Origin of the sequence: Clostridium sp. KNHs205, assembly GCF_000702945.1 — a bacterium.
Classification (GTDB): domain Bacteria; phylum Bacillota; class Clostridia; order Lachnospirales; family Lachnospiraceae; genus Anaerocolumna.
Genome location: NZ_JNLE01000003.1, coordinates 3,745,734 through 3,803,404 on the forward strand (window position 1 = coordinate 3,745,734; position 57,671 = coordinate 3,803,404).

At 36.8% G+C, this 57,671-nt stretch carries 50 protein-coding genes, 1 pseudogene and 1 riboswitch (2 of these 52 cut by a window edge); of the genes and pseudogenes, 5 read left to right on the top strand and 46 right to left on the bottom strand.

Annotated elements, in window-relative coordinates; genetic code table 11:
• From BR73_RS0115395 to BR73_RS0115450, 12 genes are all read right to left on the bottom strand, one after another.
• Positions 1-1,302 carry the 5' portion of a non-reducing end alpha-L-arabinofuranosidase family hydrolase gene (locus BR73_RS0115395; RefSeq protein WP_033166259.1) on the bottom strand. The gene continues 1,065 nt to the left of window position 1, outside the view, so 1,302 of the gene's 2,367 nt are visible here — the first part of the coding sequence; the start codon lies at positions 1,300-1,302; its stop codon lies off the left edge, out of view.
• A gap of 166 nt (positions 1,303-1,468) precedes the next feature.
• On the bottom strand, positions 1,469-4,090 hold the full coding sequence (locus BR73_RS29435) for an endo-1,4-beta-xylanase (RefSeq protein WP_242860683.1): 2,622 nt from the start codon (positions 4,088-4,090) through the stop codon (positions 1,469-1,471).
• Positions 4,091-4,846: 756 nt separating this feature from the next.
• Entirely contained in the window at positions 4,847-5,956 is a 1,110-nt protein-coding gene (locus BR73_RS0115405) for a cohesin domain-containing protein (protein WP_033166260.1), read from the bottom strand.
• 999 nt (positions 5,957-6,955) lie between these two features.
• A complete protein-coding gene (locus BR73_RS0115410) occupies positions 6,956-8,329 on the bottom strand; it encodes an amidase family protein (RefSeq protein WP_051685225.1) in 1,374 nt (457 codons plus the stop codon).
• A 346-nt stretch (positions 8,330-8,675) separates the two neighbouring features.
• Positions 8,676-9,614, bottom strand: coding sequence for a hypothetical protein (locus tag BR73_RS0115415; protein WP_033166261.1), 939 nt, complete (start codon positions 9,612-9,614; stop codon positions 8,676-8,678).
• Positions 9,615-9,885: 271 nt separating this feature from the next.
• Positions 9,886-10,491, bottom strand: coding sequence for a lactate utilization protein (locus BR73_RS0115420; protein WP_033166262.1), 606 nt, complete (start codon positions 10,489-10,491; stop codon positions 9,886-9,888).
• Positions 10,492-10,649: 158 nt separating this feature from the next.
• Positions 10,650-11,327 carry an SGNH/GDSL hydrolase family protein gene (locus tag BR73_RS0115425; protein ID WP_033166263.1) on the bottom strand — a complete coding sequence of 226 codons (678 nt, stop codon included), beginning with the start codon at positions 11,325-11,327 and terminating at the stop codon, positions 10,650-10,652.
• Between the two features lie 163 nt (positions 11,328-11,490).
• Complete coding sequence (locus tag BR73_RS0115430) at positions 11,491-12,198, bottom strand: ABC transporter permease subunit (protein WP_033166264.1); 708 nt, start codon at positions 12,196-12,198, stop codon at positions 11,491-11,493.
• Positions 12,199-13,113: an ATP-binding cassette domain-containing protein gene (locus BR73_RS0115435; RefSeq protein ID WP_033166265.1), complete on the bottom strand. Its 915-nt coding sequence runs from the start codon at positions 13,111-13,113 to the stop codon at positions 12,199-12,201. It lies immediately after the preceding gene.
• 95 nt (positions 13,114-13,208) lie between these two features.
• Positions 13,209-14,135, bottom strand: a complete 927-nt coding sequence (locus BR73_RS0115440; protein WP_033166266.1) for a sensor histidine kinase — start codon at positions 14,133-14,135, stop codon at positions 13,209-13,211.
• 4 nt (positions 14,136-14,139) lie between these two features.
• Complete coding sequence (locus BR73_RS0115445; RefSeq protein ID WP_033166267.1) at positions 14,140-14,838, bottom strand: response regulator transcription factor; 699 nt, start codon at positions 14,836-14,838, stop codon at positions 14,140-14,142.
• A gap of 698 nt (positions 14,839-15,536) precedes the next feature.
• Positions 15,537-16,583 (bottom strand): TIM barrel protein, encoded by a 1,047-nt coding sequence (locus BR73_RS0115450; protein WP_347463447.1) that lies wholly within the window; start codon positions 16,581-16,583, stop codon positions 15,537-15,539.
• 113 nt (positions 16,584-16,696) lie between these two features.
• On the opposite strand from BR73_RS0115450, the gene BR73_RS0115455 reads away from it, so the two are divergent.
• A complete protein-coding gene (locus tag BR73_RS0115455; protein ID WP_033166268.1) occupies positions 16,697-17,269 on the top strand; it encodes a TetR/AcrR family transcriptional regulator in 573 nt (190 codons plus the stop codon).
• A 163-nt stretch (positions 17,270-17,432) separates the two neighbouring features.
• Here BR73_RS0115455 and BR73_RS0115460 read toward each other — a convergent pair whose 3' ends face one another.
• The 5 genes and pseudogenes from BR73_RS0115460 to BR73_RS27505 form a co-directional block, all read right to left on the bottom strand.
• Positions 17,433-18,392, bottom strand: coding sequence for a MerR family transcriptional regulator (locus BR73_RS0115460; protein ID WP_033166269.1), 960 nt, complete (start codon positions 18,390-18,392; stop codon positions 17,433-17,435).
• Between the two features lie 155 nt (positions 18,393-18,547).
• Positions 18,548-18,718, bottom strand: a pseudogene (locus BR73_RS29440) (arsenical-resistance protein); the annotation flags it as partial.
• 145 nt (positions 18,719-18,863) lie between these two features.
• Positions 18,864-19,430, bottom strand: a complete 567-nt coding sequence (locus BR73_RS0115465; protein ID WP_033166270.1) for a DJ-1/PfpI family protein — start codon at positions 19,428-19,430, stop codon at positions 18,864-18,866.
• A 524-nt stretch (positions 19,431-19,954) separates the two neighbouring features.
• Positions 19,955-20,296 carry a hypothetical protein gene (locus tag BR73_RS0115475; protein ID WP_033166271.1) on the bottom strand — a complete coding sequence of 114 codons (342 nt, stop codon included), beginning with the start codon at positions 20,294-20,296 and terminating at the stop codon, positions 19,955-19,957.
• A gap of 77 nt (positions 20,297-20,373) precedes the next feature.
• The gene (locus BR73_RS27505; RefSeq protein WP_051685227.1) at positions 20,374-21,246 is read right to left on the bottom strand and encodes a hypothetical protein; all 873 of its coding nucleotides are present in this window, start codon (positions 21,244-21,246) and stop codon (positions 20,374-20,376) included.
• A 453-nt stretch (positions 21,247-21,699) separates the two neighbouring features.
• Between BR73_RS27505 and BR73_RS0115485 the strand changes: the two genes are divergently transcribed.
• The gene (locus BR73_RS0115485; protein WP_033166272.1) at positions 21,700-22,989 is read left to right on the top strand and encodes a LysM peptidoglycan-binding domain-containing protein; all 1,290 of its coding nucleotides are present in this window, start codon (positions 21,700-21,702) and stop codon (positions 22,987-22,989) included.
• A gap of 209 nt (positions 22,990-23,198) precedes the next feature.
• On the opposite strand, the gene BR73_RS0115490 is transcribed toward BR73_RS0115485, so the two are convergent.
• The 6 genes from BR73_RS0115490 to BR73_RS27510 form a co-directional block, all read right to left on the bottom strand.
• Positions 23,199-24,419, bottom strand: a complete 1,221-nt coding sequence (locus BR73_RS0115490; protein ID WP_033166273.1) for a tetracycline resistance MFS efflux pump — start codon at positions 24,417-24,419, stop codon at positions 23,199-23,201.
• A 182-nt stretch (positions 24,420-24,601) separates the two neighbouring features.
• On the bottom strand, positions 24,602-25,084 hold the full coding sequence (locus BR73_RS0115495) for a MarR family transcriptional regulator (RefSeq protein ID WP_033166274.1): 483 nt from the start codon (positions 25,082-25,084) through the stop codon (positions 24,602-24,604).
• 84 nt (positions 25,085-25,168) lie between these two features.
• Entirely contained in the window at positions 25,169-25,483 is a 315-nt protein-coding gene (locus BR73_RS0115500) for a hypothetical protein (protein WP_051685228.1), read from the bottom strand.
• Between the two features lie 13 nt (positions 25,484-25,496).
• Positions 25,497-26,765 (bottom strand): DNA polymerase IV, encoded by a 1,269-nt coding sequence (locus BR73_RS0115505; protein WP_197032671.1) that lies wholly within the window; start codon positions 26,763-26,765, stop codon positions 25,497-25,499.
• A 308-nt stretch (positions 26,766-27,073) separates the two neighbouring features.
• Positions 27,074-27,817: an alpha/beta hydrolase gene (locus tag BR73_RS0115510; RefSeq protein WP_033166275.1), complete on the bottom strand. Its 744-nt coding sequence runs from the start codon at positions 27,815-27,817 to the stop codon at positions 27,074-27,076.
• Positions 27,818-28,021: 204 nt separating this feature from the next.
• Entirely contained in the window at positions 28,022-28,858 is an 837-nt protein-coding gene (locus tag BR73_RS27510) for a transglutaminase domain-containing protein (RefSeq protein WP_051685229.1), read from the bottom strand.
• Positions 28,859-29,298: 440 nt separating this feature from the next.
• On the opposite strand from BR73_RS27510, the gene BR73_RS0115520 reads away from it, so the two are divergent.
• Entirely contained in the window at positions 29,299-29,748 is a 450-nt protein-coding gene (locus BR73_RS0115520) for a MerR family transcriptional regulator (protein WP_033166276.1), read from the top strand.
• Between the two features lie 40 nt (positions 29,749-29,788).
• Here BR73_RS0115520 and BR73_RS0115525 read toward each other — a convergent pair whose 3' ends face one another.
• From BR73_RS0115525 to BR73_RS0115535, 3 genes are all read right to left on the bottom strand, one after another.
• Entirely contained in the window at positions 29,789-30,958 is a 1,170-nt protein-coding gene (locus tag BR73_RS0115525; RefSeq protein ID WP_033166277.1) for an iron-containing alcohol dehydrogenase, read from the bottom strand.
• An 89-nt stretch (positions 30,959-31,047) separates the two neighbouring features.
• Positions 31,048-31,461: a cupin domain-containing protein gene (locus tag BR73_RS0115530; protein ID WP_347463448.1), complete on the bottom strand. Its 414-nt coding sequence runs from the start codon at positions 31,459-31,461 to the stop codon at positions 31,048-31,050.
• 586 nt (positions 31,462-32,047) lie between these two features.
• Positions 32,048-33,082: an NADH:flavin oxidoreductase gene (locus tag BR73_RS0115535; RefSeq protein ID WP_033166278.1), complete on the bottom strand. Its 1,035-nt coding sequence runs from the start codon at positions 33,080-33,082 to the stop codon at positions 32,048-32,050.
• A 694-nt stretch (positions 33,083-33,776) separates the two neighbouring features.
• Here BR73_RS0115535 and BR73_RS0115540 point away from each other — a divergent pair.
• Entirely contained in the window at positions 33,777-35,399 is a 1,623-nt protein-coding gene (locus BR73_RS0115540) for a glycoside hydrolase family 43 protein (protein ID WP_033166279.1), read from the top strand.
• A gap of 132 nt (positions 35,400-35,531) precedes the next feature.
• Here BR73_RS0115540 and BR73_RS0115545 read toward each other — a convergent pair whose 3' ends face one another.
• The 20 genes from BR73_RS0115545 to BR73_RS0115640 all read right to left on the bottom strand — a co-directional run bounded on the left by BR73_RS0115545 (position 35,532) and on the right by BR73_RS0115640 (position 57,018).
• Positions 35,532-36,326: a hypothetical protein gene (locus BR73_RS0115545; protein ID WP_033167506.1), complete on the bottom strand. Its 795-nt coding sequence runs from the start codon at positions 36,324-36,326 to the stop codon at positions 35,532-35,534.
• A 22-nt stretch (positions 36,327-36,348) separates the two neighbouring features.
• Positions 36,349-38,061, bottom strand: a complete 1,713-nt coding sequence (locus BR73_RS0115550; RefSeq protein WP_033166280.1) for a M3 family oligoendopeptidase — start codon at positions 38,059-38,061, stop codon at positions 36,349-36,351.
• Between the two features lie 210 nt (positions 38,062-38,271).
• Positions 38,272-39,180: an ABC transporter permease gene (locus BR73_RS0115555; RefSeq protein ID WP_033166281.1), complete on the bottom strand. Its 909-nt coding sequence runs from the start codon at positions 39,178-39,180 to the stop codon at positions 38,272-38,274.
• 22 nt (positions 39,181-39,202) lie between these two features.
• The gene (locus tag BR73_RS0115560) at positions 39,203-40,114 is read right to left on the bottom strand and encodes an ATP-binding cassette domain-containing protein (RefSeq protein ID WP_033166282.1); all 912 of its coding nucleotides are present in this window, start codon (positions 40,112-40,114) and stop codon (positions 39,203-39,205) included.
• 484 nt (positions 40,115-40,598) lie between these two features.
• Positions 40,599-42,302 carry a GTP-binding protein gene (locus BR73_RS0115565; RefSeq protein ID WP_051685231.1) on the bottom strand — a complete coding sequence of 568 codons (1,704 nt, stop codon included), beginning with the start codon at positions 42,300-42,302 and terminating at the stop codon, positions 40,599-40,601.
• Positions 42,303-43,202, bottom strand: a complete 900-nt coding sequence (cysD, locus tag BR73_RS0115570) for a sulfate adenylyltransferase subunit CysD (RefSeq protein ID WP_033166283.1) — start codon at positions 43,200-43,202, stop codon at positions 42,303-42,305.
• A 27-nt stretch (positions 43,203-43,229) separates the two neighbouring features.
• On the bottom strand, positions 43,230-43,544 hold the full coding sequence (locus tag BR73_RS0115575; protein WP_033166284.1) for a 4Fe-4S binding protein: 315 nt from the start codon (positions 43,542-43,544) through the stop codon (positions 43,230-43,232).
• Complete coding sequence (locus BR73_RS0115580; RefSeq protein ID WP_033166285.1) at positions 43,525-45,330, bottom strand: adenylyl-sulfate reductase subunit alpha; 1,806 nt, start codon at positions 45,328-45,330, stop codon at positions 43,525-43,527. The genes BR73_RS0115575 and BR73_RS0115580 overlap by 20 nt, the downstream gene beginning before the upstream one ends.
• Positions 45,331-45,411: 81 nt before the next feature.
• Positions 45,412-46,473 (bottom strand): ABC transporter ATP-binding protein, encoded by a 1,062-nt coding sequence (locus BR73_RS0115585; RefSeq protein ID WP_033166286.1) that lies wholly within the window; start codon positions 46,471-46,473, stop codon positions 45,412-45,414.
• Between the two features lies 1 nt (position 46,474).
• Positions 46,475-47,302: a sulfate ABC transporter permease subunit CysW gene (cysW, locus tag BR73_RS0115590; protein ID WP_033166287.1), complete on the bottom strand. Its 828-nt coding sequence runs from the start codon at positions 47,300-47,302 to the stop codon at positions 46,475-46,477.
• 14 nt (positions 47,303-47,316) lie between these two features.
• On the bottom strand, positions 47,317-48,147 hold the full coding sequence (cysT, locus tag BR73_RS0115595) for a sulfate ABC transporter permease subunit CysT (RefSeq protein ID WP_033166288.1): 831 nt from the start codon (positions 48,145-48,147) through the stop codon (positions 47,317-47,319).
• A 27-nt stretch (positions 48,148-48,174) separates the two neighbouring features.
• A complete protein-coding gene (locus tag BR73_RS0115600) occupies positions 48,175-49,218 on the bottom strand; it encodes a sulfate ABC transporter substrate-binding protein (RefSeq protein WP_033166289.1) in 1,044 nt (347 codons plus the stop codon).
• A gap of 451 nt (positions 49,219-49,669) precedes the next feature.
• Positions 49,670-50,689 carry a LacI family DNA-binding transcriptional regulator gene (locus BR73_RS0115605; protein ID WP_033166290.1) on the bottom strand — a complete coding sequence of 340 codons (1,020 nt, stop codon included), beginning with the start codon at positions 50,687-50,689 and terminating at the stop codon, positions 49,670-49,672.
• Positions 50,690-51,149: 460 nt separating this feature from the next.
• Positions 51,150-51,734: a hypothetical protein gene (locus tag BR73_RS0115610; RefSeq protein ID WP_033166291.1), complete on the bottom strand. Its 585-nt coding sequence runs from the start codon at positions 51,732-51,734 to the stop codon at positions 51,150-51,152.
• 207 nt (positions 51,735-51,941) lie between these two features.
• Positions 51,942-52,823 carry a cation diffusion facilitator family transporter gene (locus tag BR73_RS0115615; protein ID WP_033166292.1) on the bottom strand — a complete coding sequence of 294 codons (882 nt, stop codon included), beginning with the start codon at positions 52,821-52,823 and terminating at the stop codon, positions 51,942-51,944.
• A 61-nt stretch (positions 52,824-52,884) separates the two neighbouring features.
• A riboswitch (NiCo riboswitch) is annotated at positions 52,885-52,971 on the bottom strand.
• Positions 52,972-53,070: 99 nt separating this feature from the next.
• Positions 53,071-54,765 carry an arginine--tRNA ligase gene (gene argS, locus BR73_RS0115620; RefSeq protein ID WP_033166293.1) on the bottom strand — a complete coding sequence of 565 codons (1,695 nt, stop codon included), beginning with the start codon at positions 54,763-54,765 and terminating at the stop codon, positions 53,071-53,073.
• Between the two features lie 267 nt (positions 54,766-55,032).
• Positions 55,033-55,554: a hypothetical protein gene (locus tag BR73_RS0115625; RefSeq protein WP_033166294.1), complete on the bottom strand. Its 522-nt coding sequence runs from the start codon at positions 55,552-55,554 to the stop codon at positions 55,033-55,035.
• Between the two features lie 11 nt (positions 55,555-55,565).
• Positions 55,566-56,027 carry an FMN-binding protein gene (locus BR73_RS0115630; protein WP_033166295.1) on the bottom strand — a complete coding sequence of 154 codons (462 nt, stop codon included), beginning with the start codon at positions 56,025-56,027 and terminating at the stop codon, positions 55,566-55,568.
• A 38-nt stretch (positions 56,028-56,065) separates the two neighbouring features.
• Positions 56,066-56,353, bottom strand: a complete 288-nt coding sequence (locus BR73_RS0115635) for a hypothetical protein (protein ID WP_033166296.1) — start codon at positions 56,351-56,353, stop codon at positions 56,066-56,068.
• An 83-nt stretch (positions 56,354-56,436) separates the two neighbouring features.
• Positions 56,437-57,018, bottom strand: a complete 582-nt coding sequence (locus tag BR73_RS0115640) for a TetR/AcrR family transcriptional regulator (RefSeq protein WP_033166297.1) — start codon at positions 57,016-57,018, stop codon at positions 56,437-56,439.
• A 347-nt stretch (positions 57,019-57,365) separates the two neighbouring features.
• On the opposite strand from BR73_RS0115640, the gene BR73_RS0115645 reads away from it, so the two are divergent.
• On the top strand, positions 57,366-57,671 hold the start of the coding sequence (locus tag BR73_RS0115645) for a diguanylate cyclase (RefSeq protein ID WP_242860684.1). 840 nt of this gene lie beyond the right edge of the window; only the first 306 of its 1,146 coding nucleotides appear in the window; the start codon lies at positions 57,366-57,368; the stop codon falls past the right edge of the window.

Genomic DNA, 57,671 nt, shown 5'->3' on the forward strand with positions numbered 1-57,671 from the left:
GGTCCAAGTCTGCCAATCGCTGGTTCCTGCAACCGGACAAGTTCCGATCAAAGTGCCGGTAATACTATCCAGCCTGATCTCAATATTCCCACCGTTGGTGGCGCTGGCTACTCTTGCCTGAAACTTTGCCGCACCGCTGCCGAAATCGATATTGTTGTAAACTACATAATCCCCATTCTCGATATACCCGACATTCTCTCCGCCTTCGGTACAGGTTTCAGTCTGGATTCCCGACTGATCATTATAGCTCTCCGCTTCGATCTGTGTATAAGCTGATCTCGGATCAGGGGTTGGAGTGGGTGTCGTAGTTGGAGTAGGTGTACTGCCGGTGTAATTTCTGATGACACCTAGATCCCAGATAATCTTTTGATATTCCCCTGATGTGTTGGTAGTTCCCTGAATAAGGAAATCAACTTTGTTGATGTCATTAATCTCGAGTTTCTGGTTATATCCTGCTCGGATCAATTCACCGTGGGAAACGTTGGTGGTCCACTTGTCTGCATTGTAAGAAAGATTACCGCGCCATGCCCATTTCTCGGCAACCTGCGTCCATGGTCCCCCGGCGTTTGATGACGTCCATAATTCGTAGTACCGGCCGTCTTTCTGGTCTTCGACCAGCAGATAGTATTTACCGTCGGCAAGTGATTTATAGACCTCTGAACCTTCAAAAGTGTTGGATATAGCAACTGTAGGTGCACTAAAGCCCTTCGGAAAGTTCGCTAAGGATGTCTTGCGCACATACAGATTGCCCGAGCCGTTATCGGGTGTGTTGTACATATAGGCATAGGCATCGTCGCAGATAATGTAATAATCCCATCCCATGTTCCCGGATATGCCAAAGGATTTCGGTCCGGACCACGAATTGGGATCCGCTATATTTGTCGTTGTGGAATAGGCTGCCCCATAAGTTCCATCCTGGTAGACGAGATACCATAATTTCTGAGGTTCAAAATAAAATACTTCCGGTGCGCAGAAATAGCTTTCGCCGATTTTACTCATATAGGTACGAGGCGCGTTTTTTAGTTCGGGAATCGTGCTGGCGGATGTATAAAGCATCTGCCAGCCTCCGCTTTGATTTGCACCGGTGTAAAACACATGGTATTTGCCTCCGTAGTAAACGATCGTCGGGTCTTTCGCCGCGTAATAATCATATGGAACCGCTTGTCTGTGATTAATCACTCGTGCGTCTACATACCATGTCGGATTGACGTTCGGCGCTGCATTCACTACAGAACCAAAGGATAATACTATTAAAACCAACCCGATAATCACTATAAAACTCTTTTTTATCCATTGTTTCATAATTATTACCTCCCTTTTTAAATAGGACACTCCGTAATCTCTGAGCCCAGGTTATGTCCATGAGAATATACCACTAGAGGTAAAGGGCATTCCATTATTAGAAGAGCACTTTGCCTCTAGTGTCAGGATGAATAGCCACTATTGAGCCTAAAATCTAGGATACCTTTTAGTATCCGGCATCTTTAAACGCCTGCAGCGATTTATTATAAGAAGCTTTCGGAGTATTCAAGGCACTAAAGAGCAGCGGCTTTTGTGAAGAACGCCAGGATATGCTGTCATACAGACCCCACCAGGTAACACCTGTAATATTTGCGCCCGCTTTTTTCGCTGAAATGATAGCAGACATCAAATCGTAAACATAGGTCGCCTGTACACTATCCGAAGTATTGGTCACATCAAGCTCCGTAATCTGCATTTCCAATCCTGCATTCATGAATTTCTGCATGGCGGATTTGTATAGGGACATGGATGGATAGCCTGTATCCAGGTGGGATTGCATACCAACACCATCACAGAGCTTTTTCTCTGAATTGATGAATTTAATCATGGAAACAATCTGATCCGCTACTTCATATTCATTGTAATCGTTATAAAATAGGCTGACTTTGCCGGTTAACCCATTGGAATCCAAGCATTCACGTGCAAATTGGAATGCCTTCTTTACATAGGAAGGTGATGTTCCTAAATTTGAACCATATATTCTTGCCCAACCACCGTTGGAGCCTGCATGCAAGTATTCATTTACTACATCCCAGGCATATACTACACTTCCGTAATTGCTCTTGTGTACATGGTTCATATAGGTTTTTATATACATTTCCATTCTGGCATCCATGACTGTCTGGCTTACATAGGCTCCGCTTCCACTGTAGCCTGTCTTGAAGAACCAATCCGGTGTCTGTGCATGCCATACCAGCGTATGGGCACGAAGTTTCAATCCATTGTTAGCGCAAATTTTCATGACAGAATCTATCGTATTGAAATTAAATGTAGGTACTGTACTCTCCGTATAGTTTGAAGGAATATAGTATCCGTTAGATTTCGCCTGAGCTACCGAGATGAGATTGGATGAGAGAACCGCCTCCGGCTTCATCTCGTTTTCCATGGTAATGCTGTTATACTGGGTTTTTATAGCCGCAAGTGTTGACGCATTATTCAATTGGCTGGAGTTTACAGCAGCACCCGAATTCCCGAATAGTCTTCCATTTGAATTCAATAAGGAATCGCTGCTTGGTGTTGGTGTTGGCGAAACTGGAGGGTTTGTGGGTGTCGGAGTAGGTGTGGATGTAGGTGTAGGTGTTGTAATTTGTCCTGGAAACGTATTTATAATACCCAGTAAATATTGTTTGAGCAGCGAATAATCAAGGGCATCGACGCTGCCACTCGCATCTAAATCTGCCAAAGTTGGATTACTAAGGGTTTCCAATCCCAAAAGGTATTGTTTCATCGACATGAAATCTAATGTGTCAATTGTCCCATCGGAGTTTAAATCACCCAAGCTACCCGGATTACTTCCTGTAGCAAATTTGAACCAGTTCAGGTTGAATAGGTATCCGCTCCCGCCTGTAAATTTCAGATAAACGTTATGTTTTCCGCTTGCCCCGCTGACATTGCTCATAACATCGGTCCAAGTCTGCCAACTGCCGGTTCCTGCAACCGGACAAGTTCCGATCAAAGTGCCGGTAATACTATCCAGCCTGATCTCAATATTCCCTCCGTTGGTGGCGCTGGCTACTCTGGCCTGAAACTTTGCCGCACCGCTGCCGAAATCGATATTGTTGTAAACTACATAATCCCCATTCTCGATATACCCGACATTCTCTCCGCCTTCGGTACAGGTTTCGGTTTGAACTCCCGACTGGTTTTCGAAACTTTCCGCTTCAATCTGTGTAAAGGCCGATCTCGGGCCAGGGGTTGGCGTTGGAGTAGGCGTTGATGTTGGTGTGGTCTGATCCGTAAATCCTGCTGCGCACGCCATCTGGGCAAAATTCCACAGGCTTGGCTTCCACACGCTCCAATCATGGCCGTTACCCTGGAGGAGCCATTCAGTATAGGGAATATTATTGGACTTGCAATAATCTCTTACCCTATTGTTATTGGATATAAGGCCATCTGCGGTTCCGCAGGAGAGAAACAGCAGTTTTAAATTCGCCTTAACCTTAGTCCCTCCGTCAGGAAACAGCTGGTTAACCTGTTTGGTGATGGGCGAGGAGGAAAAGCCACCGATATAGGGGAATTTATCCACGTTCGGCAACCCGATATTCAGCGATTGGGCGCCACCCTGTGAAAGGCCGGCAATCGCCCGGTGCTTAGCATCAGCATAAACGGAATAGTGTGATTCAATATAGGGTACAAGAGAATTGATCAAATCTTTCGTGAAATTCTCCCAACCATCCGATACTCCCGTTCCCGTCGCATTCCCGTTTGGTAATACAAGGATAAAGGGTTGAATATTACCGGCAGCAATGAGATTGTCAAGAATGACATTCGGTGCACCGTTGTTGTACCACTCGTCTTCATTCCCGCCGATGCCATGCAATAAATACATGACGCTGTATTTGTTGTTCGTTGAATACCCTGGAGGCAGGTAAATTCTTGCCTTCCGCTGGCTGTTTGTCGCCGTGGACTGATAAGTAATATAGCTGACCTGACCGTGTGGAATGTTGCTCTTGACTTGGTCATAGCCTGACGGCGGAAGGGCTGGGAGCGTTTCCGCCGCCGCTTGGCATACAGGTATTGCGAGAAGTACAGCAAGAAGTACAACGAGAATGGAAAATGTTCGTCTCAATTTCCTGCTTATTTCTTTCATTAAGGTTTTTGATTCCATTTTAATTTCCCCTTTCTTTTTTGGTTACTTAACAGAAAACCTACCTTTAGATTAATTCATCGTTACGTTATCATTTTAACCTCTATTCTTGCGCACGCTCTTTGCGCATACCAAGTTTGTGGAGCGCAAGCACAAACTTGCGGTTGAAAAATTTATTTTTCAACCTAACCTCCTTCATTTTTAGTAAGTACACTGCACTCGTATTGCTTCTCTTTAAGTTTTCACATCCCCCCTTTCACTCCCTTATTGTGTATAATAAAATAAACTTATCCTTTAAACCGCCGATATCCCAAAGGGGGAGATACACGGCAGAATGATTAAAGTGCACGACTTTTAACACTTGCCGCTAAAGGCCGACCTGCATTCAAATCTAAGATAGTCCAAAAGATGCGATTAATACCGACAATTAACCGCATCTTTTGCTACTTTTTGTAGATCAATCTAACTTATTTCAGAATGACCCACATACGCTTCCTAAGCTTCCTCCTCCGTTAGGTAAGTGCGATTTCTCAACTGGAAGAATCACTTATAGCGAATATGATCTTTAAAGAGAATAAGGTAATTTTGTTCGGAAAAATCCTTAATTGACTCAAGAAGATACATTTTCATCAAGGTATAGTCTTGTTGTATCTACACTCGCATTTCCATATTCTGTTTCGGATAACACTTACTGCCATGGTTCTTCTGTCCATCAACAGGGATATCACCCAATATTGATTAGTTGATTTTTACGCTTCCATCAGTAAACTTAATATCTGTGATCTTCTTCATGCTGCCATCACCGAAAGCACCACCTGTCTTCACTGTCAAAGATGACGTCGAACCAGAAGCACCTTTTAATTTAAATGTGATCGCAGCAAAGGTTCCATCCTTGGCGATCAGCTCGCTGCCGATGGTGTTATCAAGGAAGAGGAAGCTGATGGTTCCGTTATTGATATAGCTGTCGAAATTAGCCCCTGCGTTTGTTATAATATCCCCTGCAGTTACCGATGCTGCCTCCAGCAAATTCGCATCATAATTCACATAAAAGTTGCAGGTTCCTACATTGTTCACCTTCGCCACATTTGCAAAGCTGATAGGTACCGTTACTGTATCTCCTGCATTACCGGTGATTGTACCTATAGTTACTTCCAATTTATTTGACGGTGTTGGTGTTACTGTAGGTGTTGCTGTAGGTGTTACTGTAGGTGTTGCTGTGGGTGTTACTGTAGGTGTTGCTGTAGGTGTTACTGTTGGTGTTGTTGTTGGCGTGGGCATCTGACCTCCGGGTTCATTACCCCATACCAGAGTCCCATTCATGTAAGCAGTAACTTTTTCCCAATCTACATAATTTGAAGCAGAAGAGTTAAAAGAATAGTCATTTGACTGGTCGTAATTACTCCAATCAGACCTTGTTATTCTGGTTTGAACCTCTAAGGAGGATCCCGCAACAAGGTTTCCTGTACTGCTGCTGAAACCTACTTCAAGATAAAAGTCTGTATCTTGCGCAGTTGTACTCATTGTTACAAACTTACCCGTTACATTCTTTGTAACATCTATATAGTTCGCACCGCTCATCATTCCAGAGCTGTCGCACCAGAAATTTTGCTGCTTCTCGCTATCTACGGTATAGTAATACCTTAATGTAAAATTTGCGAGATTTATCGGGGAACTACCAGTATTAACTACTTTAAACTTTGGAGCGATTGTGTTAGATGCTGCCGATGTAGTACCATTAACAAGCTGAACTTTGATACCTGCATCCGCTGCAAAAGGAATTGACTGTGGAATACATAACATAATTAACATAATCATCGTTATTAAAAAGGCAATTGACTTTTTACGCATGATGGTAACCTCCTATTTTTATTGTTTTAATGTATGGAAAACTCCTTTACTTTGCATTCTTAAAATATAAATATATCTTGTCCAAATTTGTGCACCAATCCGGATAAGTTAATATTTTATTTAGCAGTTAATATCGGAGCCTACATTACCTCTCTCATAAATCAAGTTGGCGTTCAACAAAGCTGAACATTAATTTTGCTTGTTTTATCGTAAGTCTGTTGAGTTCGACACGTGAATATAGTTACTTTTCCAATTTCGCATTCGAATTGCTACAGCCATTTATATCACGGGGCTTATGCAACTTAGATATTTATGATACATATGTAAAAGCAAAGCAATTTAACCTGCTTCGAAAAACCTCTTACCCCTCTTCAAACTTTTTTTATTTCGAAACCATTTAACTGCCCAACATAAATTCTCTCTATGGCGCATGGGTTACAATTTAAGACGATTACAAAAAAAGACCACGCATATCAGCTTCCTTTATTTATATAATAAACTGAGCATAATCTTATTACTATATACATATTTTTACTTTGTTTTCATTTATTTACTTGTTATATTTCCAGTGTAAAAAAATTAGCTCACACTCATCCTTTTTATCTCCGAAGCAAAATCCACAGATAGCTCAATCTCAAACTCCTTTTCGTTTCCTACATTTTTTATTTTTTATAATTGAATACAATCTCTAGAAAAGGGAGGGGGAACGACTGTCAGACCGGATACTTACTGTCTAACTTCTCATCTTCCCTCCTGTTTTTTAACAGAAAAAGAGCCGGGAATAACTACATAAATTGTCATTCCCGGCTCTCTCATAGCCGAATATTAGGGTGCAGGCTCTGTGAAGGATCATTTTCGCTCTGCTGATGCTGCCGCTCATAACAGTCCGGCTGCCAAGTGCCTTTGACAGTACCTGCTTGCACTTCTTATTTGGAATAGGGATTGTTATTTCACCTACAGTTATGACAATTTCCTTATTCCTTATAAGCGTCTGGTTCCTTAATACCCAATAAATTTAGGTTTCACTCTTCTGCCTGCTATTTGCTCTATTGCATAAGCAATATTTAATAATTCTTCATCTGTTTGAGCGATGATATTTATTCCAAAGGGCATTCCATCATTATATAACCCACAGGGTACGGTAATCGCCGGTAAACCTGTATATTGTACAATGGGGTGATTATTGAAGGCAATACATACATTAATATCCTTTAGCTGGTCTTTTACATATAGCTTAGTGTTCTCTAGATCTTTTAATGTATCCAGGTATACTGCTTCAGTCATTTCTCCGGAGGTATTATTCTGGGCATCTTCCAATAGTATCTGACCATATCTTAAGGTTTCTTCTTTATGAGTGTTGTTATAATCGATTAATTCCATTAAATTACTTATTCTATTTTCTTGTGGTAATTCTGCGAAATATTCATTCATGGCGTGCTTAAACTCATATTTTTTAATGATATCAATCTCTTTATTCGGAAAAGTTCTGAGATACATTTGTTTTAGGATCGCACCAGCTTCCTTTAGTTTATATAGAATACCGTTTGCCTTTTTTTCTTCTTCCTGCGTCATATTATCTATAGCAGCTTGATCAAAACCTATTACAGTCCCTTTAAGATTTGCCTTTTCTGCAAAGTATATTTTATCAGCTGATATTTCATTAAAAATAATAATTGCATCTTTAACGGTTCTTGTCATGGGCCCAACCATATCAAGGGTAAAGCTTGTAGGTATAATCCCCTTTATGCTTAAGGCCCCTTTACTTGGACGATACCCAACAATACCATTCTTTATACCGGGTGAAATGATGGAGCCTGAAGTATCTGTGCCAAAGGCCGCCATGCATAGATTAGCTGCTACTGCAACTCCCGAACCAGTACTAGAGCCTGCGGGGCTTTCCCCTAAAACATATGGTGATTTTACAATTCCTCCTCTGGAGCTATATCCGTTAGGCATTCCTTTCGTCATATTATTAGCTAATTCCGTCATATTTGTTTTGCCAAGAATAACAGCACCTTTATTTCTCAATATTTTAACAATCTCAGCGTCCACTCCTGCTCTTGAATCTCCCAGTGCCAGTGATCCTGCGGATGTGTGCAACCGATCTGCTGTATTGATATTGTCTTTTAGTAAAATAGGTACCCCGTATAACAAACCAGAATCAACCAGATTTTTTTCATCCAGCTCCTCTGCTAAACTCATAGCATCAGAATTTATCTCAAGGATAGAATTTAATCCATTAATTCCTTTATCGTAAGCTTCAATTTGCTCCAAATAATGTGAAACAATCTCTTTTATAGAGAAGGTTTTATCTTTTATAAGCTTATTTAATTCGGTTATTGTTACTTCGTCTAAATTTATTTTAGTAACCATATTAATCTCCTGCATCTAATGGACGTTCTCTAAATTAATAATCGTTTTTCATTTTCAATTATCTTCCTATCGGTTTATATTTATTCATCGATAACCCAAAAAAAAGACGTGAAAGTGCCTCTCACGTCAAAATATTTTTTGATTATCAATCTATAAATTTACTTCCTCATAACGACCATCTGGTGCGTGATTGGAATTAAATTTAATTATTTCGTACCGTACGTAATTTGCATCTTCACCTCCACTTGGAAGTATATTTATATTATTCATTTATGTCCTCCTGTATTTGGAATTACATTATAGCTATTCGTCATAGATCTCCTACACAGTATATAAAGAGTACCTGTTATACGAGATGCATTAGTGATCTTTGATAGTGAGTCTTCAATACTGCATAATAGAGTAATATACCCCCCCAATACAATACAGCGACCGTGAAAGAATTATGGAGAACAGATGAAACCGGAATCTCCCATTCCAGAGTGTTTCCAATGTTAAGTGAAAGACAAAAACCTATAGCTATAAGACTACCTAATAGGATAGGTGCTACCATAATCATTCTAAGTTTTCCATACAGATAGTTCCTTACCTGTTTAGATGTTATGCCTACAGTTGATAAAATAAATATTTTCTTTTTGTCAGCTTCCCAGTCAGACAAAACCTTAAAATAAACCAGAACACATATGGCTGCAACAAAAAGTATGCTGATAAAGGACATAATAAATAAAGCAAATCCTCCTACTTGTTTATTATGTTCATATTGCTGGTACTTAGAAATCACCTCAAATCCATAAAACTTCTGATTTATACTTTGTACTTCCTGTGGCTGGATATTATTCCAGTAACCATAAGACAATGCGAATGCTTCGCTCAATTTTTCTACAGCTTCACCGCTTTTCGTCCAATCGCCATATTTATACAAATGAATCTTACCTTTATTGATACCCTCCATATTCCCATAAAACTTGGAATAATCTTCCTCATTCACAAGAATTAATACAGGCTGTCCAAAAGCATATCTATAAAAAATCTTATTATGTTCAGTATTTGATTTCTTAAATGAATAGGATTGTTGATTATCTTTTAACTGAATATTATCACCAAAAATCTCTTTTCCATTGTTCTTTACACTATCATAAGTGACTATCATTGCAGTGCCGGATTCTACAGAATAGTTACTGTTAAATATTTGATTGTACTCTTTTACGGAGGCTAGAGGAACCCATGGGTTGGGTCTTTGACTTTCTGTAACAATGTCCGAAGCTTCCAGATATACAATATTCAAGGTATCATTTTTATCAGCTCTGTATCCGATTCTGCAAGTATTGCATTATAATCTATACCTTTAAGATAATTCATAGAATCTGATTCTTTAAACATTACATCATAAGACTGTTCTTTATCCACCATCAAGTAGCTTTGACTGTATAAAGTGTATGACATGGAAGTAAACAGCACTGTACCGAGACTTAATATGCATGATATAAATATAACTGTCCTATTTTCTTCATTCTTCCATTTAGTTGATTTAACCTTGGTAGAATTTACTAATAAATCTAATATCCAAGCTTTTCATGAATTAATATAACTTCATATTCACTCCCTGTAGGTTTCTCCCATAGTACAGAAAAATTTCTGCATATTCTTTGCGGGCTTTTACAATCATAACATTTATCACCTTTTATTGCACATGGTGTTTTTACGCCTAAACGTTTGGCATTAAGGGGTGCGGCGATATTTCTTGCTCTATCTAAGGCCTCTTCATAACTTGAAGCTATTTTATTTTCACCAATAATTAAATAAACTTTATCATGTCCAAAACTGATTGCTGATACACGATTTCCAGTATTATCTATATTGATGATTTCTCCTGTTTCGGCAATTCCATTTACCGAGGAAATATAAAAATCTGACAGATTTGCTCTCTTTCTTACTTCCATGGCACTCATGTTTTCAGGTAATCGCATATGCCAATACACATCATTATGAGACACCAGTGCATCATACAGTTTCATTTCTTCTACAGTAACTGAACCTCCAATTCCAATAGTTCTATCACTCAGTTGATTAGCTAAATACTTAGTTGCTTCTTCAGCATTATTAAATTCACTTACGGTATACCCTAAGCACTTTAGACTATTTTTGAGTTTTGTAAATTCCATTATTGTGACGCTCCTTTTTGTACTAGTTTTCTTCTTTTTAAATGCAATATGATTGGCAGCATAATCCTAAATTACTTCTTTGTTTTCACAGTAATTTCTTGAAATCATTATTCTAGATGGAATTACCACCTGAATAAAAAAATAATTATTTACATTAATTAGATTTGTAACGTTTGTATTAGATTTTGAAACATCAATTTCTGAACATCATCTGATGGATGTAAGCCATCATTCCTGCATCCATCACCATAAATTATATCTTCAATTTTCAAGTGGGTTCTTTGAAGATATTCAATAACATACTGGTAATTATCTATTATTGGTTTATTTTTTCTATTTGCTACATCACGTAAAACACTAACAACATTTTCAGTATGATGAATTCTATTCGGATAATACTCATTACTATATACTGATGGTGTTGGGGTTAATATTGCTACCATTTTCCCTTGACTAGTCAATTTATCAATAATGCATTCAAGATTAGTCTCTAATTCTTCCATGCCATTTTTTAATTTGCGGTCATTTAATCCCATGAACACTAATACTAAGTTATCCTCGTATGCTATTAGTGAATCAAGATACTTATTTATCTGATACGAAAATGCACCTCCACATCCTTTATTTTCAATAGTGCATTCTGTATAAGTATCTTGTAGGTATTTTCCTAATAAGCCCCACCAACTGTTTGGTGCCACTCTACCAAAGAATTTATTTCCATTATTTTCAAATACTAGGTCTTCTGTTTCATAACTCATGGAACTACCTGCACCAGCTGCAAAACTATCACCAATAACCTTAATATGAATACCTTCTACTAATTTGTCTTTGTACATCTAGTCACCTTTATTAATCATGGGGGTACTTTTTAGTTTTTTTAGGATTAAAATACATGTGTTACAAATGTAATTAAATAAACAGAAATCACTTTTATGTTATATTTCAGCCACCAACAAAAACATCAAATTCCTATTTTACTTTTTACTAATATAACAGCATTTATTTCAGATCCTTTACCTCCAGCTTATGTACTGAAAGATATGCACAAATGAGTGAAGCTGAAATCAGTAAAACAGGGACTATAGAATTGTCTCGCAGAGTAAAATCACCAACGCTGCCATTCATAACTATGAACAATAAAAATGATGTAATAATTGCTGCTTTTGAAGATTTCATTCCTTTACCGACAAAAAGTGCAATAAAACCAAGGGAAACAGTAATTATAGATTTCAAAATAATCTGTAAATAAAAACTTACACTTGCCATGTTATATCCTAAAAGAAAATAAGCTTTCATATTACCGGCTGTGGTATATAGAAGTGTATATATTAGCAGTTTACCAAGGAGCAGGGCACAAAAGGAAAACAGCCAGACAGCTAACATTTGTGAAAGTACGATTTTCTTACGCTTAATGGGATAACAAAACATCAGATTCATAGTGTTATTCTTATAGGGTGTAATGATAAAGGTCGACATCATCGCCGCCGTATATATAAGAAAGCAAAGGTTCGTAAATAGTTCTATCTGAACAGCCATCGTTTCCATACCTGGGACTGCATCCGGTACTCCCGTAGACTCATCATTAGCAATTCCAAGATAACACTGTGCGAACATAAATAATCCAATTAATGCAATGATAATAATAGCACTAACGATATATTTAGAGGTTTTGTTTTTTTTCCATTCTAATTTCATTAATTTCCACATTTATTTACCCTCCCCTGTTAACTTCAGAAAATAATCCTCCAAGGATTCGGCTTTTATATTCAGCTCATGCACTGAGACTTTGTTTTCTACAAAAACACGAGATACTTCTTCCGGTTTTATCTTTTTATCATAAATCCTGATTCGGTTGTCCTCAATAATTTTAATATTGTGCAAATTCAGTTTCTCCGCCAGCACATACGCAGCCTTCTTTATCTCTAGAGTAGAAATCTCAATATACTCAATGCCCATATCTGTTATCTCTTTCATTGATATTTCTTTTATCATTTTACCATGATGTATTATTCCAATGGTATGAGCTATATTTTCAATTTCCGACAACATATGACTTGAGATTAAAATTGTTATTCCATATTGCTGGCAAAGCATCGTAAGAAGATCCCTTATTTGCTTCATACCAGCCGGATCAAGGCCATTTGTAGGCTCATCTAAAATCAAAAATTCCGGTTTTGTAAGTATTGCTCTTGCAATGCCTAACCGCTGTTTCATTCCTAAGGAAAATTCCTTTACTTTCTTTTTCTTATTTTCCTCCAGAGAGAGCATATTAAGTGCCTGTTCTATACTTTGAGGACTATAGTATCCCATGTATTCACAATGAAATTTCAGATTTTCTTCTGCACTGAGGTCTTCATAAAAGGTCGGAAACTCTATTATACTTCCTATTCTTTTCAATAATTCATAAGAATCTGGCATTAATTTCTGATCAAATGCAATAATCTCGCCTGATGTTGGTTTCCATAGATTTAATAACATTTTCATTGTTGTTGTTTTTCCTGAACCATTTGGTCCCAAAAACCCGTAAATCTCACCTTTTGTAATATGCATGTTCAAATTTGATATTATCAATTTACCATTAACACTTTTTGTAAGGTTATTCGTAGTTAAAAGATATGCCATACTTTTTCTCCTTTTTATTATTCCATATAAATATAGCATTCAGATTTTTCAAAACTCTTGAATAATTCTTACGAATTTCTTTCTTGGGAATTTTATTAATAATCAATCTTTTCCAATGTAAGAATAAATGCAGTTCTTACATGTGCTTCGCTTTCTACATGAATTTTTGCATTAATTTTCTCAGCAAGTTCTTTTACAATGGTTAACCCCAGGCCGTTGCCCTGAATCAGCTGATTTCTTGAATCATCCATCGTATATAAGCGGTCGAAAATTCGTTCAGTCTCTGATTTATTTATCCCTCTGCCCTTGTCAATAACTTCAATAATAATCTCTTTTTCCTTCTCCTGTATTACCACCCCCAAGTATTTACCCTCATTTCCGTAGCGAATTGCATTCGTGATTAAGTTATTCAATATCCTCTTTAGAGCATCCTCATTCGAAAACACCTGAATTTCTTTTTCCGGTATCTGAATATCTACCTGAAATTCATTTTCTATTAAGATCTCATAAAAATCAATAATGGTGGTACGGCAGAATTCACATAATTGAATGGTGGTTTTCGTCAGGTCTATATCCCCTGCCTCAATTTTAGCCAGAGTAAAAAATTTGTCCATCAATTCCATTAACTGATTGGTCTTGGCTGTCACTTTGTTAAGCATTTTTGCATTATTATTTTCATCCATTGTCATTATTTCAAGATACCCCTGTATTACCGTCAAGGGTGTTTTTAAATCATGGGATATATTGGACAGCATATATTTCGATTTCAGATCCAGTTTTCGGTAATCTATCCTGACCTTCTGACTGACTTCTAATGCTCTGTTCAATTGTTCAATTAACGCACTGATTTTTTTCTCATCTGTAAATAACATTATCTTTTCATCTGTATCATTACTAAGAATCTCTTCTAAATCAGAAGTAATACCATGTAACTGTTGCAGAATTTTTCTTTTCTCAATCATTTCCTTGACAAGTATTGAAGAAATCAAAACCAGAGTTGTTAATAAGATATATATCAGCATATCCTTACTCCTTTAGATTTCCAAATTTATACCCTATTCCCCACACTGTCTGAATATATTTAGGTTCTCTGGGATTTTCCTCAATCTTTGTCCGAAGGCGGCTTATATGCACATTTACAGCATTTTCATCTCCAAAATAATTATCCTGCCACACCAGAGAATACAGCTGTGCTTTTGTATATACTCTCCCTGGGTTTTCCATTAATAATTTCAATATTGTAAATTCTTTAGCAGTCAATTCAAGGAGCTCATCTCCTTTGGTAACAGAATAGGTCTCAAGATTCAGTGTAAGTCCTCCCATGGACAGCTCTGTAGGTTCATCCAATCTCTGCTGTGTCACGTACTGTGTTGAACGCCTAATATTTGCTTTAATCCGTGCTAAAACTTCTGTCACTGAAAATGGTTTGGTTATGTAATCATCCGCACCAAGTCCAAGTCCCAGAGACTTATCTGAGTCCGTATCTTTCGCTGACATTATAATTATAGGCACGATACTTTGTGCACGAATAATCTTCATTACTTCCATTCCATTTCGTTTCGGTATCATAAGATCCAATAATACCAGATCAAAAGACTGTAATAAAAAGGCATCACAGCCTTCCTCACCATCATAAGCTACTATGACTTCAAAGTCATTGGCCTGTAAATACCCCTTTAGCATTTCGCTAATTTCTATATCATCCTCAACCAATAATATTCTCATTCCTGTATTCCTTTATGTCTTACATGATTTATCACAATTTTTTTTGAATATTTGCTTTTTACACTACTTATTGTACTCTTATGAATAGTTTAACACAAGAAAAATAATGTGTGTGTAGGACTCTCCCAATGATAAACTTAGATTTTCATTTCACTAAATTAATTCTTCTATTTTTGAAACATCATCGATATTTACTTCTTTACCATACCTTAATAGAATTTTTGATTCAGAAAAAGAATTGACAATAACGTCACGATAATCATCATTGCGAAAATCAAAAAAACCTTTTATAAAACCTTCTCTGGACGCTATATCTCCTTTTTATGCCAACATATTTTAGATCTCGTTAAAATCCTCTTATTTTCTATTTATGTCCAAGTGATTTAATTGTTTTAGTTATATATCCCTCGTAGTCATCATATTTCAGTTCCCCAAATAACGGATGGGATATTTAAATTCGTTCAATCGATTTTCTAAAGGTATTTTAACGCCTTTCCATGGATGAGGGTCGTTTTTACCATGAATAGCTACAAAAGGACATTCAATACCTTTGGAAAAAATTCAACAGCTCCTCACTTGCACGCATTGAAGCAACTTCATCCATTAATTGCACTTCCATTATTCACAATTAATGCAATTATAGCATTTAATGGGTAATATTTCAAATTATACAGACAAAGAATTCTTTTCCTTTGAAATTATTTTTTTACCTCAAATCTCTCCTGGATATATTTTGCACTAACCTGGAAGCTCTTAATTGGATCCTTATCTACCCAATTTTTATGAGTTTCTAATACAACCCCTTCTACACCATTTTTGATAGCAATAGCCGAGAGTGTATCAAGATCCATATTTCCCGATCCCAGTTCAGTAGCATTTTCTTTCAGAATTGGTGTCATATAAGGACCAGATTTAGTATAACCCCGGTCATTAATATGCCATAGTTTCATTCGGCTTCCCAGTTTTTCCATTAAAGCCGGAACATTGGCACCACCATCAGTCATCCAGTAACTATCAAACTCGAAATTGACATATGCAGGCTCTGTTTCTTCAATTATTATATCGTAAGCCGTTTTTTCTGGGGTAACCTTTTGCAGTTCACAATTATGGTTATGATATAAAAGTCGTATTCCTTCTTCCGACAGTGCTTTTCCAGCATGATTCAGACGCCTGGCAAGTTCTTTTACGTCATCTGAACTACTGTAATCAAATTTATACATACCAGTAATAACAACAGTATCTGTTCCAAAATTTTTCGCTTCCTCGGCTATCGCTTTCGCATCATTCTCAATGCTCCCCAGGTCGCTGTGTATACTTATGACCTTTAATCCGCTTTCTTTAATCAACTTGGGCCAATCAAGCTTTCCACCATTACCGATAGGCATTCCTGAGAACTTAGTCATTAGTTTTACAAGCATTGAAGACTTGTGAATCATAAAATCATTCAATTCGATAGAATCATAACCAGCATTTTTAATATTAAGTAATGTCTGTAAAGCATTATCGTAATTATTACACATTGTTCCTATCATAATCTGCTGAACTGCTGTCCTGATATGTTCAGAAGCATTGGCATCCTTGCTGTTTACAACATTGTTTTGCTCTGCGCCTCGCTCTATTTTATGTGATTTCACAATTTTATTAATCCGAATATTTTCTTTGATTTCATAACCGGCTATAAATATTGTCAAAAGCATAATGAACACTATGGTTACTTTTAATATTTTTTTCGTCTTACTTTTCATTTAAACCTCTCCTCTTCGTTGACTTTCCTCATTGGTACATTATAATAATATCAACATCTGTCTATTTTACAACCGACAGATGTTTTCAAAATGTCGAATTCAATGGAGGGTCTATGTCAGAAAAAACAAATGCCAGTCAAAGGGTTATGTTAACAAAACGCTTGCTTCGTGAGGCTTTAATAAACATGTTAAAAACCCGTAATATTAATAAAATATCCATTCGTGAATTATGCCAGGTTGCGGAAATTAATCGCACTACATTCTATAATCACTATGGAAGCCAATATGATGTATTAAATGAAATTGCTGACATGTATATTCAAAACACGTCATTTACCGTTATGAATGACCTTGCAGCAGGTAAGAATATTGATGAATGTCTGACTCAGGTCCTGCAATATATGAAAGATAATCTGGAATTTGCGAAACTTATATTAAATCAAGATAATTATGACCTACTCACCCACATCACAATCTCGTTACCGCAATTTGATCATATGGTCATTAAACATTTACCAGAGAACCTGGATTTGGAAGAAAAGAAGGCCATTGCATCGTATGTCCAATATGGAACAGTAAGACTTCTAAAAGAATGGATTCTTACAGACTGTTTGAAATCACCGGAAGAAGTAACTAGGTTAATTTTATATATTGCTGGAAGAACTATTGGTAATTGTTATAATTAAAGAACCAATTAACCAGGTTAAATCTGTTTGTTAAACAATTAATCACATCGATTACCAAAATATAGCACTGATTACTCCTCTGTTATAGTTAATCAGTGCTATCTCACATTGCTGATTCTAATAAAAATAATAGGTAATGATTACTTATGCAGAATCATAGGTACTATTGTTCTGTACAATCTTCCTTTATACAAATCGGAAAGAAATATTCAACCTGCCTATATCCCAAAAAACTTGTAATATCAGGAGCGACAACATGCCACATGGTTTCGTGTCCTGATCTTTCGTCCAGCACAAAGCTTTGATGTTTTGTGATCCAATCCTTAATACCATTGTATGCCCGCAAAGCCTCATTGTAATCAAAGTCAGGCACAATTGCAGTCGCATACATGCCACCCTCAAAATCCACAAACTTAAAACCATTCGTATCAGCGTCTGTAACCCAATCCTCAACAGCATACCACCAAACAGGGCCATTATTCTCCTTATCCCACCACATAAAGTCTCTCGGAAAAAAACGATCCTTTCTCTTTGCATCAAGTTTACCCCACATTTTATCAAATCTTTTATGGTTATTCCCCTGTTTCACACCAGAAGTCACCATTCTGCAGGCAGGTAATTCAATGACTCTTATATCCGGCTTTTTTTCGAGCTTTTGCGTTACTTCTACAAAACGGCCGATATTAGATGGTTTTCCAATATAATCAACCTTGGTCAGATGATCTTCAACCACCTTCGCTTTATCAAACAGCAGTTTAATATGGGATGAATTATTGAAGTTTATTTCTTCAATTTCATGGATAAATTCTAAAACTATCTCTTTTAGCTCATTTAAAAGCGTAACCTCATCCTCTATGCTTTGCACCTTTTTACCTAGGACTTCTAAAACTATCTCTGAGCCGGATGCGTTGAAAATACGCTGAATGTCTTTTATGCTGATGTTAAGCTTTCTCAAGATCAATATCTGCTCAAGTTTTGTTAGGGTAGTCTCGTCATACATCCGATATGCATAATCCTCGCTCCGCACACTGTGTATCAGTCCCATGTCTTCATAATAACGGAGTGACCTGGCTGTTATGTCATATCTTGAAGTTATTTCATGTATTTTAATCATATTTTCCATTATACTGTTCCTTCCCCTTTCTGCACCTTCTATACTATCGGTTTACAAAAAGTATAACACCTCCCCCAAAGGAAGAGTCAAGCTTTTAATTGCTGCCGGCTGAAGGAAGAGCCATGCTTTTATTTTGCTGCTGGCTTGGTGAAGAGCCATGCTTTTTAATTTACTGCCGGCTGCGGGAACCAATGCTTTGTTTTATTAATAAACTTCACGAGTAAAAGCATTACAGGAACCTCTGTTAATACACCTACCGTACAGGCAAGGACTACCGGGTAAGTTAGTCCGAATATAGCAATTGCCACTGCCACTGATAATTCAAAAAAGTCAGAAACTGCAAAATATTTGGGTAAAAGTATTTTGCCATACTTTCAACCGAATACGCCATTCGATTTCCAGTTGAGTTTGCTGTAACGTCTATATAATGAAAGTAATGAAAAAACCCCTCAAACATTTAAGTTTAAAGGGCTAATAAGTCTATCCTTCTTCTTTCATACGTCCAAGTTGCTCCTGCAACTGTTCTTCTGATTCGAATATATTTAAATAAATGCACACAGCCATGGTAAAATCGATAAAAGCATATCCCTTGGCTGTTATTATATTTCTGTCTTCAACAACCCGGGCTTCCTTGTAATTTGGTCTATAATAAGGATCTTTAATCCCCAACTGCTTGATCTTATCTTCAGAACAGGATGTGGTAAAGTTATAGTGATCTAAAACACCGGCTCGTCCTAAGAATTGTGGTCCAAAACAGATGGCAGCAATTAATTTATTTGCCAGTGACATACGTTTTACCAATTCACAGACTTCATTTTGCTCGTTATTTACTTGTCCACCGGGTATAATCAACGCTTCAGCTTCTGTAATATCTGTTATTTCAGAGATTAATTTTTCCGGTCTAATGTAAAGACCAGACTGTGCTAATACGCACTCTTTCGTAGCTGCAATGGTTACTATTTGCTTATTTCCTGTATTTCTTAAGCGGTGTAATAGTAAAGTAATCTCGAAATCAGCCATCCCTTCATAAATATAACAAAGAATCATTGTCAGCTCCTTTAGATTATATGAAATATAATATATATCTTAGATTATAATCACAACATACTTAATCCTTGTCAAACATAGACTGCTTATACATCAATATTTTGCCGATAACCTCATCCATAAATTTAGAAACCTTAGGTATTGTAAAAGAACTTGGAGTATAACCTGGGGTTGGATACCTATTATAATAAATCTCTGATTTCATTTTTTCTATCATTATAGAATTATCCTCAAGGGAATAAAGGTCTTTAAGACAATGTTTGTTTGAGGCTTCCAACAAAGTCCAAAGTTCATCTGCGTTAATATATGTATTTAACAATATTGAATCGATCTCTGTACAGTCTTTTAAATAAGCCCTTTGATAAATATCATCATTGGAAAGTCTTGCCGGAGTCCAAAAGCATCGTGTATTCTCAATATCAGTAATGATGTGACACATATAACCAAACAAAAAATCTGTATTAACACTATTATACCTCTTTTCTAATTTGTGAAGGAAGGACGCTCATGCTACTACAAAAATATTAATAAACTGAATTTCCACAGTTTATATCAAAAGGCATAATCAATAATTTCTGTACCTCTTTTCCATATGCCTTAAAGAACCAATTGATAGCTTTTCCATAATTCTCTTTATTATCAAATTCCCAATAAGAAAAATACTTTACGCATTTCACAATTTTTGTTAACTCTCTTGGCGGGTTTCCAATTTCATCTAAAGTAAAAAAACGTTTAACATATTTGATATCAATACATCCGTCCTTTTGTTTCTGTTCATCTGCTATAATGGTTATAAGTTTTTCGAACTCTTCTAATTTGTCTGGTTTGACCTGAAATATTTTTACCTCTGAAAAAGAATTTTTCATCAACTTTACCTCCGTATGATTAAGGATACTTCTCGTTTATTCGTCGTAACCTAATATCTCTATTTAACACAAAAAGATTATACCTCAATTTCCCAGTTGTGCATATGTTTAGTTTTCCGAAGCAGTTCCCTATCATAACACTTCCATATTTCAAAATAATACTCTTGTCTTACCATGTATTTCGGATTCATTTGTTTTGCCAACTGGTCAAAGGCAATAGATCCCTGATGCAGCTTCTCTGCAATCCTATTAAATACTTCATCATATTTACAATAAGGGCACTTGTTCTCCTGATTTTGGAGATATTGTAAGGTATCTCGATACCCATACCGATGAATATTCGTATTGTACTCTTTATCCCTTAACATCATTTGCAGAACCAGCGTATCATTGATATTCGTGTTAGCCAAATGATCAGCAATGAGATAATCGTCACGATATAGCTTTGCCAAAGCCTGAATCTGTATAAACCAAAATCTATCGGCATTTTCCAGGGGCCAATCAGTACTGTTATCATCCTCAAAAGAACCCAGGGAGGCTTCATCGTAAGTAATCATAGTAGCTGTTTCATCTTGTATAAATTCAAAGCCCATATCATATCGCATTCCATTTTTTAATATTATGCGGTAAAGTTGGTGCTCCTTTACATAAGTAAAGCCTAAATAGCTGTCTTTGGTGATTCCGTACTTCCCCAGCATCTTTCTATATGTATCAGATGAAATTGTATCATAAGGTGATATTTTTATAGTTATGGTCAAATCAATATCACTCAATACATCGTGATAACTCTGCTTTACCGCATCTGCAATATTTTTCTCTATTATTTTATCATTATCCGATTTATCAATAACAATATCTCTAATTTTTACAGAACATGTCTCTGTGTTAGTAAAACCTCGTTTGATTAGTTTTTGCAGTTCTTGTGTAATTACTCTTTGATTAATTTCCATCAGACAATACCCCCAATTGTTTTCATATGCAATATATCGTATATTTTTCGAAAATCCTACTAATAAAAAGATTAGTTTAAATATATCATTTTCTGGATAATATTACAAATAGACATAATTTTTTAATGCCATGCTTCTGTATAATTTATGGGACCGATAACAAAAAATCAATTGGGTCACTACACTCAATAAGCGACTCTCTTTTATTTGCAATTTTACGCTTCATGGTATAAGGAAAATATCTGCAACAAGGATTCATTATAATAAAACATCACAAAGTGTTATATTAAGTGATTTATTTATAAGGAATATCATATATCTACAGGGATAAATATAGATGCAGAAGCAATTTTCGTTGATTCTAATCTAAAATTTATTAAAGGCTATGGAGTTTAATAATATCACTGATATTCTATCATATAATTAAATAGGAATTTTCGCGGAGAAATAAGTATGATTATACATGTCGTACAATTGGGTGATACACTTACATCTATAGCTGAGAGCTATGGAATCTCCATAGACAGTTTAATAATTAATAATGGAATACAAAATCCGAATAACCTGGTTGAGGGACAATGTATAGTTATTGTGTATCCCCAAGCTACCTATATGGTTCAAGAGGGCGATACACTGGCTGGTATTGCTTTTGCAAATAATGTCACAATTATAGAATTATTAAGGAATAACCCCTTTATATCAGACAGAGAATTTTTATTTCCAGGTGAATCTTTGGTTATTAGTTACGGCGAAAAGAAGGGAAAGATAACCACTAACGGTTATGCTAATCCATTTATAGATATAGCGGTATTAAGAAAAACCTTACCGTTTCTTACCTTTTTAACCATTTTCGGTTATAGACTGACGAGAAATGCTGATGTAATTGAACCCAATGATGAAGAGATATTACAACTTACAAAGGTCTATAAGGTAGCTCCTTTGATGCTGATCTCTTCCTTATCTTTTGAAGGTGTTGGAAGTGATGAGGATGTTTATAATATTCTATTTAACGAGGATAATGTTAAAAGATATGCAGAAAATATTTTAGCCGTACTAAAAAGAAAAGGCTTTTATGGTGTAAGCTTTATATTGTCATATATAATAGGTGATATTGTAGAAATCTATAACAGGTTTGCCAGGATAATGGCTGAACGGTTGAACAGTGAAGGGTATGCAGTTTTTATTTCCATTTCTCCGGTGGTTGATGTAGAAAATAACGAAGTATCCTTTGAAAAAATTAATTATTCAGAGATTGCGAAAGAGGCAAATCAGATGGTTATTATGAACTATAATTGGGGGTATTATTTTGGCCCGCCTACACCGGTTTTATCTTTAAGTACTTTACAGCTGTTTATAGATTATTTAATAACCTTAATTCCCAGGGATAAGATGAATATCGGACTGCCGGTAATCGGTTATTCATGGCTGCTTCCCTATTTAATCGGTATAACCAGAGCAAATGCCATTACTTATGATGCTGCAATTGAGCTGGCTTTAACTACAGGTTCCAAAATTCAATTTGATGAAATATCTCAAAATCCTCATTTTGAATATTTTCTTGGTGTTGATATCCCCAGAAAGTATGTTGTATGGTTTGTTGATGCAAGAACTATTGACGCACTGTTAGACCTTGTAATTGTGAATAATTTCCCAGGTATCTCAATCTGGAATATAATGACGTATTTTACGCAGCTGTGGTTGATTATTAATTCACAATATGATATCGAAACAATAATCACATAACCTATGTAAAAAACAGTGGTAATAAGCAGGACCTTGCTGCAGGCTGATTAAACTTAATAAAAGATAAACGACATAAGTTATTATTTGAACAGTTTCCAATTATCTCGTTTCTTCTGAGAAGCAGGAAACTGTTCTTATTTAAATTAGGATTGTTAACCAATACAATATTCCTAATAGAATAGGTTTGTTCTGACGAATTATCAAACACTTTATTTTATTTCCTTATACAAAACCGGGATTGCAGCTGCTATTAAGATCATACCCATAAAGGCAGGGGAAGCATGTCCAAATGTTACATAGATCTTCCCTCCGACCAGTGGACCTATTATTCTTGCCAAAGCCTGAATGGATTGGCTTCCGCCCTGTACTCTTCCTTGTTCATTGGAATTGACAGACTTAGAAAGCATCCCATTAAAGGAAGGTCCGAAGATTGAATCACCAAATCCAAATATAAACATTCCCGCAATAATAAAAGGAAAGAATGAAAACAATGCTGACGCTGCAATAAGTCCATAACCGACTATTTCTGAACACATACCAAGGATTGCTATCTGCGCATCACTAAGCTTTATTAAAAGTTTTGGCATAATAAAGCCTTGTGAAATAATGTCTTGTATGCCCATAATTGAAAACATAAGTCCGATTATCACAGGTGCCCAATTGAACGTATCAATTGTAAATTGTGAAAATACTGCCTGTAAGGAGCCATTGGGCAACCATATTAAAAATGCTGATATCAGGAGCCTTTTTAAACCTTTGATAGAAAGTATGCTTACCAGCTGTGTGAAAGGGTTCAGTCTTACTAAGGTTATCTTTTTCAGTCTGTTATCCTTTTGGAGGCTTTCCGGCATAAAGAAGAAACCATAAAGAAGATTTAATAAAGTAATACCAGCACCAAAATACATAGGTACCGAATAGCCAAACCTGGCAAGCAGCCCTCCAAAGGTTGGTCCAATGGCAGCCCCTACACCTGCAGCTGCACTAATCCAACCAAAGTATTTTGTTCTCTGTTCTCTGGGTGTGATGTCCGCAAAATATGCGAAGATAGTACTAATACTGCCACCTGTTATTCCTTCTATAATACGCCCGGCAAATAGTACCCATAATGCCCCTCCTATGCCAAAAACTAAGTATCCCGCAGCAGAACCCAATAGACATATTAAGAGTAACGGACGACGGCCAAACCTGTCGCTTAATGCTCCTAGCCCCGGAGCGGCAAAGAATACACATACAGCGTAAATAGCAGTCAGAAGTGTAACAACAATCGCTTGATTCTCTGGATTCTTTATATATGGCTCTACTAAGAATGGGACGACTGGTGTTATGATACTGAAGCCTATTCCGCAAAGGAATACAGACATAAGTCCAAATATAAATGCCTTCTTATCAATGGTTTGATTTGTGTTCTTTTGTGATTTGATTGAGAACATTATAATTCCCCCTTTTATAGAATAAAATTTTATCTGACAGAAACAAAATTAACTCTTCTGTATTTTGTTTCCTCGGAAACATTTATAATCCTAGCATATTTTTGTTTCCTTGTCAACAAAATTCAAGTAATAAAAAAGCAGCCTCTCTTCATAGAATATGGCTGCCTGTTAACGCAAATATATTAATTAAATTTCTCTTCTTTGATATCGATACCCTGTTTCTTTATTTCTTCATCTAAGTGCCTGCTATACTTATCTATAAAGTTAAGCATAATGTCATATTGCTCCTGGCTAATCTGCTCAAAGACGGCTTTGTCCCGCTCTCTAAACTCCTGGTGCAAATCTTCGTGGATTTTATAAACTTCCTTCCCTTGCTCCGAAAGACAGAAATAAATTTCTTTTTTGTTCTCAGGCTTCTGATAACTTTCAATTATCCCCTTACTCATGAGCCTTTTCATTATTTTACTTATGGCACTTCTGGTCATATAAAGGGATTCTGCAAGTTTTGTAACGTTGGAATCATTATTTTTTCCAATGTATTCAATGCAATGTACTTCGGAAGATTTGTAATCCTTAAGACTATCTTCCATCTTATACTTGTTAAGCCAAACCATCTTGTTATATATGTCCCTGAAACCTATTAAGACTTGATCTTCTTTGTTCATAACCTGTCCTCCACCCTCTGGTAGTAATAATATTATAATAAACTTCTGCTTCTAATTCAATAAAATTACGATAATTTCCTGCAGCTACTTGATAACCATAACCCATTTATTATCCTCTTTGAAGTATATTAATTTCACGTACATAATAATATCCTGATTAATTATTGTACAGTCGTATTCTAAAGAAGACAGTCCAGAATAGTTCTTACTTTCCATATAATTGACCCTAATATTTCTGATACTTTGTATTTCACCATTCTCATCCATGTATTTTATCAGGAAAGGGGTCGTCATTCCTTTACTCGTGAACCAGCAGGCACAGGCAATTTCTATTCTGGTTCCTTTAATATTCCCTTCATCCGGAGCGTTATTATTTATACCTATACCAAAACAAGACATTTAGCTCAACTCCTTAATTATTGCTGATTTTCAATTTACTATAGTCCACAGTTCTTTTCTCTCTGGTTATTCCGCCAGACATGTGATCAATGGGACTTTGAATGAATACGGCTCTTTGCACAGTATCTATCCCATATCTGTTCCTCAGAGTATCAACCATTAAATCTGCATACTCAAGCTTCTCATAATCTTCCGTATCAAAAATACATAATTGCCTGCCGGTGTCATAATCTTTGATTCTTGAAGTATGAATACCAAGATGTCTTATGGGAGTACCATCCCATAGCTCATCAAAAAGCATACAAGCAATTTTGTGAATTTCTTTGGTTATATTTGTTGCAGTCATCAGAACAGTTTGATGAGAAGCGTAATTAAAGTTGTAATCTTTAATGCCAACTGAGATAACTTCTGCTTTCACATTATCTTTCCTTAATCTGGCGGATACAGTTTCAGCTAAGGCTAGGAGAACCATCCTGGCATCTTCTGCTTTTGTAACATCATGTGGTATCGTTGTACTATTTCCATAGCCTTTATTTGCCGGCGGAGTGGATTGAACCCCTGACAGATCTATACCATTTGCAAAAGCCCAGATAACTTCGCCGTGTTTATTCATATGACTCCTCAATATGCCGGGATCTGTATTTGCTAATTCTCCTATAGTCTTAATGCCAAGATTAAATAATTTCCTGCTGGTTGCCCTTCCTACAAAGAAAAGCTCTGATACCGGCAGAGGCCACATTTTATCTTTGATTTCCTCAGGAAAAAGAGTATGAACTTTATCCGGCTTCTTGAAATCTGATGCCATTTTAGCCAGTATCTTATTGTTTGAAATACCGATGTTAACGGTAAAGCCAAGTTCCCTTCTGATTTGATCCTTAATATAGCTAGCAATTTCAAGGGGAGCTCCCCATAATCCCATAGTACCGGTCATATCTACAAAAGCTTCATCAATTGAATATTGCTCAACATCAGGTGAATACCTGCGTAGTATCTTAATAAAGGCAGCTGATGAACTTTCGTACAGATTATAGTTGGGCGGAACCAGGATAAGTTTAGGACATTTCTGTAAAGCTTCCAAGACGCTCTCTCCAGTTTTTATACCATAACCTTTGGCAGAAATTGATTTTGCCAGTATAATGCCATGTCTCTTACTAACGTCTCCACCTACAGCAGATATCTGTTCTCTTAGATCTTCCCTGCTCCCTAAGCGATTAATACGATACACAGCTTCCCAGCTTAAAAATGCTGAATTAACATCTATATGAAATATTATTTTTTCCATTTGCACCTCCAGAAAGAACATACGTTTGGATATACTATAACAAACAAGTGTTCTTATGTAAAGCGGTAATATATGTAACAAATACAGGAATCATGCCTGTTACAGCAAATATAGGAGCCATGTCTCTCAGAAAATGAAAGCATCGCTCCTATATTTTATATAAACTCACGTAGATTTATTAAATTTTATAAGACTTAACACTAATAAGCAGTATATAAGGAAATTAATCCTTCGTAATATTGGGAATATGTGAGATTGCTTAAGAGAAGTTATAATTACACATCTTTAACACTATATCATATCATCAGCTAATCAAAGAAGGATTTAAGTATTTCCACATATTTATCCGGATACACCAGGCTGAGTTCACCATGCTTCATTGCAGGAGCTATATAAAGTTCACTATTTCTAATCACTTCCTGTAATCGTCTGGCAGATTTTTTCATAATACCAATCTCGCCTTCGCCAACGATTATAAGAACCTTTGATGATGTATTTGAAATACTGTTTTTTAAATGAAAATTACCGTTGCTTAAGGTAATATTAATCAGGGATTGCTTCGTAATCTTTAAACTGTCCTGATAATACCGTTCGAACATATCGTCAGGGACACAGAGAGATTTTGCCTGCATTTTAGAAAACCATTTTTTCTTAACTAATCCATAAAAAAGCTTATACGTTGGGATTGTCAAAGCCGCTGTTGCTTTAATCGGATAGACCAGCGCACTTTCAATAATCGCATATTCTGCTATTTCAGTACGCTGTGAAAGAACCTCTGTAACAATCTGGGCTCCGATGGACAGCCCGCCTATGGCAAATACCTTTCCATTAAAGTTTCTATCAATATAGCTTATGAGCTTTTCTGCAGAGTCCTGGATGCTGACAAATTCTTCAGTACCATTCTCACCATGACCTTCAATAATAGGGGTAACGACATGAAAATTTGATTGCAGTTTGTTGATTACGGATTGTAAAGACCAATACGATAATCCGCCTCCATGTAATAATATAATTGTTGGTAGATGCTTATCTGATGTTTCCTTAAATAACATTATGCCTCCTTGACCCTGTGATACTTTATGGTTTAAATATACCATTTTACGGCTGAGGTATCAAACTAAATTTGATGATTCACAGCTTCTCCAATTTTCTGACAGCAATAAAGCTAAATGATACTCTTTTTGTTATATTATAAAAGCCAAAATCCCTTAACTTTAATACACTAAGGGATTTTGGCGGTTTTATACTTTTGCAGTTTAATTTGCCAGCTTATAACTTTCCTTGGCTATAGGATATTTTTTTATAAAGGCACTTGTACGGTATTTTGCATCTCTTTTGTGATTCTTGAAATCGCTGTCATTCTTCAGAAAATAATCATAGGTTAATATCTGTTCACCAGTATCTGTTATAGGATCGTCCCAGGTCAGGTCCAGGTTATACCATTTGTTATTGATTTTAACTATGTTCCAGGAATGAGAGCCGCCATTGGCCAAGCCGGTTATAACCCTGCTCTCAATACCGGCAACTGTTAATAAACGATAAGCTGCCAGAGAATAACCATCACATACTGCTGTTTTTTCGATTAAGGTATTGTAAGCGGTATGATTTTCCAGGGATTGATCATATACCGTCTTTTTTATAATGTAATCGTGTATTCTTTTAACCTTTGTATAATCACTTTTATCAGTGAGTTTCAAAGCCTTAATAACCCGTTTTATCTCTGTATCCAGTTCTTTCTCCTGCTTTAAGGTGGTCCTGTAGGTGGCACTGAAGTCCAATACGGCAGTCTTACCATTGGTGTACCACTGCCAATGCGAAGACCATTGACTTACTGAAAATCTAAGGTAATCGCCATCTTTGGAGGTGCTTTTATAATCTAATGCAGCTGCTTTATCCAGCAGATCTGTATTTTTACCGATTTTATTCATTACCTCAATATTCATCTCAATAGTAAACTGCTCTTTATGAGCCAGCAGATTCTTTCTGATAATACGGTAAACTTCATCTTGGGAAGTATAGGTCTGGGCATCAGCAGTTATTGGGGGTAGCATCATAAGAATGCAAACGATTACCAGTAACATTTTCTTTAACATAATTACCTCCCTTGCAAGGTGCTTTTCTCAGTTGCAGCTTAATGTATTCATAAATATTCTCTGACCAGAGCTTACACTATATTGTAAAGTACCTTTTAAACTGTCCTTTATAGTATCATATCTGCTGGTGAATTGATTTTCTCTATGAACATTTTATGCTTCACCTTATATTTCGTAATTTTATTGCTTTTTCATAACCGTAATTTTGAAAGTAATATAATTTCCATACTATTTAATCTGCTGCTATTGCTGTAAGATTTAAAATCCTCCTTATTAATTACTAATTTTCTTGAAAAATCACACATAATAAAGTATGATAAATTTATCGCATAACCTCAACCTAACTCCAGGTTAATAAAAAATACAAATTTCTTCGTATTTTTTAGGCAATATTTTTTGGGGTAATATTGTAATATTTTATTTATTAAGGAGGATTAACAATGGCTTACTCTATTGGCGATGTGGCTGAAATGCTAAATATATCCATATCCACTTTGCGTTATTATGATAAAGAAGGACTGCTCCCTCTTGTAAACAGAACTTCCGGAAATATCCGTGTTTTTGATGACACAGATATCGAATGCCTTAAAATGATTGAATGTTTAAAAACAACCGGTATGCAACTAAAGGATATTAAACAGTTTTTCGAATGGTGCGAAGAAGGCGACGCTACGATTAGCATGCGATATAACCTTTTCCTTGAGCAGAAGGAAAAAACAGAGCAGCAAATCGCGCTGCTACAGGCTGCCCTGGACCGTGTGAATTACAAATGTGAGTATTACAGACTTGCTAAAGAAAGAGGCACCACGAATGATCCGGGACTAAAGGAAGAACTGGCAATGAAATTTCTGGAGCAAAATAGTAATCATAATAAGCAGATAACTACTTAAGCTTATGTTTAAGTAGTTATCCAATGGTATGAAATAGCTGTTATGCTACATAGGCAGTCTTTAAGATTTCTAATACTTCATCAGCTGTAAGAACTTTATATCCGCCTGTAAGAACTGTGGAATTTGCTATAAGAGGAAGCATTTCTTCCGTAGCTCCAAGTTCTTTTATATTTGTTACAATACCACATTCTTTCAGGAATTCTTCCATAGAACTGATACCTTCCAAGGCAATGGTATCCTTTGTTTTACCTGTTGCCGCTACACCCCAAACCTGTGTAGCAAAACGTACAAACTTATCCAGACCATATTTATAGATATAGCGGTAATACGGAAGGGAAATTGCTGCAAGTCCCATACCGTGGGCACAATCCGTATAAGCTCCAAGCTGATGTTCAATCATATGAACTTCCCAGTCCTGAGACTTCCCAAGTCCCATAATGGGGTTCATGGCAAGGGTGGAACTCCACATGAGATTACTTCTGGCTTCATAGTTTTTGGGGTCTTTTACTGCTATTTTAGCACTGTGGATGATGGAACGAAGAAGTCCTTCAATCAAATAATCCGTAGTGACATCATCTTCGCCTGAGAAATACGACTCCATCAGATGGGACATCATATCAAAAATACCGCTTACCATCTGATAAACAGGTAAGGTAAAGGTATATTCCGGATTAAGAATTGAAAATTGGGGATTCATTGTTGAAGGAAATACCCGACCCATCTTCAGTTTCATATTTTCGTTGGTAATTACAGAGCCTCCGTTCATCTCAGATCCGGTTCCTGCAAGTGTTAATATTGATGCAATGGGTACAACCTTATTATCAACCGGTTCAAACTTCAGCCAGTAACGTTCCCATGCATCACCTTCACAGTATGCAGCGACTGATATTGCTTTGGCACAGTCAATAACTGATCCGCCGCCTACCGCCAGAATCAAATCTACCTTATGAGCTCGTACAAGCGCTGCTCCCTCCAGGACTTTTTCATAGGTTGGATTTGCCATGATACCTGACAATTCCACAATGGTTTTGCCGCTTTCCTTTAGAATTGAAATAACCTGGTCGTAAAGCCCACTTTTTTTGATAGCTCCTTTTCCGTAGGCGAGCATAATGGTATCTCCATAAGCTTTAAGCTCAATGCTTAAATTGTCTAATGCTTCTTTCCCAAAATATATGGTAGTGGGATTCTGATATCTAAAATCTAAATTCATAAGGTTCTCCTTTTTTCTTTTTTCTTTCACAATACTTTTAAAAAGCTGTCTGTATTTGTATGGTTAGATCTCTTTCTTATCTGCACTGCCTAGCTTAGCTTACTGTATTCCTTTGCTTCTACTGCTTCAAACCATTCGTTGGTTGCACCTTCTGCTGGTACTTCAATAGCAAGATGGGAAAACCAGCTGTCAGGCGCAGCCCCATGCCAGTGTTTTACTTCCGGAGGAATATTGATTACATCGCCTGGATGCAGCTCCTGGGGTTCTTTACCCCATTCCTGATAATATCCTCTGCCTGCCGTACATAATAAAATCTGACCACCTTTATGATGTATATGCCAGTTGTTGCGGCAGCCCGGTTCAAAAGTAACATTAAATATTCCTACTCTTTCTTTGGACAACATGTTCAAATAGCTTCTTCCTGTAAAGTACTGCTCAAACATTTTATTTTCGTCGCCCATAGCAAATACTGCAGTTGCTTTGAATTCCTCTAAATCTGCCAATCTCATCACCTCTAATCAAGTTTTTTCATGTATTCATGCTGTAACTTATATCTTTCTTGAGGTAACAGTATAAATAACATATTGGTATATTACTACCTAAACCTAACTTTAGGTCAAGTGTTTTTATGAACTTCATTTAAGGTTTGTAAGGTTTGCTGTAAAATGAACTTTTTATGAACTTTTTAGTAAAATAGTAAAATGAACTTTTTATGTAACTTTTTAGTTATGAACTTTTTGGCTAAACTTTTGAACTATTAAATTAAAAATTGGGAGAAGATCTATGGGTTGAATCAGATAAATAGGAACAAGCAGACGGATGAAGGAATCAATGATTCCTTTTATTTTTTCAAGGCTTTTTCATAAAATAATGGGAATGTCTCCTACCGATTATAGGAAAAAACTAAAAGGCTAGATTTTCAAAAAAAGAGCCAATTAACCACCCATTAAGCCTAAGGTCAGTTTATTGACTCTAATAGTTATTATCCCAGCGAATGAATAATTACGTTTTTAATACTCTTATGCCTGTCATTATTTCAATTTATTTATCCTTGTCTAGTGAAATAGTAAAATATATTAATATGAAGACTTATTGATATATGGGTTTCTTTAAATTATCTGGTTTCTTTCTTGCAGGACATTTTTCTCCATCGATAAACCATTGACATTTACGACATTCCATACATGATTTAAAATTAAGGTTGCCGGATGAATTTATCACAAAGCTTTCATCTGCTAAAAACGGCTTTCCATATGCCACTAAATCAGTTAAATTGCTTTCTATCAGTGTATTGCCTCTGTCCAGAGTTTTTATATCATTAACAACGATAACTGGAATATTGACATGTTCTTTGACGTAACTGCCGGTGTAAACAATGTCATTGAAGGAGAAATCATCTGGCAGCTGGAGCCTTCTGTCCTGTGGTATTCCGGCAGACACATGAAGCAGATCAATTCCCAAATCTTCCAGTGCCTGAGCAGTCGCTGTATCAATTTCCAGGCTTTCCCCCCATCCCATCCTGTATGCAAGGATAAAATTATCATCTGAGAAAGACTTTATTCCTTCTATGATTTCTTTTACTAATGTTAATCTTCCGGTTATACCTCCACCGTATCTATCGGTACGTTTATTTGCCAGCTCTGACGCCATCATGTTAAGAAAATAAGTATGCGCTCCATGTAATTCTATCCCATCCAATCCGGCATCCCTGCATATTCTGGCAGCATTAATGAACTGATCCCTTATCCGCTCCAATTCATTTATAGTCAGTTCGTTGACATCTCCTGTTTCTGTATCGTAAAAACCAAACCCCGGAAAGGCAAGCTGTGCAAGAAAAACAGTATCATTTTTATGATATTCCTTGGCTAATTCCCTTAAATATCCTATATGCTCATCAGAATAAGCCCCTGCACGATCTGATACCTTGGCGCCAGGGGTTACAGTAAGCGCCTGACTAATAATTAGTCCAATTCCTTTATCTGCATAATTTAAATAATGCTGCAGAAGTTTTTCACTCATGATTCCCTGTTGACCAGTATAACCAAAGCGCACCATTGGTGCCATTACAATACGATTTTTAAGTACAATATTTTTTATCTGCAGAGAGTTATATACTTTTAACATAAGAAATTCCTCCAGAAGAATATATTTGGTTAACAATGATTTCTATGTAAGTATTCAATTTTACATAACCTTTTCCTCACTTACTTATATTAAATTTATTATATAATGAACAGATAAAAAAAGGTAGTACGCACTTTCATGACAGATACTATCCAAAAGGGAAGTATCATATTTTGAACAGAAAACAATACATAAAGATTATCACGCAAATGATAATTCCCCAGCATACGTAACATCAAATTATACTTATTTACGTCCTTAGCTATCTTAGTAAAGATAATTTTTTGATTAAAATAGTATGTTTATGATATTTGCAAGCCTTAAAGTCCAGTCTTTGTCGTATCATTAATAATTTCATAATCTGATTGAATCATATTTATTTATAAATAAATTATTTTAGTTTTAAATAAATTATATGAATATATCAATTGAAATATTGCCTATTTCATGATATGCTAATTGTAAAATATATAATACGTAATAAGATTGTAATATAAATTCACATATTAATAAATTATTTTACATTATAGTATATTGAATAATTTAGAATCATGTATATTAAATAATTTATATATTGCATAATGATTTTTGATTTATTTTCCCTGCTACTTCCAAATCATCTATTTGTTAAAATTGGTCCCTCAATATCTTATTACTGTTTATATTTAGAAACTTTACGCCAAAGGAGAAGGCTATGAGAAAGGAAATTTTAAAACTTAGTATTATATCTATTTTTACTTCTGTACTGCTTTTAAGTGGCTGCAAGAACAAGGACAATGTGAATGAGGCAGTTACGCAAGAACCGCAGCAGCCGGCTACAACGGAAGCTCAAACTCCAACACCGGCACCTACTCAAGTAGCTGAAGAGTTAGAACCGGCAGAAATAGCCGATGTTACTTATACCAGGGTATCAGTTCATGATCCTTCGGTTATTAAAGCTGATGGCAGCTATTATATATTTGGTTCTCATATGGCTTGGGCTAAAAGTGATGATCTGATGCACTGGTCAACGTATAAGAACAATATTAATTCAGATTACAATAAGTTATTAGGTGAGCTTTGGAAAGACTATTGCAGAACAGATTCCAATCCGAATTTAAATGGTAATTTATGGGCTCCCGATGTGATTTACAACGAAACAATGAAAAAATACTGTCTCTATATGAGTGTTAATGGTGATGACTGGAATTCCGTTATTGCTCTTCTGACAGCGGACAAAATAGATGGGCCTTATGAGTATGCTGGAGCTGTTGTTTATTCAGGTTTTAATACTACCTCTCATCCCGTTGAAAAAACAGATGTCTACAAGGTCTTAGGTGACAAGGCAGACATATCCAGGTATCAGTCAATAAATGATACAAAAATAAATGCAATCGATCCTAATCTGCGATATGATGACGAAGGAAACCTTTGGATGAGTTTCGGCTCCTGGTTTGGGGGAATCTACATGCTGAAACTAGATGCTGAGACCGGATTAAGAGATTATAGTTATACCTATACCACAGAAAAGAATGTTTCAGATGAATATTATGGCTATAAAATAGCAGGCGGAAATGCGGTGTCCGGTGAAGGTCCCTACATATTGAAATCCGGTGGTTATTATTACCTCTTTGTATCCTATGGCGGACTGAGTGCTGAAGATGGCTATCAGATGCGGGTATTCCGTTCAAAAGATATTACCGGCCCATATGTGGATCAAAACGGTGAATCAGCTGTATATAAAAGGAATATGAACAATCTTACTACCAAAATTGGTATCAGATTAATGGGAAGCTATCAGTTTTCAGGTAATTATGACACCCATGTTGCACAAGGACATAATTCAGTCTTTACAGACGATGATGGCAAAATTTTATTAGTATACCATACCCGCTTTGCAGGTGGAAAAAACGGAATAAAAGAAGCACATCAGGTACGTGTTCAGCAGCTTTTTGTTAATGAAGATGGCTGGCTGATTGCAGCTCCCTATGAATATTCTGGGGAAACACTGGCAGAAGGCGGCTATTCTAAAGAAGAGATGACTGGAAGCTACGAGTTCATAGTACACACTCCCAATACCTTTTATCATGATTATGGTACCATTGTAGCAGGAATTGCAGAGAATAAGAATATTTCGTTAAATGATGATGGTACAGTTTCAGGAGAATTAACCGGAACCTGGAGCTATAAAGAAGGAACCTCCGATATGGCAATTGTCATTGATGGGGTTGAATATAAAGGAAAATTTATAAAACAGGCAACAGAAAATAAACATAGAATTGTTATGACTTTTACAGCCTTAGGGGAAAATGTCTGTGTCTGGGGAAGCAAAAAGTAATTATTCCATATTAACTCAAGAACAGAAATGTAAAATGGCTAAAATGCCCATTTTCAGTCTGCTCTTGAGTTAATTTTTCTAATCAATACTGCTGTATATCGCTATCATACAAGTCACACAAGATCAGTTAATTTACCTGTTCAGAAAAGTGAGAATTTCATCCAGTTGATAATCCTTGCTTTTCACATCAATAAATTTATACGGCAGTAACTCATTTAAAATTCTTTCTTCCAATTTTATTCTTCTTTTAAAATGACTTATAATATCTTCAAAATCATTTATACCGTGAGACTTTCCATAAGGTGATTGCTTTAAATAACCCAGCATGAGATTATACCAAATCTCTTCTCCCTGGTCATTAATACGTTCTTTTCTAATTTGTTCAAGACTTCCATTGATGTCATCACAGAGCAAACGTATTATCAGAAAATTATCAATATTGATATTTGATACCAGTTCCTTGTAAAAAGCTATTATTTTATCATCACTGTATTCAGCATATAACATCAGCTCTTCAATTATATTTTGGAAAAAGGCACATTCAAAAATATTTCCTGCCCCTTTAAAACTCCGGTATCTTCTTTGTACAATATCATGAAACTCATTGATGTTTCTGCGACCGCCATAAATTTCATATTTCTCCATATAACTATAAAACTCATGATTATCTCCATGAATTCTGGTATAGGGAGTGATATAATACCCCTCTTCCCGGACGGAATTCGCATTTATAATGCTACTAAATTGAGGCCATTCTTTCAGCAATTTCTCATACTGGGTTATTGACAGATAAGAACACCATGCCAGGTCAACAGGTGATATATCTCCTTCCCGGTAGAAATTATACGCAGGCAAGCTTTCCTGAAGCTTGCCTAGCAAGGTACTCTTTCCGCTGCCGGGAATTCCTTCAACAAATACATTTTTCACATTATTTTCCTTATTCAAACTTCTACTTTGCTTCCATCTTCTCAATTTCGTTTAACAATATTTCCTTTGCGCTGGAGATAGCCCTGGCTACACTACCCTCTTCAAAAGGAACAGAAAGGTTAGCCACTTTCAGCAATTCCAGATAGCTCTTGCTGGAGCCGGCTTTGCAGAGATTCAAATAATCCTGCCATGCCTGCTCTTTATTCTCCAGGTAACGTTTCTTAAATTCCATAGCACCCATTGTGGTAAGAGTATAATTGATGTAATAGAAAGGATACAGGAAGATATGCAGTTTATGATACCAGAAACCGCCTCTTTCCATAAACTCATCATTCTCATACTTACGCCAGGGCATGTATTTCTCTTCTAACTTATGCCATTCCAGGGTTCTTTCCTTGGGAGTAAGCTCCGGATGCTCGTAGACGATATGCTGGAATTCATCCACTGCTACACCAAAGGGTACAAAAGTCATTGCTTCCTGAAGATGTGCAAAGCGGAATTTATCCGCTGCAGCTCCGAAAAATTGCTCTGCATAAGGATAAGAGAACTGCTCCATGGACATGGAATGAATTTCTGCAATATCCGTACCACCCATGTGATACAGGAAGGTTTTCTGCTCTCTCATAGCTTCATAACCGGCAAATGCATGGCCTAACTCATGGGTTAATACCTGCATGTCGAAAATAGTGTGGTTAAAGCAGGAAAACACATAAGGTGCTTTATAGTAAGGAAGAGTCGTCATATAACCGGTAGATGCTTTACCCGGTTTATTCTTAAGATCCATTAATTCATGATCTATCATAAAGTCAATAAATTCAGCAGTTTCAGGACTGAGATCATGGTACATCTTCTGAGCTTCTTTTACCAGATAATCGTCATCACCGATGGGTTCTGCATTTCCGTCAGGGAAGATGAATTTCTCGTCAAAGACTTTAAGCTCTTCTACACCAATACGTTTTTTCTGTGCTTCATAGAGTTTCGTACAAAGAGGTACGATTTCTTTTCTTACCTGCTCACGGAAAGCAGCAACTTCCTTCACGCCGTAATCACTGCGTTCCTGCTTTTTATAGCCTAAGGGAATGAAATTCTCATAACCCAGGGCTTTTCCCATTTCATTTCTGATCTGTATCAGCTGGCTAAAGATATCTTCCATCTCTTCTTCGTTACTATGATAGAAGTCGGAGTAAGCCTTAAAAGCAGCCTTTCTTAAATTCCTGTCAGGATTTTCAAAATATTTCTGTACGCCATACAGATTTAAAGTCTGGCCTTCGAAAGGAATCTTAGCAGTTGCCATGAGCTTTTGATATTGCTGAGTAAGTTTACCCTCTTTCTGCAAGAAAGGTATAATCTCATCTTTAAACTGATCTACACTTCTTTGAAGTGCGGTTAAAAGCTCTTTCCCGTATTCCCTGTTAATATCCTCTGCAAAGCTGCTTGCAATAAGAGCTTTAAAAAGTCCCGTTTGAGCTGTACCAAGCTCAGCAGACCTCTCATCAATAAATTCTACTTCCTTCTCGTAAAATTCATCAGTAGTATCAAGGGTATTACGAATAAAAGCAATCGTTTTCATTGTATCTACAGGAGCATTTATTTCTTCTAGTTTTTGAAGCGCATTTTGAACCTCAGCATACGAAGCAGCACCGTTCACCTGCTCCGTTAACAGGTTAAGTTCCTGTTCAAATTTATCAAAGTCCGGTCTTTCATATTGTAATGCCGAAAAGGTAAATTTATCCATCGTTGTCTCCTATCTCTATTTATTTATTGGATTTAGTATATGAATGTATGTATCCCTTTATAATAATACCAATTACATTTCAGAGATACAAGCATAACATGGCAATAAAATCCAAGTTTAAGATAATTGTAATAATTAATACTATGACTCACCTGGTAAAATCCCAAAACACTACAAAGTCCTCGATAATAATTTTCATGGTTGCGTCTCCTACCTGCTAACGGTATTTCTTCTTTTTTGAATAAAAGCTGCTATTAAGATAAATACAATACCACTGACTATCAAAAAAGCAATTTTTCCGGAATCACCAATTAAAGTTTCTCCCCATTTTATGTTTATTCCCATATACTCTTTATAACCATTAATCATTTCCTCAGGACAGCCTGCAAAGGTTACCTGAAGCATCTCTTTTGTAAAAGCTTCACGTACTAAAGAACAGCCATGTAATAGCGGAAACACTTTGAGACTGTTCTGGATGGATGCAGGCAATGCTCCCATCGGCAGATAAATTGCAGCCAGAAATCCCGCCAGGGTACCGATTATGGTGCTCAAACCGGCAAAAGCACTTGTAGTATGGACGAAATTTGTTATAAGGAATACTAAACTTGAGGCCATAAATACAATTAATATAATAAAGAACAATACTTCTGTCAAGCTTGCCAGACTTAATAAGGTACCTCCAGTAAGTAATACAAAACCTTCCCCCAGTATTAAGGTGAACAGGCACATGATAACACCCATAATAAACGCAGCTATGATGTAACCCAGAACAAGAACTGAACGTCTCACCGGAGCTACGAAAAAGCTATGGAGTCTTTTTTTCTCCTCGTCTTCAACCATAATTCCCGCCATTGCCAGTGTAATGGTCAGTGCATTTACTACGATTATACCAGCTAATGTCCATAATAAAACCAAATTTTCAGCATTTTCTCTGTCTGCTGCAACATTTCTTTCACCGGTTTCACTTAACAGGTCAACAATGCTTTCCACATTTAAGTTCCCAAGAAAAATAGCCATAAGCCCAATGATAATCAACATGGACAATAGGGAAAAGAACACATTTGAGCGGTCTCTTGTATATACCAGTATATTTCTTTGTACCAATCTTACCAAAGTCATTTATTTCTCTCCTCCTGAACCTTTATTGTAAAGTACGGCCTGTAATATTTAAGAAAACGTCATCCATGGTGCCCTGAAGGATCTCACAGGCATTTAACTCGTCTTTTAAATCATGTAACAGCTCTAAACTGCTGATGGTATTCTCTACCTCCACCTCAATATGGTTGCTTTTGGATCTAAAGGTATAATTTCTGGAGTTGAGGTAAGAAATGACAAGCTCTGGTTTTTCTGAGAACAGCTTCACTATATCCTTTGTGAATTGCTCTTTTAATTCATAAGGGGTCCCCTGTGCTGCAATGTGACCTGCTTCCATAATAGCTATATGATTAGCTTTCGCAGCTTCCTCCATATAATGAGTGGTAAGAAATACAGTCATTTTATTCTCTCTTCTTAAGGCCTCAATACACTCCCATACATTCAACCTTGTCTGAGGATCAAGTCCTGTAGTAGGTTCGTCAAGAAACAGAATTTCAGGAGTGTTCATAAGAGCTCTGGCAATTTCACAACGCCTTTTTTGTCCCCCTGATAATTTACCGAACTGGCGGTTTAGTAAATCTCCGATATGAAGAATTTCACTTACAGAATCAAGATGTCTTTTTAATATTTTATTATCCTTGTGATACAGACTCCCTCTGATAAGCAGATTTTCTTTAATGGTTATCATATCATCCAGGGAATTCTCCTGAAAGACAACACCGATTTTTCTTCGTATTTCTTCATCTTCCTTCCCTAATGTTAAACCGCAGATATTTACTTCACCTTCTAATTTGTCTAATAGTGTGCACAGTATATTGATAGTAGTTGATTTACCTGCGCCGTTCACACCAAGAAAACCATATAATTCACCTTGCAAAACCCTAAAGCTGATATCATCAACAGCTTTGATATCTTTAAAGTGTTTTTTCAAATGTTTTACTTCGATAACCGATTCCATTCGTTATGTTCCGCCTCTCAATTTAATTTATCTCATTGTACTTAACGAAAATGAAATTATCAACGGCTCAGAGGTGTAATACCGTTTATGGGTAGTAAGATGCCCAAAATGCTGGCTGAGAGGTAATGTGGAAATCAGAAAGTGATTTTTGTTTGGAACGCGTTTAAGGACGGGATGGGTTAGTGTGGAAAGGAATAAATTTCACACTTCTTACTCCGGAGGTTACAAGGCTTTGCGGTATGGATGACATGCTATAGATAAGAGAAAATAATCCCAATGCAAAAACAAAATGGTGGTTAGTGTAAAGTAAAAATAACCGGTCCTTTGTACTCTTAAGAGAACCTTGATGATTCACTTAACAGTACAGAACCGGTTGAAAATGAGTATAGATTAATATGTTATTAAGTATGATAACTCCATATAATTCATGTCATTATCTTTAAAAAATATACTATTTTGACAGATTAACATTCTCCTAATGAGATTAAATAACCCAGAAATTACTGTTAAAGACAATACTTCTGTAGGTTTCAAATACAATCCACTTTTTAGTAAATTCCAGCTCGTTTTTACCTTCTGAAGCCTTATATTCCTTTAAGAATTGTTCTGCTTCTTCAGCCGTTGTTGCCTGAATGGAGAAACCTCTGCCGTTAATTAGAGGGACACCGGAAAAATGGAAATCATCTATGGACTTAATTGCTTCTATTTTAGAGTCTCTGATCTTAATAACAGTCCAGTCGCGAAGCACAAGGATATCGAAGTTTTCGGGATAATGATAGCTTTCACCTTTAACCGGAATAACATCTCCCAAGGTGTATAACCTGTTTTCAGGTTTTAACTTTGATATGTTAAGGCTTTCCAGGTTATAATAGAATTCCTCGAAGATATCTCCTCTTGCCCTAATATTCTCATATATAAAAGTCGCACTGTCTTCAATTGAATTGCTTTCTTTATCAAGTTCTTCTATTACACCGCAGGCAGATGTCATATTTGTAATGCGGTCTATTAATATTAATTCTCCCAAAGTTTTATGGGCATGGAATCTATCAGCAACAATTTTCTCCGCAAGAACGATGTCACATACTGCAATCTCATTTTTCTTTAAAAGGGCAGCAGGCTTATGTTCGCCGGAATTAACATCTATTTTATAACGGATACCGGTAACTACACCAGGTATTAATTTTGTGCCGATTTTTACAAAGTAATTCTTATCCGGAGTAAGTTCTGCATCGTCCATCCATAAAAGGGTAGCTGTCAGTGTTTTGCTGGTGGTAAGGCCTGCATTCTTTGTTAATACACAGCCTCTTGATACATCTACTTCTTTATTAAGCTGAATGGTAACCGGCTGCCCTTTGATTGCCTGGTCTGCTTCCCTGTCAGTAATATGAATGCTCTTGACAATAGCCTTTTCATTGCTTGGAAGTGTGATCAGCTCATCACCGACCTTAATGGTACCGGCTTCAATCTGTCCCTGAAAACCACGAAAGGTATGATTAGGCCTGCACACTCTCTGAACAGGCATATAAAAGCCATCTTCTTCGGCTGAATTTACAGTGTCTACATTTTCAAGATAGGTAAGCAGAGGTTCCTCTGTATACCAGGTTATATTCTTTGAATTCTTGGTAAGGTTATCTCCCTCCGTGGCAGAAATAGGTATTATCTTAACATTCTCAAGAGAAAGCTCGGAGGTTAATTGCTTGATTTCAGCTGCAATCTCCTCAAAGCGTTCTTTGCTATAGCGAATTAAATCCATTTTGTTTACAGCAAATACGAAATGTCTGATACCCATTAAGGAACAGATTCTGGCATGTCTTCTGGTCTGTACAAGAACACCCTGCTTCGCATCCACTAAAATAATTGATAAATCTGCAAAGGAAGCACCAACAGCCATATTTCTTGTATATTCCTCATGGCCGGGGGTATCTGCAACAATAAAGCTGCGGTTGTCAGTGGTAAAGTAACGATAGGCAACATCAATAGTAATACCCTGTTCCCTTTCCGCCATCAGCCCGTCTAGAAGGAGGGAATAATCGATTGCGCCTTCCCTGCTGCCTACCTTGGAATCTAATTCCAGCGCTTTTTCCTGATCCGTATATAAGAGCTTGGAATCGTATAATATATGTCCGATAAGAGTAGATTTTCCGTCATCCACGCTTCCGCAGGTAATAAACTTTAATAAGCCCTTCATCTAGAAATATCCCTCCCTTTTTCTTCTCTCCATGCTGCCGGCAGCCTCATTGTCTATCACTCTGCTGGTTCTTTCTGAGGAAACGGCACTCAAGGTTTCATCTATGATTTCATCCAATGTAACAGCTGTTGATTCACAACCACCAGTTAAGGGATAGCACCCAAGGGTACGAAAACGTACGGTTTTATATTCTACCTGTTCTCCCGGCAATAGCTTTAAACGGTCATCATCTACCATAATAATATTGCCGTCGCGGTAGACTACAGGGCGTTCTTTGGCATAATAAAGGGATACGATATCAATATTTTCACGCTGTATGTACTGCCAAATATCCTTTTCCGTCCAGTTGGATATAGGGAAAACACGCATGCTCTCACCTTTGTTGATCTTAGTGTTATAGAGCTTCCACATTTCAGGGCGCTGATTCTTAGGATCCCAGGCCTGGGCTTCATTTCGAAAAGAAAAGATTCTCTCCTTTGCACGGGACTTTTCTTCATCGCGGCGTCCGCCGCCAAAAGCTGCCGTAAAGCCGTATTTCTTCAAACCCTGCTTTAAAGCCTGTGTCTTCATGATATCTGTGTAAGCGGAACCATGCTCAAAGGGATTGATTCCCTGGTCAATACCCTCCTGGTTGCTGTGTACGATCATTTCAATACCCAGCTCCTTTGCTTTACGATCGCGAAACTCTGTCATTTCCCTGAACTTCCAGGTGGTATCGATGTGCATAAAAGGAAACGGGGGCTTCTCCGGATAAAATGCCTTCATGGCAAGATGCAACATTACCGAGCTGTCTTTGCCGATGGAATATAACATTACCGGTTTCTCACATTCTGCTGCAACCTCTCTGATACAAAAGATTGCTTCAGCTTCTAACTCATCAAGATGTGTTAATTCACTCATCTGTATATCCTCCTGTTTCTCTTTGCCTTAATATTGGTTGGAATCTTTACGGTTTACATCAATTACAGAGAGGTCACCGTTAGTCTTCTCGATTTGCCAGTGGACGATATCTCCTTCAATACTGGTAAGCAGCTTGCTGCCCATGCCACCTATGTCTGCACCAAGATAAAAGGATATAGCCCCAAAGCTGCATTCCTTTAAGCAGGAGGAACATCCCCAGCAGTCTTTGGGATATTTGATATAGGCTTTTTTATCCTCTGTCAGTTTAATCAGACTTCCGGGACATACCTGCATACATTTTCTGCAGCCGGTGCAGCTCTCTTTACGAATGGCTATGCTCATATATATCCTCCCGTCCTACTAATTCTCTGTAGATTATTTTAAGTTCGCCGTCAACCAGTCTGGAATTCACATATTTCAGCCATTCATCCTTCTTATCCGGATAATCCAGGTTCTCTGCAAAACTGTGCCATCTGGTTTCTTTTCTTGCACTTAAGTGAGCTATGACGGATTTCGCAAGCACCAGCCGCTCCTTTAACTCATAGGCAAACATTAATTCATGCATATCCTCTGCATGGATATGACTGCTAAGCTCAATAAGCTGGTCTATTTTCTCGTCTGCAATGGCAAGCTGTTTCTCATTGAACTGATAGTTATTTGATATACCACCGGCATAAGTATCCATTACCTTTTGCATGGCTTCCTCCAGTTGCTCTATTGTAAAGACAGGATTTTCATAATTTAAGATGGCTTCCAGCTCTTGAAGTTTTTCATTTGCAGGATGAAGTTCTTCCGAGGTTTCATAGCTATTGAAGGAAGAACAGGAATTAAATGGACTGTTTTTAGTTAATATATCCTGTTCAGTCCCTTGAAAATGTTTTTCTGTTGTGACTGCAGCCGTAGATTTCCTGGCTTTTTCCTCTTCTTTTCTATCCTCAAGTGCTGCCAGAGCAGCAATTTCCCCTTCCACCAAAGCACCGGTTACATATTTCTGAGGACATCCGCCGGCCACATCTCCTGCGGCGTATAAGCCTTCTATGGTAGTACGTCTCTTTGTATCCACCCAGTACCCACTGGCCGTATGCCCGCCTACAATATAGGGTTCGGTTCCTTCGATTTCTACATTTTGCTGACTGGGGTTTTTCCCGGCCTCTATCCACTTTAAGGTCTGGCTGGGGGCCATGTTAAGGTAGGCTTTTTTGAGTTCATCATCCTGTACGGAGGTGATTCCTTCCGTTCTGAGATAACAAGGACCTCTGCCTTCAAGATTCTCCTTCACCGTACCGTATACACGTTCAGAGGTTGTAATTCCGTATTTTGTTTCATAAATTTCTCCTAATGAATTCACCTGTCTGGCACCTACGCCTTGTGCGATGGTTCCTGTAGGAGCGATAGTATCCTTACATCTCAAGGCAATGAATCTCATTTCAAAGGTTGTCATCTCTGCTCCGGCACGTATTCCCATAGCATATCCGGCGCCGGTATTAAAGGGAGGATACCACATCTTATGTCTTGAGAATCCGGGATTATTAGGCCGATATAATCCTGCGGCACCACCTGTTGCACAAATAACCTTATCAGCTCTTATTTCATAGAATATTTCCTTATCTATACTAAAAGCAAAAGCCCCAAGAATCCGGTTATCCTTTATAATATAATCCGTAACATTTACCCGGTTTAATATTTCAACATCTTCCAGGCTGCTAACGGCATCTGCCAGAATTGGTTTGATATTTTCTCCGTTTATTTTAATGTTTCGGTTACCTCTGGCTACATATTCCCCCTGCTCATCCTTAAGTATGATAAGTCCAAGGTCCTCAAGCCTCTTAGTAACCCTGTTAAGCCCCTGGGACATGGTAAGCAAGAGATCTTCCCTGACAATATTGTCCGCATCTTTTTTAGCATAATCTACATAGTCTTCCGGTGTTCTGTCTTTCACAATATAGGCATTGATGGCATTTACACCGGCTGCCAGACATCCGCTGCGTTTGATATTCGCTTTTTCCGCTATAAGAACGGTGGCATCGGAATGTTCCCTGACGGTAAGAGCTGCATAACAGCCTGCGGTTCCTCCGCCGATTATCAATATATCTGTAGTAAGCTGTTTTAGCTTTAATTCTTTTCTCATGAAATCCTCCGTGAATATTTATCAAAGTCCCTTCAATCTGTACCCCCGCCAAGATATGGTCAAAACAAGAACTAGAAAATGTTATATATAGATAGGGTTCTTATCTTCTATTGCTTTGTTTTCCAAAACCAGACTGCCTTGCTCACCAAAGGTAAACAAACGGTAAATCAGTACATTTACCTCTTCCCCCGGACTTAATGGAACTTCCTCTAAGGATCTGGTGGCGGTGAGCTGATAATCCTTCACTCTTATCTTTATTTCTGAGTAGCTTCCACGAAAGGAAACTTTCTCAACAATCCCACCTTCTACGGAATTCGGATAGAGAAGAGCTTCTTCTTTTCTGCTGACTTTTATAAATTCCGGACGGATTATGGCTTTTGAACCACTCTGTGCTCCTTCGAAGCCGATGAGTTTGCTGTAATCATCTAAGAGTGATGACTGACCTACAAACTCTGCTACAAAGAGGGTTTCGGGATTACGATAAATATCCAGAGGAGAACCTTTTTGTTCGATTCTTCCTTTGTTTGTTATAATTATTTCATCAGCTACTTCGATGGCTTCATCCTGGTCATGGGTAACAAAGATACTTGTTATGCCAACCTTGTTGATAGTCTCTTTCAGCCAGCTTCTAAGTTCCTGCCTTACCTTGGCATCAATGGCTGCAAAGGGTTCATCTAACAAAAGCAGCTGAGGATTGGGTGCCAGAGCTCTTGCAAAAGCAACTCTTTGCTTCTGTCCGCCGGAGAGCTGGTGGGGATAACGATTACCTAACCCCTCAAGTCCGATGAGTGACAGTAATTCCTCCACCCTTTCCTTGCATTCCTTCTTATTCTTCTTCTGAATCTCAAGACCGAAGGCAATATTGTCATGTACCGTCATGTAACGAAATAAGGCATAATTCTGAAATACGAAACCGATACCCCTTTTACTGGCCGGCAGATCATTGACACGGCTGCCGTTGATAAAGATATCACCGGAGTCCGGATATTCAAGACCTGCCAGCATACGAAGAATGGTTGTCTTTCCGCTTCCGCTGGGACCAAGTAAACCGATAAGCTTACCCTTCTCAATGCCGAAGCTGATATTATCGGAGGCTTTAAAATCACCGAAGGTTTTATTTATGTTTTTCATTTCTACATGCATTTCAGACACCCGCCTTCTTCATTTTATATTCCAGAATATTTCTGATAATTAATATGATTACCGCTAAAATTACCAGTATTGAGGATACAGCAAAAGCTGCGGTAAAGTTAAATTCGCTGAAGAATATTTCAACCTGCAGGGGTAAGGTTATCGTCTTGCCCCTTAAATGTCCCGAGAGGACAGATACTGCTCCGAATTCCCCCATTGCCCGGGCAGTACATAATACAACTCCATATAGAAATGCCCATTTGATCTGTGGAAAGGTAATCCTGCGAAAGATACGAAAGGCTCCTGCTCCCATAATGGCTGCAGCTTCTTCCTGATCAGAGCCCTGTGCATTAAGAACCGGTATAATCTCTCTTGATATAAAGGGAAAGGTTACGAAAACGGTACCAAGGATAACTCCTGGAACTGCAAAGACAATTTTGATATCCAGAGCTGTCAGTATGCCATGAGTCCATCCGATTCGCCCAAAGGTAAGAATAAATATCAGGCCTGCAATGATAGGGGAAATTGCAAAGGGAATGTCTATTAAAGTTGTTAGCAGTTTTTTCTTCCTGAATTGATATTTCGTTACTGTCCAGGCTGCAAACAGTCCAAATACTGTATTTACTGCCACTGCAGCCAAAGTGGCCTCCAAAGTTAAGAGAAGAGCCTTAATGGTATAGGTATCAAATACTGCCTTCTTATATACTTCAATACCGCTTCTTAAGGCTTCCGTAATTACAACCACCAAGGGCATGATTAACATAATAATCAAGAACAGAATACTTATGGTAATCAGAAAAATCGGTATGAACTTTGATTCCTTCTGCTGAGTTTTTTGCATATGACGGCTCCTTTCTATTCCCTGGTGAATTTATTGGCATATACCTGCACTGAGTTAATGGCAAATAAGATAATAAAGGAAACCGCCAGCATCACTAAGGCTATGGCATTCGCACCGTCATAGTTGAACTGCTCTAATTTACTCATTATCAGGAGCGGAGCGATTTCTGTCTTAAAGGGTATGTTTCCTGCTATAAAGACAACGCTGCCGTATTCCCCTACAGCTCTTGCAAAAGCAAGACCAAACCCCGTAAGCAGTGCCGGTCTGATCTCCGGAAATACTATACGAAAAAATATTTTCGCTTTGCTGGCTCCTAGAACATTGGCTGCTTCTTCGTACTGGGGGTCCAGATCTTCAAGTACCGGCTGTATGGTTCTTACTACAAAAGGTATTCCTATAAATACCATAGCAACAATGATTCCAAGCTTGGTATAAGAGACCTTTATTCCCAATACTCCCAGAAGTTTTCCTATTATTCCTTTGTCGGAATAAAGGGTGGTAAGGGCGATACCGGCAACAGCTGTTGGCAGAGCAAAGGGAAGTTCAATAAGCCCGTCTATCAATCTCTTAAAGGGAAATTCATACCGCACAAGTACCCAGGCTAATATCACACCAAAAACAGCATTGATAATTGCGGCAATAAGGGAACAGGAAAAGCTTACTACATAACCGGAGACAATTCGTTTGTCCGTAACCGTATCGAGAAAAGTATGTATTCCCATTGTAGAGGCATTAAGTACCAGTGAAGCCATTGGAATCAGTACAACTAAGCTGAGTAAGGTTAAGGTGACTCCCATAGAAATTCCAAATCCAGGGATTACCTGCTTTCTTTTACGACGTTTCATAGGTCTTAAGGCCTCCATTTAAATTTATCATTCACCGGTATATATTTGATCAAATATTCCACCGTCGTCAAAATGTTTTTCCTGTGCCTGCTTCCAACCACCGAATAACGAGTCATCAATAGTTAACAGTTCCAGATCAAGGTTGAAAACATCTTTGAATTCCTTTAATATTTCTGGATTCGTAGGTCTGTAATAGTTCTCTCCTGCCAGCTTCTGTCCTGCATCAGAATACAGATATTCAAGGTAAGCTGTAGCAACTTCTCTTGTTCCTCTGTCATCTACCACCTTATCCACAAGGGCTACAGGAGGTTCTGCCAGGATGCTTATGCTTGGTGTAATAATTTCATATTCCTCGGGATGTTCCTTAATAGAAAGGTAAGCTTCATTTTCCCAGGCTAAGAGTACATCGCCCTGACCATTTTCAACAAAAGTAGTGGTTGCACCTCTGGCACCGGAATCCAGTACCAATACGTTCTGGAAAAGCTTCTTAATGTAATCCTTTATCTGTGTTTCATCGTGGTTATAGGTTTTATCAGCATATCCCCAGGCAGCCAGGTAATTCCATCTGGCACCACCGGAGGTCTTAGGATTGGGAGTGATAATTTTAACGTCCTCTCTTATCAGGTCATCCCAATCATTTATTTGTTTTGGATTGTCTTTGCGAACCAGGAATACTATAGTCGAAGTATAAGGAGAACTATTATTTTCAAATTCACTCTGCCATCCGGCTTCAATAAGTCCGGCTTCTTCTATAGCAGTAATATCATAGCCCAGTGCCAGGGTAACAACATCTGCTTCATTACCTTCAATAACAGAACGCGCCTGCTTTCCGGAGCCTCCATGGGATGGCACTACTGTAACCTCCTGTCCGGTCTTATCTTTCCAGTATTTTGCGAATTCTTTGTTATAGGCTTCATAAAACTCTCTGGTAGGATCGTAAGATACATTAGTAATTTCCACTGATTTTGAACTTGATGCATCCGCATCCTTACTCTTGTCGCCACAACCGGCCAATACCCCCGTTACTAATGCCATTGTTAATCCGAAAGTAAACAGTTTTCTGATTTTCATAAATACTCCTTTCCTCCTTCATGAAGCCTGCTATTGACTATTGCTGATAAGTCAAAGACAACAGCTTCTGACCAAAATAAATTTTTAATTCATATATGATTACTATGATTTATGATTATACTTTAGAAGTAATAGTTATGCAACACTAAATAGGTAAAACGTTTGCGTAGCTGTTAACATGCATAAATCCTGCATTTTAAAATCTAAGTGACGACAAAAAAGCAGACTCTAAACTATATAATAGCTTAGAATCCGCTTTTTTTGTTTTAAAATGAAAATATGTATTAGCATTAACCTTATTTATGTAAATCGTTTTATAATTTTTAAGTCATAGGTGAAAAGCTTTTGTTTAGCTATTGTTAAAGCACGTTGTATCATATATTTGGCCAAACCATGGTTACGATAATTGGAAAGAACTGCAATGTCGTATATACAAGCTTTGTGCTCGTTCTTAAATATGCTTTGCAACACTCTCTCTGATTGCTAATTTATAGGGAAGAAATATTTTCATGGGCAATTTATGATTTTTATTAATGCGGTTGACAAGTGTCTGCACAGCAATATTACCCAATTCGGATTTGGGCATTCCAATGGTGGTCAGCATTGGCGACACATATCCTGCAAGCTCAATATCATCCATACCGATAACAGATATATCGTCTGGAATCTTTATTCCTGCTTCTGTAAAACGGCGGATCGCTGCAATTGCTGTAACGTCTGTAGCGCAGAATACTGCGGTGGGTAATGGTTTCGCTTTCTTTAATAGCATATCTGCACCTTGATATCCACCGGCTCCGTTCTGGGGACAGGAACAGACGATACTGTTGTCATATTCCAGCTTCTTTTTTGACGCAATATTTATGTATGCATTATAGCGGGCTTCATTAACCGTCTCACCGATATAACCTATTCTTTTATGTCCGCATTGGATCAAGTAATTAAGGGCCTCACGGGTCGCTTCATAACCATCACAAATTACCTGATCCAGATCGGCATCTATTACATTACGGCCAACATAAACGATGTTTTTATAATGGGATTTCAAGAATTTAATCGTTCCCATTTCAAAACGTCCAATAACAATTGCACCATCTGTTTTTACAGATTCAATTTTCTTGAGCAGGTCCAGATTGGTTATATCCAACACTGAATAGGATAAAGAAACCACATAACCTAAGCTGAGGGCTTTTTGCTCAACAGCCCGGGCAACCTGCGCAAAGAATGGATTATCTTCTAAATTCCTGGTTCTTCCAAGGATACAGGTTATTGTTAACGGTACTTTTACTTTACTATTTTTGTTCTGCTTTAGCTCGATGGCTGTCTGATTAGGGACATATTCCGTCTCCCTGATGATCTCCCACACTTTATCGCGTATTTCCTTACGTGCAAAATTACCATCTTCTGAATTTATAATACGGGAAACGGTGGAAACTGATACCCCTGCACGCTTGGCAATTTCCTTTAATGTCATAATGAAAGACCTCCTCTATAACAGCTAGCAAATATTTTGTATTTATTATATTATATAAACAGCTTACAGATTAGACATGAAATCATTGAATTATGTTATTCGAGATTATATACAATATATCCTATAATGTCAATATGAATATAGAGAATTGTATCAGCATAAGGTATTTAAGTTTTTTAACAATTATTATGCAATTACACAGACCACAGAATTAATTATCAGTTTAGTTTTGGAATATTTTTTTGAATGTTCATTAACTGTTCGTTAATTATATAAAAGACTTATTTGGCTTGAAGCCATTCTCTTTAACTGCTTCAGTTATAGAGAATAAGTATAAGAGTAGAAATTATAAGAAAAAGATTAATAAATAATTTGATTAAACTATATTCTAAAATTTACAAAAAAAGGTTCCTTACTAAGAATCTTTTATATATTAGAAATCAATCCTATTCAATATTTTTTAATTATTTATATACTTTGAAAAAATATCCAATACTTGATACAAGTTATCCTCAGAAATCTTGTTATTGCTCTTGCTTTCTGAGATATCTATGATTTCATCATATGAATCATTATAAGTAATTATTTTTCCATTACTCTCTTCAAATATTCCTTGATTTCCACCCAAAATATTATATGTGTTATTTTCATTGTCTTTATCTAACACCAGAACATATTCTTTTCCTGTTTCGATTAGTTTACTATCATTAAGTTGAATTATTTTAATAACCTTATTATCAGTACCTTGTACACTTTCTTCAATATTAAATTCAGTAACCGTACCTAATTTTCTATATTCAATTACTGATCCTGCAGTTCCTTTGACAACTAAACCAGATGCTGCTGCTAATTCATTTAAAGTGTTATAACCATCAACATATACTGCAGATATATTGCTTTTATTTCCGATTACATTATTATCTTTAGTTACATTAATATTAAATGAATTTTCATTAATTTCTTCATTATTTCTGTTAAAATTAAAAACCATTACCAATGCCAAAATACTAAAAGATATAGATAAAATTTTAAATTTTCTAACCATAATCTCTCTCCTTTTTATCAATACCTTACCTATATGATTTTTTTCATCGGTACTAGGTGTAGTTGAAGTAACATTTACATTAATATTGTAATAAATGTATACTATCTCAATAGTTATCGTTTGTCAAATATTTTCACATTTTACAACAAATGCGCTGAGTAGTTGATAAAATATTAATTCACTTGATCATTTGTTTTTTATAAAAGTTTAATAAGTATTTTCTGCTATATAGGGTTCAAGATGTACATTTACCTGTGCGCTCTGATTCATATGAGATCTAATGGCATTTTCTATCTCGTGAACCAGTTTGTGGGTCTCTAGTATATTCAGACAGGGTTCCACCAGTATATGCATATCAATATACAGATTCTCAATACTTCCCCTGCTTCGTATCTTGTGAGTGTCTTTCACTTCTTCAAAACTCATTACGATTTTTCTGATTTCCTCTGTATCTACCACTACCCTGTCAAGAAGAATGTTACAGTTATTCTTTCCTACTTCATATGCACTATATAAGATAAAGCCGGATACAATAAGTGAAAGAATGGGATCAATAATATTAGGCAACCCAAGCTTTATACCAACAGCGGTAAATAAAACGCCGAGAGAAATGTAAATGTCACTTCTGGTATGAATAGAATCTGAAATAAGAATCAAGCTGCCGAGTTTCCTGCCTTCTCTATATTCACCCATTGACACAAAAAAGTTGATCACCAAGGTGAGAAATAATACCAGAAGGCTTAAAAGAGAAATCTCAGGCTTTATAGGATTTCTTAATACCTGTATAGCATTTATAAGAACTCTTAAGCCTACCCAAAAGAGCATAACTGCAATAAATAATCCGGAGAGAGTCTCATATTTATTATGACCATAAGGATGCTCTCTGTCTTCTGGTTTCGCTGCCATACCTGTTCCAATCAGCCCTACAATATTAGACATACCATCGGAAAGTGAATGGAGTCCGTCCGCTGTCACACTTGTGCTTCTTGAAATTGCACCTATCAGAATCTTCAGTAATGCAACCAGCCAGTTTATCAGGAGTATTAGAAAAAGGCATCTTTGAACCCTTTTAAACTTATTCTTTTCCATGGATTATTCCTCTCTGTTTATTATGTATAGGTAGAAAAAATCCATGGGAACAATTATATAAAATTGTCCCATGGATAAATTTCCACTGTCTCTAATTGGAGACCCGACCACATGCATAAAAATACACTGTCTGTTCATATATAGATTTATATAGGTAAACCCAAATAGGGAGGCGAAAGCTTGAGTTATATGATATATATTAATATATGAAGCCGGAGATTGATGTGTTATCATTTTTCATATTTTTTTACATCTCTTCCGGACACTCTATGCCCAGTAATGACATAGCTTCGCCTATTAATTTTTGTACTCCGTATACAAGCAGTAACCGAGCATTTTTTATATTATTGTCTGATTGATTAATAGGGCATTTATGATAAAATTTATTAAAATCCTGTGCCAGATTAAGTACATACCGGGCTATCATACTAGGTTCATAATTCTCTGCTGCTTTTAAGACTGTATCCGTATAATTACTAAATCCTTTAATCAGTTGATAGCTGTGTTCCTCTGACAGCACATTAAAATCAATATCTAAATCAGCTGAATAATCCTTATTTTTTCGCAAGATACTCTTAGCCCTTGCATAGGTGTATTGAATATATGGTCCTGAAGCTCCTTCAAAGCTTAATACTTCCTCCCATTTAAAATCTATATTTTTAATTCTTTGCGTAAATAAATCATGAAATATAATTGCACCAATTCCTACCTGTTCTGCAGTTTTTACTTTATCCGGTAAAACTGGATTCTTAATTTCAATTGCTTTTTGGGCTCGCTCTATCGATTCTAACAGAAGCTCTCTAGCATATATGATGTTACCGGTACGTGTTGATAATTTCTCTCCTGACATGCTGACTAAACCATAGGGGACATGCACCAGGGACTTACTCCAGGAATACCCCAGCTTATCCAATACCTTGAATACCTGATTGAAATGCAGCACCTGCTCTGCTCCTGTAACATAGATGCATTTAGAGAAACCGTAGGCATCTTTTCTGTAGATTGCGGCAGCTATATCCCTGGTGGGATAGATAGAACTCCCGTCTTTCTTAGCGATAAGACAAGGTGGCAGCTGTTCGGAGCTTAAATCTACTATCTGTGCACCATCACTTAAGGTTAACAGATTTTTTTCATTTAACTGTTTTAGAACCACAGGAATCATATCTTGATAAAAGCTTTCTCCGGTATAATAATCAAATTCGACTTTCAGCAGGTTATAAATGTATTTAAATTCTACCATACTGATATCCATGAACCATTTCCAGATGTCTAAAGCTTCCTCATCCTTTTGTTCCATCTTAACAAACCAATTTCTTGCTTCCTCAATTAAGGCAGGCTCTTTTTTTGCCTCTTTATGAAATTTCACATATATACGAATTAATTCATCAATACCCTCTTCCTGAATTTTTTCTTTGCTGCTCCACTTCTGATAAGCGACTATTAGTTTACCAAATTGTGTGCCCCAATCTCCCAAATGATTAATTCGAACAACCTTGTATCCTAATTTTTGATAGATTTTTGATAGGGAGTTGCCAATAATGGTAGTTCTTAAATGTCCTATATGGAACTTCTTTGCAATATTAGGGGAGGAATAATCCAGACAAATTGTTCTACCCTGCCCAATATCCTGAGATAAGAGAGTATCCTTCATTATCTGTTCCATTACCTGTTCAATAACATATGTCTTATTTACATAGATATTTAGATAGCCTTTTACTGCTTCCACTTTCTGAAACCTCGTATCATGCTGACTGTCTAACTTTTCCCTTAATGCTTCTGCAATTTTTACAGGGCTTTTATGGAGCTGCTTTGCTAGTGAGAAACATGGAAATGCATAATCGCCAAGATTAAAATCCGGTGGAACCTCAAGAAGTGATAGTATACTAGTTTCTGTTAATTCCGGTATGCATGCTGCAATGTGTTTGCTGATTATTTTCTGCATGGTAAATCTCCTCCTTCGAAATAAAAAAACCGCAATAGACCGGGACTAAACCCTTCTATTACGGTTCAAGTTTCTGAAATATGACTCTCCACAAACCGCATAGATACAAGACAAGTACTCCTGTAACTATGCTTATATAGCATAATCACACGAGCAGGTATCTATATCTGCGTCTGATTTGATTGGTAAAGTAATGATTCATATTTTCAGATCCTTTCATTTTTTGTAATGTTAACATTTGGGAGTTGAATTGTCAAATAATTTCTTTTAGAGAACTCTGTTTACAATTTCCAGTGTATTTTTTGTAAGTTGTTTTAAGTCTGCTTCACCTATCTTGTAGGAGGAAGTTTCTTTTCTGGTAACCTGAGAACTTACCGGCAATATTTCTGATAAATGTTGATCCAGAAGTATTACAGGCTGACTGCCTGTTCTCTTTAAGAGTTCTTGAGCCAGTTTCGGATTTCCACCATCTGCTCCTCCGCTTATAGAAATAAAACCATAGGGTTTGGGATTGCGTTTTAGATTATTTAGATATGCCCGCAGCGGTGAAGCTGTCTGCCCCATCCAGACTGGCCCGAAAAAAAGTACAAAATCATATTCTCCTGTTATAGCCGGAAGTGGATCTACTTTAGGTATCCGGGAAAACATCATATCTAAAATAATAGCCCGCATTGACATAGGCTTTGAGGTAGTTACTTTATAATGTTTTAGGGATAATTCCTTGGCAACTGCTTCTGCCAGTGCTTCATTATTACCTGTGTAAGAATAAGAAATAATAATTGCTTTCATATAAACCTCCTTTAATTTTCATCTTTTGCTTTCTTTAATGCATCCTCCAGCGCTTTTAGATGAGCTTTTGATGTAAGTGTCGCACCACTGATGGCATCCACCTGTAAAGATTGTGCTTTCTTTACCTTTTGAAATAAATCTAATATGGTAACACCTTTTGATAATTCTGTTGGGTTGCCTTTGTCATCCACAGCTCCTTTCAGTATTCTGATCTTTTGCATTTCACCATCTTCTATGGTCAATTCTACTGTGGCATCTCTGAAATGTCCTTTTGTTCCAATATATTCCCCAACATAAACTCCATCTTTTAAATGCGAAAAGTCTATATTTTCAATGGTCAGGGCTGCCAGTTCATTCCGTTCTTTGCTATCTGCCCATACGGCTGTAATACCACCAAGGACCAGAACTAACAGTATTATTAAAATAATATGCCAAAGGCGAATTTTCTTCTTGTTTTCTTTTGATTTTATCATTTACGTCTCTCCCTTTTATAATTATTAATTCTGATATATTATTGCAGCGTTATTGTCACATGTTTATTTTTATCAGCTTCCTCCACATCAATTAAGGTACAGGGAAGTGAAAGATCACCATTGTTTAATGCATCAATAATACTGTCCAGATCAACCTCCTCAAGCATTTTTAAATCATCTCCTTTTACTTCCTTTTGAGCGAATTTCATTCCCATTTTAACAAGAAAAAAAGGAATTGATACATCGGTTGTTTCTTTACCATTCTCAACTATGTTGATATGAAGGCTTTTTGGTTTGATTGGTTTTGATTTTTCTGGTTTATCCATTTAATGATCCTCCCTTTTAATATATGAATGAATATTTTGTTATTCGTTCATTTCTCTTATAAAAAATACTGCTCCTGTTAAAATCAGTTGGAGCAGTCCATAAGGCTATTCATTATAAGTTCCGTCATATGCTCTAAAAGCTCCGGAAAATATTCAAACCCTATTTCTTCTTTATGTGTATCAATGTTAGTAATTGCTGCAAAGATCATCATAATCATTTTGCTGTCGATGTCTTTTCTCATTTTTCCTTGTTCCTGCCAGAGGTCTACCAGCTCGAGAAAACTGCCGTATAAGAAATCTACTGAATCCAGGCCATTTTCTTCTCGATATACCTGCTCAAGTTTTTCAAATACACTTCTGTTATACCATTCTTTCAAAATCGGATTCCCTCGTATCCCCTCTGTATTGAGTTTCAGCATCTGTTTTACGACAATCAATGGATTCTGATTCAGGTCCAGTGACTGAAGACAGGATTTCTTAAGTTTCGCGTTTTCTTCCAGGAAGATATCCATAAACAGTTTTTCTTTGGAGGAATAATAATTATAAAAAGTCCCAACTGCCATTCCAGCTTTTTTTGTTATTACAGATATATTTGTATCTTTAAAGCCATTTGAGCTGAATAATTCTTTTGCGCAGTTATAAATCAATGTTTTTTTATCTTCCACTGGTGTACCTCCATAAATCACCTAAATGAATGAATTTTATTTTATTCACTCATATTATATCCTGCTATTTTAATAATGTCAAGAAAATAGGTTTTAAAAACCATAAATCGAAGCAGACTCTTGTTTATTCCCGGCTATACTATTTATATCTGGATCTCTCCAGCAATATCACTATTGATTATGTTTTTTGTGACAGATAAATAGATAATGAGTTCCCGGCACATATACTTTGTTATTAAAATAACAAGTTACCAAGAATTGATTTATTTTGCATATTCTGGTATTATTATGACAAAAAAGTAGTACGAATTGTTATCAAAAAGATGACTGCTAACATAAGGAGCATTATGGAAAATACGCATATCAGTGAAATGGAAAAAGAAATACAAATAGAATATAACCGCATTGACAGTAAGTGGCTGGAACTTCATTTTAAGACTTCCGTTGGATTATTTATTTTTTCCTTTTTCGTAGAATTAGCTTTGGGATACATTATGTGTAATTCTGAATATCTAAACACCACCGTTCCGATGTTTATATTTAAATTCATCCTTGTTCCCTTTTCCGTTAATTTTATTTGCATCCTGATTAATTTTATTGTAATACGTTCAAAGACAATTTCTCAAGTACATAAGGTTTATATCATTTCTCTA

Excerpts from the sequence above, each read along its gene's own strand:
- BR73_RS0115405 (WP_033166260.1), bottom strand. The coding sequence starts at position 5,956 with ATGCGTAAAAAGTCAATTGCCTTTTTAATAACGATGATTATGTTAATT.
- BR73_RS0115410 (WP_051685225.1), bottom strand. The coding sequence starts at position 8,329 with ATGGTTACTAAAATAAATTTAGACGAAGTAACAATAACCGAATTAAAT.
- BR73_RS0115420 (WP_033166262.1), bottom strand. The coding sequence starts at position 10,491 with ATGGAATTTACAAAACTCAAAAATAGTCTAAAGTGCTTAGGGTATACC.
- BR73_RS0115425 (WP_033166263.1), bottom strand. The coding sequence starts at position 11,327 with ATGTACAAAGACAAATTAGTAGAAGGTATTCATATTAAGGTTATTGGT.
- BR73_RS0115430 (WP_033166264.1), bottom strand. The coding sequence starts at position 12,198 with ATGTGGAAATTAATGAAATTAGAATGGAAAAAAAACAAAACCTCTAAA.
- BR73_RS0115435 (WP_033166265.1), bottom strand. The coding sequence starts at position 13,113 with ATGGCATATCTTTTAACTACGAATAACCTTACAAAAAGTGTTAATGGT.
- BR73_RS0115440 (WP_033166266.1), bottom strand. The coding sequence starts at position 14,135 with ATGCTGATATATATCTTATTAACAACTCTGGTTTTGATTTCTTCAATA.
- BR73_RS0115445 (WP_033166267.1), bottom strand. The coding sequence starts at position 14,838 with ATGAGAATATTATTGGTTGAGGATGATATAGAAATTAGCGAAATGCTA.
- BR73_RS0115450 (WP_347463447.1), bottom strand. The coding sequence starts at position 16,583 with ATGAAAAGTAAGACGAAAAAAATATTAAAAGTAACCATAGTGTTCATT.
- BR73_RS0115455 (WP_033166268.1), top strand. The coding sequence starts at position 16,697 with ATGTCAGAAAAAACAAATGCCAGTCAAAGGGTTATGTTAACAAAACGC.
- BR73_RS0115460 (WP_033166269.1), bottom strand. The coding sequence starts at position 18,392 with ATGGAAAATATGATTAAAATACATGAAATAACTTCAAGATATGACATA.
- BR73_RS0115465 (WP_033166270.1), bottom strand. The coding sequence starts at position 19,430 with ATGATTCTTTGTTATATTTATGAAGGGATGGCTGATTTCGAGATTACT.
- BR73_RS0115475 (WP_033166271.1), bottom strand. The coding sequence starts at position 20,296 with ATGAAAAATTCTTTTTCAGAGGTAAAAATATTTCAGGTCAAACCAGAC.
- BR73_RS27505 (WP_051685227.1), bottom strand. The coding sequence starts at position 21,246 with ATGGAAATTAATCAAAGAGTAATTACACAAGAACTGCAAAAACTAATC.
- BR73_RS0115485 (WP_033166272.1), top strand. The coding sequence starts at position 21,700 with ATGATTATACATGTCGTACAATTGGGTGATACACTTACATCTATAGCT.
- BR73_RS0115490 (WP_033166273.1), bottom strand. The coding sequence starts at position 24,419 with ATGTTCTCAATCAAATCACAAAAGAACACAAATCAAACCATTGATAAG.
- BR73_RS0115495 (WP_033166274.1), bottom strand. The coding sequence starts at position 25,084 with ATGAACAAAGAAGATCAAGTCTTAATAGGTTTCAGGGACATATATAAC.
- BR73_RS0115500 (WP_051685228.1), bottom strand. The coding sequence starts at position 25,483 with ATGTCTTGTTTTGGTATAGGTATAAATAATAACGCTCCGGATGAAGGG.
- BR73_RS0115505 (WP_197032671.1), bottom strand. The coding sequence starts at position 26,765 with ATGGAAAAAATAATATTTCATATAGATGTTAATTCAGCATTTTTAAGC.
- BR73_RS0115510 (WP_033166275.1), bottom strand. The coding sequence starts at position 27,817 with ATGTTATTTAAGGAAACATCAGATAAGCATCTACCAACAATTATATTA.
- BR73_RS27510 (WP_051685229.1), bottom strand. The coding sequence starts at position 28,858 with ATGTTAAAGAAAATGTTACTGGTAATCGTTTGCATTCTTATGATGCTA.
- BR73_RS0115520 (WP_033166276.1), top strand. The coding sequence starts at position 29,299 with ATGGCTTACTCTATTGGCGATGTGGCTGAAATGCTAAATATATCCATA.
- BR73_RS0115525 (WP_033166277.1), bottom strand. The coding sequence starts at position 30,958 with ATGAATTTAGATTTTAGATATCAGAATCCCACTACCATATATTTTGGG.
- BR73_RS0115535 (WP_033166278.1), bottom strand. The coding sequence starts at position 33,082 with ATGTTAAAAGTATATAACTCTCTGCAGATAAAAAATATTGTACTTAAA.
- BR73_RS0115540 (WP_033166279.1), top strand. The coding sequence starts at position 33,777 with ATGAGAAAGGAAATTTTAAAACTTAGTATTATATCTATTTTTACTTCT.
- BR73_RS0115550 (WP_033166280.1), bottom strand. The coding sequence starts at position 38,061 with ATGGATAAATTTACCTTTTCGGCATTACAATATGAAAGACCGGACTTT.
- BR73_RS0115555 (WP_033166281.1), bottom strand. The coding sequence starts at position 39,180 with ATGACTTTGGTAAGATTGGTACAAAGAAATATACTGGTATATACAAGA.
- BR73_RS0115560 (WP_033166282.1), bottom strand. The coding sequence starts at position 40,114 with ATGGAATCGGTTATCGAAGTAAAACATTTGAAAAAACACTTTAAAGAT.
- BR73_RS0115565 (WP_051685231.1), bottom strand. The coding sequence starts at position 42,302 with ATGAAGGGCTTATTAAAGTTTATTACCTGCGGAAGCGTGGATGACGGA.
- cysD (WP_033166283.1), bottom strand. The coding sequence starts at position 43,202 with ATGAGTGAATTAACACATCTTGATGAGTTAGAAGCTGAAGCAATCTTT.
- BR73_RS0115575 (WP_033166284.1), bottom strand. The coding sequence starts at position 43,544 with ATGAGCATAGCCATTCGTAAAGAGAGCTGCACCGGCTGCAGAAAATGT.
- BR73_RS0115580 (WP_033166285.1), bottom strand. The coding sequence starts at position 45,330 with ATGAGAAAAGAATTAAAGCTAAAACAGCTTACTACAGATATATTGATA.
- BR73_RS0115585 (WP_033166286.1), bottom strand. The coding sequence starts at position 46,473 with ATGCATGTAGAAATGAAAAACATAAATAAAACCTTCGGTGATTTTAAA.
- cysW (WP_033166287.1), bottom strand. The coding sequence starts at position 47,302 with ATGCAAAAAACTCAGCAGAAGGAATCAAAGTTCATACCGATTTTTCTG.
- cysT (WP_033166288.1), bottom strand. The coding sequence starts at position 48,147 with ATGAAACGTCGTAAAAGAAAGCAGGTAATCCCTGGATTTGGAATTTCT.
- BR73_RS0115600 (WP_033166289.1), bottom strand. The coding sequence starts at position 49,218 with ATGAAAATCAGAAAACTGTTTACTTTCGGATTAACAATGGCATTAGTA.
- BR73_RS0115605 (WP_033166290.1), bottom strand. The coding sequence starts at position 50,689 with ATGACATTAAAGGAAATTGCCAAGCGTGCAGGGGTATCAGTTTCCACC.
- BR73_RS0115610 (WP_033166291.1), bottom strand. The coding sequence starts at position 51,734 with ATGGTTAGAAAATTTAAAATTTTATCTATATCTTTTAGTATTTTGGCA.
- BR73_RS0115615 (WP_033166292.1), bottom strand. The coding sequence starts at position 52,823 with ATGGAAAAGAATAAGTTTAAAAGGGTTCAAAGATGCCTTTTTCTAATA.
- argS (WP_033166293.1), bottom strand. The coding sequence starts at position 54,765 with ATGCAGAAAATAATCAGCAAACACATTGCAGCATGCATACCGGAATTA.
- BR73_RS0115625 (WP_033166294.1), bottom strand. The coding sequence starts at position 55,554 with ATGAAAGCAATTATTATTTCTTATTCTTACACAGGTAATAATGAAGCA.
- BR73_RS0115630 (WP_033166295.1), bottom strand. The coding sequence starts at position 56,027 with ATGATAAAATCAAAAGAAAACAAGAAGAAAATTCGCCTTTGGCATATT.
- BR73_RS0115635 (WP_033166296.1), bottom strand. The coding sequence starts at position 56,353 with ATGGATAAACCAGAAAAATCAAAACCAATCAAACCAAAAAGCCTTCAT.